This window comes from Streptomyces sp. NRRL S-244, from assembly GCF_000717915.1.
In the GTDB taxonomy this organism is placed as follows: domain Bacteria; phylum Actinomycetota; class Actinomycetes; order Streptomycetales; family Streptomycetaceae; genus Streptomyces.
Window position 1 is genome coordinate 1 of the sequence record NZ_JOCX01000021.1, and the last position, 57671, is coordinate 57671.

Below are 57671 nucleotides of genomic sequence, written 5' to 3' on the forward strand. Positions count from 1 at the left end.
TGTTGAGTTCTCAAGGAACGGACGCTTCCTTTGTACTCACCCTCTCGGGCTTTCCTCCGGGCTTTCGTTCTTCGTTCTTGCGTTTCCGACTCTATCAGATCCTTTCGGGCCTGACCCCCAGTCAGCGGGGTTTGTCTTCCGGGCTGTTGGGCCCTTCCGACTCCCAGAACTCTAGTGGATTTCCCGGCCGATTCATAATCGGCCTTCGGAAATCAATTCGGGCATGCCGAATTCGTTCCCGGTGGGAGATCGTGCTGAGTTGGGTGCCGCAACGAGGCGGCGGGATGTGCCGTCGCCAAAACCTTCCGGCTCTGGGACAACTCGAAGAACCTTACGGATCCACGGGGTCGGTGTCAACCCCACAGCTCAGGGGCCGGTCAGCCCCGTGACTGGAGGTCCTCCACGCGGTCCAGGAGCCGGGTGAGCATGTCGCCCAGCACTCCCCGTTCCGACGTGGAGAGGTCCTGGAGGAGGTCCTCCTCGAAGACCGTGGCCGCCCTCATGGCGTCGAGCCACTTGCTGCGGCCTTCGTCCGTGAGCTCCACGATCACGCGGACCCGGTTGGACTCGTCCCGCTCGCGCGTCACCAGCCCCTCCGCCGTCATGCGGTCGATCCGGTGGGTCATCGCCGCCGGCGTGAGGCCCAGCTGCTTCGCGAGTTCGCTCGGGCCCATCCGGTACGGGGCTCCGGAGATGACGAGGGCCTTGAGGACCTCCCACTCCGCGTTGCTGATGCCCAGAGCGGCGGTCTGGCGTCCGTACGCGACGTTCATGCGGCGGTTCAGCCGGCTCAGGGCCGAGACCACCTTCTCGACCTGCGGATCGAGGTCCTGGAACTCGCGCTGATAGACGGCGATCTGCTCGTCGAGGCTCGGCTCATGGACGGGCGCGGTGCCGTCGGGGGTGTCACCCATGGTCGAAGTATCGCACGAGCCCGTTGGCGTCTAACTCCTTCGATGTGTAGAGTTAAGGATCGAAGTTTAGGTATGAAGTCTTCGGGCTTCAGTTCTCGAAGGCAGGTGAGAAGTGACCAAGGTGATGGGCGCTGCGATGCGGCGGATCCAGGCCGGCAACGCGTTGACCGCGTTCGGCATCGGTTTCACGGTTCCGTTCCTCTACATCTACGTGGCGCAGGTGCGCGGTCTGGGCTCCATGGCGGCCACGAGCGCGTTCGTGGCCTTCGCCGTCAGTGCCCTGGTCGCGCTGCCCCTCACCGGTCGGGTCATCGACCGCCGAGGTCCCGTCCCCGTGGTCATCGGTGCGGCCGTCGCCGCCTCCGCCGGCGCCCTGTCGCTCGGGCTGTCCACCGGGATCGTGCCGATCCTGCTGTCCGCCCTGGCGCTCGGCGCCGGGCAGGCCGTCATGCAGCCCGCGCTGGCCACGATGATCGTGTGGTGCTCGACGCCGGGCACCCGGACGCGTGCCTTCGCGCTCCAGTTCTTCATGCAGAACCTGGGTCTGGGCATCGGCGGCCTCATCGGCGGCCAGATCGTCGACGAGAGCCGGCCCGCCAGCTTCACCCTGCTGTTCGGCATCGAGGCCGTGATGTTCCTGGTCCTGGCCGGGGTCATCCTCACCGTACGGATGCCGCACGCGCCGAGCATCAAGGACGCCGTGCCGCGGGACGAGTCCCGGTCGGGCGGTGCGTGGAAGCGGCTGCTCGAGCACAAGGCCATGGTCAAGCTGCTGGTCCTGGGCTTCGTGATCTTCTTCGCCTGCTACGGGCAGTTCGAGTCCGGTCTCGCCGCCTTCGGCACCGAGGCCGCCGGGATCTCCCCGTCCACCCTCGGCTTCGCGCTGGCCGCCAACACCGGCGCGATCGTCGTGGCGCAGTTCGTCGTGCTGAAGCTGGTCGAGAAGCGCCGCCGGTCCCGTGTGATCGCGCTGGTCGGCCTGATCTGGACCGTGGCGTGGGTCATCGCCGGGTTCTCGGGGCTGGGGCACGGCAGCGCGATGATGGCCGCCGCCGCGTTCATCACCACGTACGCGCTCTTCGGCATCGGCGAGGCGATGCTGTCGCCGACGCTGGCCCCGCTGGTGGCCGACCTGGCGCCGGAGGGTTCGGTGGGCCAGTACAACTCGGCCTTCGCGCTGGTCAAGCAGATGGCGCTGGCTCTCGGGCCGCTGGGCGTCCCGCTGGGTGCGGGTGTGCCGATGCTCTACATCGGGGTGTTCGTCGTGGTCTCGCTGGGCATCGCGTGGCTGGCGCTGCGGCTCGGCACGCAGCTGAGCGCGGTGCAGGACAAGCCGTCGCTGCTGAAGGGCGAGGCGGTGCCGGCGGTGGTCGTGCCGGCCGCCGAGCCCGAGCGCGTGCCCGCGTAGGAGAGTCGCGAGACACGAGATACGAGATACGGCAGAAGGCCCGGTCCCCGTGGACCGGGCCTTCTGCCGTACCCGCTACTTGTCCGGCAGCGCGAACTCGCACCAGACGGCCTTGCCGCCACCCGGGGTGCGGCGCGAGCCCCAGGAGGAGGCGATGGTCGCGATGATCGAGATGCCGCGGCCGGTCTCGTCGGCCGGTTCGGCGCGGCGGCGGCGCGGGAGGTGGTCGTCCCCGTCGGTGACCTCGATGATCAGGCGGCGGTCGGTGCGGCGCAGCCGCAGGCGCATGGGCGGGGTGCCGTGCTGGAGGGAGTTCGCGACGAGCTCGCTGGCGGCGAGGACGCCGAGGTCGCACAGCTCGACCGGGAAGCGCCAGGAGGCGAGGACTCCGGAGGCGAAGGCGCGGGCGCGCGGGGCGGCCTCGACTCCGCCGAGGAGTTCCAGGGCGGCGTTGTGGAAGAGCTCGGCGTCCGCGCCCGTGCGGGCGGGCTGCTGGAGGACCATGACGGCGACGTCGTCGTCGTGGTCGGCGTCGACGCCGAGGGCGCGCATCAGGCGGTCGCAGATGACGGCCGGGGTGCCCTGGGCGCCGGAGAGGGCACGTTCCAGGGCGGCGACGCCCTCGTCGATGTCCTCGCCGCGCCGTTCGACGAGGCCGTCCGTGTAGAGGACGGCGGTGGAGCCGGGGCCCAGCGCGATGGTGCCTGAGGTGTGCAGCCAGCCGCCGGTGCCGAGCGGCGGGCCGGTGGGGTCGGCCGCCCGGCGTACGGTGCCGTCCTCGTCTCGGACGAGGATCGGGAGGTGGCCCGCGGAGGCGTACGCGAGCAGGCCCTCGTTGGGGTCGTGGACGGCGTAGACGCAGGTGGCGATCTGGCTGGCGTCGATCTCGGCTGCGAGCCCGTCGAGGAGCTGGAGCACCTCGTGCGGGGGCAGGTCGAGGCGGGCGTAGGCGCGGACGGCGGTGCGCAGCTGGCCCATGACGGCGGCGGCGCGGACTCCCCGGCCCATGACGTCGCCGATGACGAGGGCGGTGCGGCCGGCGCCGAGGGTGATGACGTCGTACCAGTCGCCGCCGACGGCGGCCTCGGTGCCGCCGGGCTGGTAGGTGGCGGCGATGCGGAGGTCGTCGGGCTGTTCGAGTTCCTGCGGGAGGAGGGAGCGCTGGAGGGTGACGGCGGCCTCGCGCTGCCGGCGCTCGCTGGCGCGCAGCCGTTCGACGGCTTCGGCGTGGTCGCTGACGTCGGCGAGGTGGATCAGGACCCCGGTGTGGTGGGGGTCGGTGTCGCCTTCGGTGGTGGCCTTGGGGAAATCGACGGGGGTGCAGGTGACCGTGTACGAGCTGGTGCCGCCGGGCGCGGTGCGGTTCTTGGCGGTACGGGGCTTGCCGCTGCGCTGGACCTGGTCGAGGAGCGGGAGGAGGCCGAGCTCGCCGAGTTCGGGGAGGGCGTCGTGGGCGGGTGCGCCGGTGGGGCGGGGGCCGAATCCGGCGGTGTAGGCGTCGTTGACGTAGGCGACGCGGTGTTCGGGGCCGTGGACGAGGGCGACGAGGGCCGGGAGCCGGCCGAGGACCTCCCGTACGGAGAGCTCGTCGAGGGAGGGCACGGCGGCGAGGACGCCGCTGCCGGCGCCGCTGCCGCTGTCCGGGCCGGTGCCCGTCCCCGTGCCCGTCCCGGTGCCGGAGACCGTGGGGTCCGCGGGGCTGCCGTCCGGCGCCGTGGCCGGGCGGGCGGCGGCGCCGCGGGCTGCCGGGACGGCGCCCTCACCCCGCTTGGCCTGGGCGGCGGCGTGTTCGGACCGGGCGGCGGCGCGGCGCTGCGTTCCGGGAAAACGGGCGCTCCAGCGCGTGAAGTTCACTGCGTTCAAGCCTCGTGGTGTCGCAAGTGGTCGCTGTGCCGTGAATGTCACTGTGTGCAGGCGTGGGCCCACCTATGGTCACACGTCCAGTGTGGCCGACCGCACTGACAACGTCAGCCCTGACTGTCCTTCGGGGGGTTGGGGGCGGGTGGGGGCGGGGGAAATCTGTGGCCGTGTCCTGCGGCGAGTTCGAATTCTGCCCTGGGGTGTTCGAGGGATCCGAGGGAGACGATCTCACGCTTGAAGAGGCCCGAGAGGGTCCATTCGGCAAGCACGCGCATTTTGCGGTTGAAGGTGGGGATCCGGCTGAGGTGGTAGGTGCGGTGCATCAGCCAGGCGGGGTAGGCCTTGAGCTTGCGGCCGTAGATGTGGGCGACGCCCTTGTGGAGGCCGAGGGAGGCCACGGAGCCCGCGTACTTGTGCGCGTACTCGGTCAGGAGCTCGCCGCGCAGGGAGGCCACCAGGTTGTCGGCGAGGACCTTGGCCTGGCGGACGGCGTGCTGCGCGTTGGGGGCGCATTCGCGGCCGGCCTCTTCGGCGGTGATGTCGGGGACGGCGGCGGCGTCGCCGGCGGCCCACGCGTGTTCGACGCCGTCGACGGTGAGGAAGGCGGTGCAGGTGAGGCGGCCGCGTTCGGTGCGGGGGAGGTCGGAGGCGGCGAGGATCGGGTGCGGTTTGACGCCTGCGGTCCATACGACGGTGCGGGTGGGGAAGCGGGCGCCGTCGCTGAGGACGGCGACGCGGTTCTCGCAGGAATCGAGCCGGGTCTCCAGGCGTACGTCGATGCCCCGGCGGCGCAGTTCGCGGACCGTGTAGACGCCGAGTTCGGGGCCGACCTCGGGGAGGATGTGGTCGCTGGCTTCGACCAGCACCCATTTCATGTCCTCGGGCTTGATGTTGTGGTAGTACCGGGCCGCGTAGCGGGCCATGTCCTCCAGTTCACCGAGGGCCTCGACGCCCGCGTAGCCGCCGCCGACGAAGAGGAAGGTGAGGGCGGAGTCGCGGAGGGCGGGGTCGCGGGTGGAGGAGGCGATGTCCATCTGTTCGATGACGTGGTTGCGCAGGCCGATGGCCTCTTCCACGGTCTTGAATCCGATGGCGTAGTCGGCGAGTCCCGGGATGGGCAGGGTGCGGGACACGGATCCGGGGGCGAGGACGAGTTCGTCGTACTCGATCTCCAGCGCGCCGGTGCCCTCGTCCTCGGTGGCGAGGGTGGCGACGGTCGCGGTCCGCTTGGCGTGGTCGATGCGCTGGGCCTCGCCGATGACGACGCGGCACTTGTCGAGGATGCGGCGGAGCGGCACCACGACGTGGCGCGGGGAGATGGAGCCCGCGGCCGCCTCGGGGAGGAAGGGCTGGTACGTCATGTACGGCTCGGCGCTGACGACCGTGACCTCGGCTTCGCCGGCTCTGAGCTTTCGCTGGAGCCGGAGCGCCGTGTACATGCCGACGTAGCCGCCGCCGACGACGAGGATGCGCGTGCGGGGCGGGGTACCGGGGGCCGTGCCCCGGGAGTTAGCAGCCTTCACCACCCCATGACGCAACGTGGCCGGGAGTTTGTCCACAGGCCTGACACATTGTGTGACCGGAGGGGGTGCCGGTGCGGGGCTGTCGGGTGGCTTGAGTGGGGGTGGAGTTCCGCAGGTCAGGAGGTGCGGAAGGGGTGATTCCGGGGGCTTGGATCGGAAAAGTGGGGGTGAATGCTCCGATCGGGCGGTGGTCCGTCCGGGGCTGCCTCTTCTGAATTGACTCTGGCTCAACTATGTTCGTATCTCGTCGAGGAGTAAGACCGGGGCCCACATGACCGTGGCCCACCTCGACACGAAGGCGGGGAGTGTCTCCGGGGGGAGACAAATGATTACCGGGGGATACATATGCATATTTCCGATTTCCATGGTTCTGCGACCGCGCTCTCGAGTGAGAGCAGCGGCCGCGTGATGACAGGCGGCACGACGCACGGCGTGGGCCGCTCCACACCGCTGCGCGTCGACGCCCAGCGCAACCTCGAGCACGTGCTGCGCGCGGCCCGCGAGGTGTTCGGCGAGCTGGGCTACGGGGCTCCGATGGAGGACGTGGCGCGGCGCGCACGCGTCGGCGTCGGCACCGTGTACCGGCGCTTCCCGAGCAAGGACGTCCTGGTCCGCCGGATAGCCGAGGAGGAGACCGCCCGGCTGACCGAGCAGGCCCAGGCCGCGCTGGGCCAGGAGGAGGAGCCGTGGCAGGCGCTGTCGCGCTTCCTGCGCACCTCCGTGGCCTCGGGCGCCGGGCGGCTGCTGCCGCCGCAGGTGCTGCGGGTCGGGTCGGCGAGCGAGGACGGCGTGGAAGAGGCGGCGGCGCGGGTTCCGCACCAGCGCCAGGCCGGTGTGATCGGCGGGGCTCCCGAGCTGCGGGTCGTGGGCGCGCGGACTCCCGTCGAGGACGAGCCCTCGGAGGACGCGGGCGCGGGTGCGCTGCTCGAGGTGGTCGGCCAGCTGGTGGACCGTGCCCGGGAGGCGGGTGAGCTGCGCGGCGATGTCACGGTGGCCGATGTGCTGCTGGTGATAGCCACGGCCGCTCCGGCGCTGCCCGACGCGGCGCAGCAGGCGGCGGCTTCGTCCCGGCTGCTCGACATCCTGCTCGAAGGGCTGCGGTCCCGGACGGCCTGAGCCGTACGGGGCACGGGCCGCGGCGGACGCCCCTGCGGGGGCGCGCGCCGCGGCCCGTCCCACCCGACGACCGGTTCGCCGAGCGGTGCCCTGAACGGCCCGCCCGAGCGGCTGCCCGAGCGGCCGCTCGAACGGCCGCTCGAACCGCCGCCCGCTCGAAAGAGTGAGGATCGGTACGGGGTTTCACCGGATGCTGCCCGGACGAGTGGATGGCGGGAAGACGGGTCCGGCGCGCGCCCCCCGTGTGACACGCTTGAACGGTGTACCGGTTGAGTGTGGCGTGCGGGGGCTTCCGCGATGGGCGTTGACGGTCGGGAAGAGCCGCTCGGTGGTGCCGGCGGCGAGGTCGAGGCGGAGAGCCCGGCCGCACGCCAGGTCCCCGCACAGCGCGAGCCGCGCCGGGGGCGGCACGCGGCCTCGGGGTATTCCGGTGCCGATCTGCCTCCGTCCGACGGGGACCTGATCGCCCGCATGCGCGGGGGCGACGACGGTGCCTACGAGGAGCTGTTCCTCCGGCACGCGGATTCCGTACGGCGCTACGCGCGGACCTGCTGCCGCGATGCGCACACGGCCGACGACCTGACCGCCGAGGTGTTCGCGCGGACGCTGCAAGCGGTACGGGGCGGGGCCGGGCCGGACCAGTCGGTGCGGGCGTACCTGCTGACCACGGTGCGCCGGGTCGCGGCGGCCTGGGCGAAGACCTCCCGGCGGGAGCATCTCGTCGAGGACTTCGCGGTGTTCGCGGAGCAGGCGGCCGCGGGGACCGAGGTCGGCGGAGGCATGTCCGGCCTGTCCGGGGACGACACCCTCGAACTGGGCGCGGAAGTCCGGGCGATGCGCGAGGCGGAGCAGTCGCTGGCGATGCAGGCTTTCCGGAGTCTGCCCGAGCGGTGGCAGGCCGTGCTGTGGCACACCACCGTCGAGGATGCCTCGCCGAGTGCGATCGCCCCGCTGTTCGGGCTGAGCGCCAACGCGACGGCGGTGCTGGCCAGCCGGGCCCGGGAGGGGCTCAAGCAGGCCTATCTGCAGGCGCATGTGAGCTCGGCGCTGAGTGCGGGCGGGGACTGCGCGCGGTACGCGGACCGGCTGGGGGCGTACGCCCGCGGCGGTCTGCGGATGCGGGCGGAGCGGGGGCTGCGGGGACACCTGGAGGAGTGCGCGAAGTGCCGGCTGGCCGCCGGAGAGCTCAAGGACGTCAACGCGGGCATTCCCGCGCTGCTGCCCGTCGCGGTCATCGGGTGGTTCGCCGCCGGGTACGCGGCGAAGGCGGCCGGTGTGGTCGTGGGCGGGGCCGTCGCCGCGGGGGGCGCGGGGGCTGCCGCCGCGGCCGCGGGCGGATCGACGGCGGGGGCCGGGGCTGCCGGGGCCGGGGCCGGGGCTGCCAGTGGTGCCGGGGCTGCCGGTGGGACTGCGGGGGCCGGGGCTGCGGGTGGGGCTGCCGGTGCGGGTGGGGCCGGGTCCGGGGTCGGGGGTGCGGTGGCTTCCGAGGGGCTCGGGCTGCCGGTCAAGGCCGCCATCGCCGCCGGGATCGCGGTCGCCGCAGCCGCGGGGGTGGTGTTCGCGCTGGCCGGGGACGATCCCGAGCCGGGGGCCGCGGCGCAGCCCGCGCCGAGTGTGGCGGCGCCCGTCGTGCCGCTGGTTCCGGCTCCGCGTACACCCGCGCCGACGCGTGCGGAGCCGCCGGCCGCGCAGGGCTCCGTACCCTCCGAGCCGGGCAGGACCCCCGCCGCGCCGGCTCCCTCTCCCGCGAAGCCGAAGGCGCCGGCTCCGGCTCCGCCCGTGTCCCCGGCGCCGAGGCCCTCGCCGACTCCGTCCCCGACCCCGAGCCCGGCCAAGCCGTCCCCCTCGCCGTCGCCGTCTCCGTCCGTACCGAAGCCGGCTCAGGGGTTCCGGCTGGCGGGGCTCGGGCACGCGGCGTTCGGCGACCACAGCGGTCCCGAGTTGCAGACCGGGCGCAGCAGCTGGGTGTGGCAGCGGTGGGGGCTGCGGATCGCGGACCGGCGGTTCGCGCAGGGGATCACGGTGAACTCCCGTTCCTCGGTGGAGATCACCCTGAACCGGCAGTGCACCACGTTCTCGGCGCGGGCCGGGGTGGACGACCTGTCGTTGTTCACCGACGGCACGGTGCGGTTCTCCGTGTACGCCGACGGGCAGCGGCTGTGGCGGTCGGACGCGCTCGGGTTCGGGGATCCGGCCGCCGTCGTCGAGGTCTCGCTGGCCGGGCGCAAGACGCTGCGGCTGGTGGTGGAGCAGGCCGGGCAGGGCAGCCTGCCGACCCTGGCGAGCTGGGCGGACGCCGTGATCAGCTGCCGGTGACCTGGGTGGTCTCGGTGGCCTGGGTGGTCTCGGTGGTCTGGGTGACCGGGGTGACGAGGATTGCGGCCTCGGCCGGGGAGAGCTTCGCGCCCGCCGCCGCCTCCGCCGTGTAGCGGTCGGCGCCGAGCACTGCGCGCGCGGCGGCCGGGAGTGCGCCGACCGCGTTCTGTTCCGGGACCGAGCGCGGGTGGCCCGCACGCCAGGCGGTGGCGGCCGCAAGCACCCGTACGGCCTCCTCGGTACGCCCGGCGGCGAGCAGCATGACGGCCGCCGTGTCGCCGAGCGAGGCCAGGACCCGCTCGGCGCAGTGTGCGGCGATGGCGGCGGCCAGGCACGGCCCCAGCTTCGCGAGGCCGGCCTTCGGACCGTGCGCGCGGGCGGTGAGGACGGCGTCGATGTTGTCGAGCCCTGCGGCGAGCTGCGGGGGCGCGGAGATCCTTCCCGAGGCGGCGCGGGCGAGTTCGCACTCGGTACGGGCCCGGACGAGGTCCCCGCGGACGAGGGCGAGGAGGGCCGCGAGCATGCCGCTGTAGGCCTGGACGTCGTACACCCCACCGTGGTGCTCGACTTCGCGGGAGACCTCCGCCAGCAGTTGTTCGGCGCCGTCGAAGTCCCCTGAGCAGAAGGCGGACTCGGCGATCCGGGCGATGGCGAAGGGCACCTCGGTGTGGGCCCCGACCTCGCGGGCGAGGCGCAGGCAGTCCTCGTACTCGGCGCGGGCCCAGTCGTACCGGCCGCGGGAGAGCGCGACCTCGCCGGCGGCGCTCGCCACCTGGGCGCGGGTCCAGCGGTCGCCGACGCGGTGGGCGATCTCGTGCAGTTCGGCGAGGTCGGCGTCGACGGAAGGGAGGCCGCCGGTGAGGTCGATGGCCACGTGGGTGCGGAGCATGAGGGCGATGCCCAGTTCCCAGTCGCCGCCGTGGCGGCGGCAGTTGCCGACCGTCTCGTCGAGCCCGTCGCGGACGGCGAGGGGGTCGCCGGTGAGGAAGGTGGTCATCGGCCAGAGCATGCCGGGGAAGCGGGCGGTCTCGTGGCCGCCCTCCCGGAAGACCTGCTGGAGGTGGTCGGCGAGGGTGATGTTCTGCGGAGTGCGGAACTCCTCGGGTGCGTGGCCTTCGGCGAGGAGGAGGACGCGCAGCATCTGCGTGCGCATGAAGCGCCAGTACTCGGCGGTGCCCTCGGGCGGCTCGGCGGGGTGGGACTCCAGGACCCGCGCGGCCCATTCCGCGCCCTCGGTGCGGTAGCCGCGCAGCCACCAGAACCAGCCGAGGGCGAGGACGAGGCGTTGGCCGTTCTCGGCGGCGTCGGCGGTGTGGACCGTGTGGAGGAGGGCGGCGCGGAGGTTGTCGAGCTCGGTCTCGATGCGCCGGATCCAGGGCAGTTGGCCGGCGCCGCGCAGGAGGGGCTCGGCCTCCTCGGCGAGGGCCAGGAAGTGGGCGGCGTGGCGGTCGGCGGCGGCGCTGCGGTCGGCGGGGTGCGCGGCCGCGCGTTCGGCGGCGTACTCGCGGATGGTCTCCAGGAGGCGGTAGCGCATGCCGGTGTCGCCGTCGGGGGCCGGGGCCGGGGCCGGGGCGGCGATGACGAGGGACTTGTCGACGAGGGAGCCGAGGAGGTCCAGGACGTCGGGGGTGTCGGGGTCGGCGCAGACGGCTTCGGCGGCGGCGAGGTCGCAGCCGCCGGCGAAGACGGACAGGCGGCGCAGGACGGTGCGCTCCCTGTCGTCGAGGAGGTCCCAGGACCAGTCGACGACGGCGCGCAGGGTCTGCTGGCGGGGCAGGTGGGTACGGGCGCCGCCGGTCAGGAGCCGGAAGCGGTCGTCGAGGCGGTCGGCGATCTGGCGCGGGGTGAGCAGCCGAAGCCGGGCCGCGGCCAGCTCGATGGCGAGCGGCAGCCCGTCGAGGCGGGCGCAGATCTCGGCTACGGCGGCCGGGTCTTCGGCGGGGGTGAAGCCGGGGCGGACGGCGGCGGCGCGGTCGGCGAAGAGGCGGTGCGCGGGGTCGGGGGGCAGGGGGTCGACGGGGCGGACCGTTTCGCCGGGCACGCCGAGGGGTTCGCGGCTGGTGGCCAGGATCCGGACGCCGGGGCAGTGGGTGAGGAGGCGTTCGGCGAGTTCGGCGGCGGCGCCGATGACGTGCTCGCAGTTGTCGAGGACGAGGAGCAGGCGGCGGTTCGCGCAGTGCTCGACGAGCTGGGCGGCGGGGTCGTCGGCGGGGGCCTTGTCGCGGGCGACGAGGGTGCTCTCGCGCAGGCCGAGGGCGCTGAGGACGGCGCCGGGGACGGCTGCGGGGTGGTCGAGGCGGGCGAGTTCGACGAGCCAGCCGGGTTCGGGGTGGGCGGCCGCCGCGTGCTCGGCGAGCCGGGTCTTCCCGGACCCGCCGGGCCCGGTGAGGGTGACGAGCCGCAGCCGGCCCATGTCGCGGTGAAGCCCCACGAGCTCGGGCTCCCGCCCGACGAAGGAGGTGAGCCGAGGCCGCAGATTCCCTGCGGCATGCGGGGCGGGCGGGGCGGGTGCCGCAGGGGGCGCGGCGGGAGCGGGGTGCGCGGGTGCCCAGGGCACGGATGCCGCCGGCCGAAGATTCCCGACACGCTCGGCGGGCTGGGCGGGGGGCGCGGTGACGGCCGGGGGCGCGGTTGCTGGGTGCGCGGCTGCGAGGGGCGTGGGGTGCGCGGGCGCCGTCGGCTCCGCCGGGGGTATGGGGTCCGCGGGCGCCGTCGGCTCCGCCGGGGAAGCGGCGGGGGCGGGATGCGCGGCCGCAATCGGCTCCGCCGGGAAGGCAGGGGCCGCGGGCGACTCCGGGGAGGCGGCGGGGGCGGGATGCGCGGGCGCCATCGGCTCCGCCGGGGAAGCGGCGGGTGCGGGGTGCGCGGGCGCCATCGGCTCCGCCGGGGAGGCAGGCTGCGCGGGCGACTCCGGGGAGGCGGCGGGTGCGGGGTGCGCGGCCGCCATCGGCTCCGCCGGGGAAGCAGGGTGCGTCGGCGCCGAGGGCACGGATGCCTCTGGGGGCACGGCAGGGGCAGGGTGCGCGGGGGACGCGGCGGATGCAGGTTGCACGGGCGCCGCCACGGACCCGGGGGCTACGGGGTGCGCCTCGGATGCGGGCGTGCTTGCCGTCGGCGCCGCCAGGAACGCCGAGGGTGCGGCATGCGCCAGAGGCGCGGGCGCGGCTGGGGGCGCCGGCCGCACCGGGGGCGCGGGTTCGGACGGAAGCGCGGGTGCCACTGAAGGCGCGGGCACTGCTCGGGGCGCCACTGGCGCCTCCGGGAACGCAGGCGGTGCGGGGTACGCCGGGAGCGCCGGGTACGCCGGGGACGCGGGCGCTGCCGGGGGCACCGGGGACGCGGCGGACGCCGGGAACTCGGTTACCGCCGACTCCCCCGAGGACTCGGAAGCTGAGGGATGCCTCGCGGGCGAGCCCGGGGACGCGGCGGACGCCGGGAACTCGGTTACCGCCGGCTGCCCCGAGGACTCGGAAGCTGAGGGATGCGTCGCGGGCGCGGAGGAGCCCGGGGACGCGGCGGACGCCGGGAACTCGGTTACCGCCGGCTCCCCCGAGGACTCGGAAGCTGAGGGATGCGTCGCGGGCGCGGAGGAGCCCGGGGACGCGGCGGACGCCGGGAACTCGGTTACCGCCGACTCCCCCGAGGACTCGGAAGCTGAGGGATGCGTCGCGGGCGCGGAGGAGCCCGGGGACGCGGCGGACTCCGGGAACTCGGTTGCCGCCGGTTGCCCCGAGGACTCGGAAGCTGAGGGATGCGTCGCGGGCGCGGAGGAGCCCGGGGAGGTGGCGGGTGCGGGGAGCGCCGGTGGCGTGGGGGATGCAGGGGGCGCGGTTTCCAGCTGGGACGCAGAGGCTGGCGGGACTGCGGAGGTTGCCGGGGACGGGGTTGGCGCCGGGGGCCAGGGGGCTGCGGGAGGCGTCGCGGGCGCGGGCGCCTCTGCGGCCACCGGGGCTGCCAGGTGAGCCGTTGGCGTTTGGGACCCGGGGTGCACCGGGAGTGCGGGCGCCTCTGTGGCCACCGGGGCTGCCAGGTGAGCCGTTGGCGCAGGGTGCACCAAGGGGGCGGGAGCCGTTGGGGGTGCCAGGGACTCGGGAGTTGCCCGGTGTGCGGGTGGTGCTGGGGGTGTGGGGTGGAGGAGTTCCGTGTGGAGGGCGGTGAGTTCGGGGCCGGGGTTGGTGCCGAGGGCTTCGGCAAGGGTGCGGCGGGTGTCCTCGTACGCGACGAGGGCGTCGGCGGGGCGGCCGGATGCGCGGAGGGCGCGGAGCTGCTGGGCGCGCAGGAGCTCGTCGTACGGGTGCTGCCGGATCAGCGCCTCGATCTCCGGGAGGAGGGACGCCGGGTCGGCTGCCCCGCTGCGGAGTTCGGCGTCGATCCGGGCGCGGAGGGCGGCCGCACGGTGTGCTTCGGGGGTGGCGGCGTAGGCGCTGCGGGCGGGCTCGGCGAGGTCGGCGAGGGCGGGGCCGCGCCACAGGGCCAGTGCGGTGCGGAGGGTTCCGGCGGCGGTGGCGGGGTCGGCGGCCAGCTGCCCGGCGCCTTGGCGGGCGAGGCGGGTGAAGCGGTGGAGGTCGACGTCGTCGCGGTCGGCGACGGCGAGGCGGTAGCCGCCGGCGGGGTCGGCGGGGACGGTGTCCCGGCCGCCGAGGGCCCGGCGGAGCCGGGCGACGAGGGCCTGGAGGGCGGCGGGGGCGTCCTGGGGCGGGTCGTCGCCCCAGATGTCGTCGACGAGGTCGGCGACGGTTGCGGCGGCCGGGCCGCCGGCGCGGAGCGCGAGGGCGGCGAGGAGCGCGCGCAGGCGGGCGCCGCTGATGGGGAGGGGGGCGCCGGTCTCGTCGCGCGCCTCGGTGACGCCAAGGATGAGATACCGCACCGGGCAATTCTGCCTTGCCCCTGCCGGGGGTGCCGAAGGTTTTCGCGCGGGCCGCGGCTCAGGTGCCGGCGGAACTGCCGGTGGGGGCAGGTACCTCGCCGCTCCTGGGGACTCCGCCCCGGAGCGTCGACGGCGCTGGATGTGCTGAGGAGGCGGCCGTCGGCGAGCTGGGTGCTGCGCCGCTGCCGGGGACAGGCCCCCGCGCCTCAAGCACCCGCGGCGCTGGATGTGCCGGAGCCTGGTACCGAGCCACTGCTGGGTGCAGGCCCCGCAGCTCAAGCGCCGGCGGGCCGGATCGGCGGGCTGGTGGTGGGCAGGGGCCGTGCCGCCGCCCACGGACCCCGCGCCTCAAGCCTCGGCGAGGCCGGATGCGCCGGGGAGGCGGCCGTCGGTGGGTAGGTGGCACGCCGTACCTGGCGGCTCCGCGCCGCGCCTCAGGTGTCGGCGAGGCTGCATTGGATACGCCGGAGCCGCGGCCACGGTCAGGCGAGTGCCTGGTACGCCGCTGCGGGGCGTTGGTCCAGGCGGCAGCCGTGAGCAGGTGGCGCTCCAATCGTGGGGCACCGTACCGGGCCCCACGTCTCAAGCGCCGGAGAAGCCGGGTGTGTGCTCCGGGATGCCATGTGCCCTGTCCGGTAGGCCCGTTCAGGGGCTTGATGTGCGGCGAAGGTGCCGGATGTGCCGGGTAGTGGCTGCCGGGGCTTGGGTGTTGGGCCGCTGCCGGGTGCAGGCACCGACAGGGCCTGGATCGGCGGGCTGGTGGTGGGTAGGGGCCGCGCCGCCCTGGGCCCCGTGTCTCTCAGGATCGTGGGAATCGGGCTGGATTTGCCGGGGCGGCGGCCGTTCGTGAGTCGGTGCCGGGCCGCTGCCGGGGCGGGCCTCCGCGCTTCAAACGTCGGCGGGGTCCGACGCGGGCCCCCCGGTGGGTAGGTGCCGCGGGGGTGCTGGGGCTTGGGCGGCGGCCGGGGCTGGTCAGGACAGGGCCGGGCGGGGGGTGGGGACTCCCTCCGGGACTGCTCTGCGGCGGGGGGGCGACGTGCCCGTCCAGCACGTGCCCCGGCGGGACAGGAGGCGGCCCAGCCACAGTTCCATCGAGACGAGTTCCGCCAGGCCGTCCAGCGGGACCGGGTGGCCGTCCGCCGCGTCCAGCAGGGCCTGTTGGACGACCCGGGCCTCGATCAGGCCCGCGTCCGCCAGCAGGGGGGCGGTGAAGAGGGACAGCAGCGAGGGCAGCGCCGCCCTCAGGCCGACCCGGGTCGCCGTTTCGTTCGGGGTGTGGGTCGGGGCGCCCCAGCCCGGCGGGAGTTCGCGTACGCCCGCCGAGGAGAGGACGGTGCGCAGGATCGCCGCCCGGGCGCCGGGCTGGACCCGCAGGGATTCCGGGAGGGCGCGGGCCGCCCGTACGACCTGGTTGTCCAGGAACGGGGCGTGCAGGCGCTGGCTGCGGACCTCCACGGCCTGTTCGAAGACCCGGTGGTCCGCCGCGTGCCGGGTCAGCGCGGCGCGGGCCCGGGCCTCGCCGGGGCGCAGGGAGAGGGGAGGGCGGCCTGCGGCGGTTGCCAGGCGGATCGATACTTCCGCCAGGGCCTCCCCCGTCAGCCAGCCCGCCGCCGGGCCCGGGCGGGACCAGGTCAGGGCCGCCAGCGAGGCGTCCACCGGGTTCGACGCGCCGCCCGCGACGGCCCCTTCGCGCAGCCGGGCCGCCGCCGCCTCCATGCCCGCGCGGTACGGCGTACGGGCGAGCCGGCGGGCCGCCGAGTAGACGGAGAACGGGACCAGCAGGGACAGGGCCGAGTCGCCCGGCGCCGAGCGGGCCAGCGCGGCGACCGGGCGCAGCAGGTGGCGTCTGCGGCGGTCCATCAGGAGGTCGGCGAGCCGGGCCGGGTGCGCGTCGAGGACCTGGCGGGCGCCGTGCCCGACGAAGTGGTCCGCCGAGCCGGCCGCCAGCCGGCGCCGCTCGCGGGCGGCGGTGACCAGGGAGGGGCCGGGTTCGTCGGTGAGGGGGCCGTCGAGGTCGGCGTACGGGAGGGCCTCCTCGGCGGCGGCCACGACGACGTGGTGCAGCCGGGGGTTGGCGGCGATGGCCCGGGCGCGTTCGAGTTCGGCCTCGCGGCCCTGGGGGGTGGCCAGGTCGTTGAAGGTGACGGCCAGCAGCCGGCCGCCGGCCTGCCCGGACTGCCTCGTCACCGTGCCGGGCGCCCCGGGCAGGCCGGCGGCGAGCAGCGCGAGGGTCGCGGAAGCGCTGCCTCCGGAGAGGTCGGCGCCCACGCCGGGCGCGGGCGCGGGTGCGCCCCGGGCCGCGCGCCGGTCGGCGGGGCCCATTCCGGGCACCGGGCCGGGGTCGTGGGGCGGCGTGTCGGGGGCATGCCGCGGAGCCGTGAGCCGGGCGCGCACGGCATCCACCAATGCTTCGCGTACGCCCTCCACCGCCTGCTCGGGATCGGCCGTGGGCGCCGCCACCGCGAGGGAGGCCACCGGCTCGTACCCGGTGATCTCGCGCGAGCCCTCGCGCAGGATCAGCGCGTGCCCGGGCGGGATGCGCCGCACGCCGACGTACGGTGTGCCGTCGCCCAGTGCCTCCGGGCTGTCGGGGCAGGCCAGCAGGGCGGCGAGGTGGCCGATGTCGAGCTGCGCCTCGATGAGGTCGGCGAGGGGCAGCGCGGCGGTGGCGTACGCGGTCCCGCCCGCCCAGGGGGTGTAGAAGACGGGCCGGGCGCCCGCGAGGTCGCCGACGACCGTGATGCGGCGGCCGGTCTGGACGACGGCGGTGTAGCTGCCGGACCACTGGGTGAGGTGGCGCAGGGCTCCGCCGCGGGCGGCGAGGAGCGCGCTGCGCAGTTCGGCGTCGGTGGCGCCGCAGCAGCCGAGGACGGCGAGCCGGGTGAAGGGGTCGGCGGCGAGGGTGCGGATCTCGTCGGGGCGCCAGTCGCCGACGGCCCAGAGGGGGTCGGGGTCTCCCCAGAGCAGCTGGGCGCCGACCGGGACGACGGTGCGTTCGGCGGCGGGGTCGTCCGGATGGGCGGCGTCGGCGTCCGCGAGGCCCCCGGTCACCGGGCCGCCGCTCAGGTGGTCGCGTGGGCCGGATCCGCCCTGGCCGGACACGCGGCCGGCCGTGCCGAAGCTCGCGGCGATACTGCTCCACCCGACCAACCAGCGCACCGCCGCCTCCCCAGCCTGTGGGCAATTGACCGGGGCGGGAACGTCGTGGTCAGCGCTGAGGGCGCGGCCGACGGGACCCCGGGTGGCTCGGGGTCCATGCTGCCACGAGACAGGCGTGCGAGAGTGGCCGAGGAGGGCGCACATGCAAACGAACACGCCGCGGACACGCGGTATTTGGCGTTCCGTTCCCACCGCCCCATAGGTCGGTTTCGGCCATTCTTCGGCCGTACTGAAGCCGTACTGAAGCCGTACCGCGGCCGCATCGCGGCCACGCTGGCGCCGTGCCGCGGCCGCACCACGAGCACACTGCGGGCGCACCGGACCCGCACGTGGCGCCGCCGCACGCCCTTCGGGCGCCCGGCCGCACCGGCCCGCGGGCGCGGTCCGGGAGGCGGGAACCGCCCCCCGGACCGTTCCGCCACCCGCGGGGATTGAGGCGGCGGCATCCCCCGGCCCGCCGGATCCACGCAGCGGGCCGACCCACGCAGGGCACATCGAATCGCCGGGCCCGCTGACCGGCCAGAGCGCACGGGCGGGCGCACGGCCACACGCACGGAGCACGGGAGGGGGCGTACGCCCGCGGCGCGGGCCCCGCCCCGACTGTGCGGGCGGACAACAATCCCGCCATACGGAAGTCGGGGCCTTAACGCTTGGGAGGCGGGGAACTACGCTGGGTTTACGAAATGCCGGGCAACTATGCCCCGGCGGCGTATGCGTTGTGTGCGTTCCGCGTGTGACGAGGGGTGGCGCATGTCCAGGGAGCTCCGCGAGCCCAATGAGAAGCTCGGCGCCGTCCTCGCCCTCGCGGGCATCAGCAACGCCGGGCTGGCCCGGCGGGTCAACGACCTCGGCGCACAACGCGGCCTGACGCTTCGCTACGACAAGACGTCGGTGGCCCGGTGGGTGTCGAAGGGGATGGTGCCGCAGGGCGCGGCCCCGCATCTGATCGCCGCCGCCATCGGCGCGAAGCTGGGGCGGCCGGTGCCGCTGCACGAGATCGGCCTGGCGGACGCCGACCCCGCGCCCGAAGTCGGCCTGGCCTTCCCGCGGGACGTGGGCGAGGCGGTGCGCTCAGCCACCGATCTGTACCGGCTGGACCTCGCCGGCCGCAGGGGCGGTGCCGGCGGCGGTGGCGGGATCTGGCAGTCGCTGGCAGGCTCCTTCGCGGTGTCCGCGTACGCGACGCCCGCCTCGCGCTGGCTGATATCTCCGGCGGACGGTTCGGTGGCGCGCGAGCCCGCGGCCCCGCCCCGCGAGACCGTGGCGTCGCGCGAGCCGGCGGCGGGCACGGCGTCGCCCTCGCCGATGTCCTCGTCGCCTTCCTCTGCGTCTTCGTCTGCGTCTGCGTCTGCGTCTTCGCCGTCTTCTTCGTCAACGGGTTTGCCCGCGCAGTCTTCGGGTGAAACGCCGCACGCCCCGCCGCACGCCCCGGCCGGGCAGGCGGCCGTACCGGCGGCCGCACCCGCCTCCGCGCCCGCCGCGGTCGCGGGGCTGTACGACCCGGCGCCGCAGCGCGTGGGCCACAGCGACGTGACCAAGCTGCGCGAGGCGGCCGAGGACGCGCGCCGCTGGGACTCCAAGTACGGCGGCGGGGACTGGCGTTCGTCGATGGTGCCGGAATGCCTGCGCGTCGACGCGGCGCCGCTGCTGCTCGGCTCGTACAGCGACGACGTGGGCCGCGCGCTGTTCGGCGCGACCGCCGAACTGACCCGGCTGGCCGGGTGGATGGCCTTCGACACCGGCCAGCAGGAGGCGGCCCAGCGCTACTACATCCAGGCGCTGCGCCTGGCCCGCGCGGCCGCCGACGTACCGCTGGGCGGGTACGTACTGGCCTCCATGTCGCTCCAGGCGACGTACCGGGACTTCCCGGACGAGGGCGTCGACCTGGCGCAGGCGGCCGTGGAGCGCAACCGCGGCCTGGCCACGGCGCGCACCATGAGCTTCTTCCGGCTCGTCGAGGCGCGGGCGCACGCGAAGGCGGGCGATTCGGCGGCCGCCGGGGCGGCGCTGCGGGCGGCGGAGGGCTGGCTGGAACGGGCGCGCGAGGGCGACCCGGATCCGACCTGGCTGGGTTTCTACTCGTACGACCGGTTCGCGGCGGATGCGGCGGAGTGCTACCGGGACCTCAAGCTGCCGCGGCAGGTGCGGCGCTTCACCGAGCAGGCGCTGTCGCGCCCGACGGAGGAGTACGTGCGCTCGCACGGGCTGCGGCTGGTGGTGAGCGCGGTGGCGGAGCTGGAGTCGGGCAACCTGGACGCGGCCTGCGCGGCCGGCACCCGGGCGGTGGAGGTCGCGGGCCGCATCTCCTCTGCACGGACGACCGAGTACGTACGGGACCTGCTGCACCGGCTCGAACCGTACGGGGACGAGCCGCGCGTGGCGGAGCTGCGGGAGCGGGCACGGCCGCTGCTGGTGGCGCAGGCGTAGAGCCGCCGGCGTCGCAGGCGGAGACCCGCGTGGCCGCATTGTCAGTGGCGGGGTGCAGTATGCAGGGGTGGGAGGTGGCGGCTTGGGCGGCGGCATGGGCAGCGTGGGCAGCGCGGGCAGGGTCGACTGCGATGTGCTGGTGATCGGCGGTGGCATCGTCGGCCTGTCGACGGCGCATGCCCTGGCGCAGCTGGCTCCGGGGACGCGGGTGGTGGTGCTGGAGAAGGAGTCCGGCCCCGCCCGGCACCAGACGGGCCGCAACAGCGGGGTGATCCACAGCGGGATCTACTACCGGCCGGGATCGCTCAAGGCGCGCTTCGCGGTGCGCGGGGCCGCCGAGATGGTGAAGTTCTGCGCGGAGCACGGCATCGCCCACGAGGTCACCGGGAAGCTGATCGTCGCCACCGGGCGGGACGAGCTGCCGCGGCTGCACGCGCTCGTGCAGCGGGGCCGGGAGAACGGCATCCCGGTGCGCGAGCTGGGCCCGGCGCAGATCTCGGAGTACGAGCCGGAGGTGCAGGGCCTGGCGGCGATCCATGTCGGCACCACCGGGATCGTGGACTACGGGCAGGTGGCGCGGCAGCTCGCGGAGTCCTCCGGGGCGGAGATCGTCTACGGCGGGGCGGTGGACCTGATCTCGCGGCGCACGTCGGGGGTGGCGGTCCGCACCACGTCCGGGCTGGTGGTCCGCGCCCGTGTCCTCGTGAACTGCGCGGGCCTGCAGTGCGACCGGGTCGCGCGGCTGGCCGGGGACGACCCGGGCATGCGGATCGTGCCGTTCCGCGGGGAGTACTACGACCTGGAGCGGCCTTCGCTGGTCCGGGGGCTGGTCTACCCGGTCCCGGATCCCGCGTTCCCCTTCCTCGGCGTGCACCTGACGCGCGGGATCGGCGGCGGGGTCCACGTCGGGCCGAACGCGGTGCCGGCGCTGGCGCGCGAGGGGTACGGGTGGGGCGTGGTCCGGCCGCGGGACATCGCGGACGAGCTGGCCTGGCCGGGATCCTGGCGGATGGCCCGGCGGCACTGGCGGTACGGGGTCGGCGAGATCCACCGCTCGCTGTCGAAGCAGGCGTTCACGGAGGCGGTACGGCGGCTCCTGCCGGCGGTCTCGGCGGCGGACCTGGCCCCGGCCGGGTCCGGGGTCCGGGCGCAGGCCGTGCTGCGGGACGGGACGCTGGTGGACGACTTCCTGATCAAGGAGGGGCCGCGCACGGTGCACGTCCTGAACGCGCCGTCGCCGGCCGCGACGGCTTCGCTCCCGATCGGCCGTGAAATCGCCCGCCGGGCCTTGTCTTCCCTCCGTACGTCGTAGCCCGCCGGACCGGGGCCGGGGCCCGGACCGGGATCGGGGCCCGGGCCAGGGTCGGGCCCGGACCAGGGTCGGGCCCGGACCAGGGTCGGGCCCGGACCAGGGTCGGGCCCGGACCGGGATCGGGGTCGTAGAATCTGGGCATTGTGTCTGAGTCCCTCACCCCCCAGCCCAGCGCCCCGGAGACCGTGCCGGAGGCGAATTCCTACGTGCCCCCGAAGTGGCGGACCGAGCCGCGGTTTCCCGACGGGCCCGCCCCCGATCCGGCCGGTTCGCACCACGAGCGGCGGATCCGGAGCTTCCAGCCGCGGCGCAGCCGGGTCACCACCGGGCAGGGCGAGGCCCTGAAGCGGCTCTGGGGCACCTGGGGTCTCGACATCGACGGACACTCCGTCATCGATCTCGACCAGCTGTTCGGCGGGCGCGGGCTGCCCGTCGTCCTGGAGATCGGCTTCGGGATGGGCGAGGCCACCGCGCAGATGGCCGCCGCCGACCCCGCGACCGGGATCCTCGCCGCCGACGTGCACACCCCCGGCCAGGGGAACCTGCTCGCGCTCGCCGAGCGGAGCGGGCTCGACAACGTCCGCGTCGCCAACGGCGACGCCATCATCCTGCTCCGCGAGATGCTGGCGCCCGACTCCCTCGCCGGCCTGCGCGTGTACTTCCCGGACCCGTGGCCCAAGGCCCGCCACCACAAGCGGCGGCTGATCCAGCCCGAGTTCCTCGACCTGGCCGCGACCCGCCTTGCCCCCGGGGCCGTACTGCACTGCGCGACCGACTGGGAGCCGTACGCCGAGCAGATGCTCGAAGTGCTCACCGCACACCCGGAGTTCGAGAACACCCAGGCGGACGGCGGCTACGCGCCGCGGCCCGACTTCCGGCCGCTCACCCGCTTCGAGGGGCAGGGCCTCGACAAGGGCCACGTCGTGCACGATCTGCTCTTCGCCCGCCGGGGCAACGTTTCCCCGAACGAGTAGAGAAACCGGACACGTCACTCCTCGTGTCAAAGCGGCTCGCTAGAGTCATCGTGTGTTCCGAGCGCTCCCTGCTGTCCGCGGTGTCCGTGCGTGCGTGCTCGCCGTGCTGTCGCTGTCGGGGCTGGCGATCCTCGAACTCGTGCGGGAGCAGACCGGTACCGCGGGGTTCTTCGTCGGCCTCGGGCTGGCCGTGCTGCCGGTGCCGCCGCTCATGGCGGCCTTCCGGTGGCTCGGCCGGGCCGCGCCCCGCCCCTGGGCGCAGTTGCTGTCCTGCTTCGGCTGGGGCGCCTGCACCGCGGCCCTGATCGCGATACTGGCCAACAACTTCGCGACCGAGTGGATAACGGCGGCCACCGCCGATGCCTCGGCCGCCGACCGGCTCGGCTCGGTGGCGATCGCCCCGGTGGTCGAGGAGAGCGCCAAGGCGGCGGCCCTGCTGCTGGTGTTCGTGTTCCGACGACGCCAGTTCACCGGCCCCGCCGACGGGTTCGTGGTGGCCGGGTTCACCGCCACCGGCTTCGCGTGCACCGAGAACGTCCTCTACCTCGGCAACGCGTTCGGCGAGGACGTGGAGAGCGGCGCCGGCGCGCTGGACTCGGTGACGGCCGCGACCTTCTTCGTACGGATCGTGGTCTCGCCGTTCGCGCACCCGCTGTTCACGGTGCTCACCGGGCTCGGCTTCGGCGCGGCCGCGCTCGGCGCGGGCCGGGTGCGCCGGATCGGGCTGCCGCTGCTCGGGCTGCTGGCCGCGATGGGCCTGCACGCGCTGTGGAACAGCTCGTCGCGGTTCGGGGAGTACGGGTTCTACGTGGTCTACGGCTGCGTGATGGTCCCGGTGTTCGGACTGCTGCTGTGGCTGGCCGTGCGGATAAGGCGGCGCCGGCTGCGGGCCGTCGCCGGGGAGCTGGCGGTGTACGCGGCCGCGGGCTGGCTGCGCCCGGCCGAGGTGCCGGCGCTGGTGTCGATGCCGGCCCGGTCGCTGGCCCGGGCACTGGCCCGGTCCACCGGGGGCCGGGCGGCGGGCCGGGCCGTCGCCTTGTACGAGGCGGACGCGGCCGCGCTGGCCCTGCTGCGGCACCGGGCCCGGCACGGGGGACCCGCGGGGGTGCCCGATTTCGCCTGCCGGGAGCGGGAGTTGCTGCACCGGCTGTGGCTGCGCAAGGCGACGGCGGGGCCCGCGCTGGCCCGGGCCGCGGTCCTGGAGGAGCTCCTCCCGCCCCGCCCGCTCCCCCTCGCACCCCTGGAACCCCTGGAGCGGGTCTTCGTACCGCCGCCTTCTAGACGTTCAGGCCCCTGGACTCCAGCCACGCCAGGGGGTCGATCGTCGAGCCGCCCGTGCGTACTTCCAGGTGGAGATGGGGGCCGGTGACGTTGCCGGTGGCGCCGACGCGGCCGATGGTGTCGCCCGCGCCGACCGAGCCGGAGGTCACCGACATCGAGGACAGGTGGCAGTACCAGACCTCCGTACCGTCCTCGAGCTCCAGCACGATCCGGTACCCGTACGCCCCGGACCAGCCGGCCGAGGTGATCTTCCCGGCGCCGACGGCCTTGACGGGGGTGCCGGTCGGGGCGGCGAAGTCGAGGCCGGTGTGGTGGCCGGAGGACCACATGGAACCGGCGTCGCCGTAGTGCGAGGTGAGGGTGTAGGCGGAGGTGGGGAGGGAGTAGCTGCCGGCGGGCTTGGCGGTCCGCTCCTGCTCGGCCTTGGCGTCGGCGGCCTCCTGGGCCTCCTTGGCTTCCTTCGCCGCCTTCTCGGCGGCCAGGCGGGCGTCCTCCACCTCCTTCTGGGCGGCCTCCCGCTTGGCCTTGGCCTCCGCCGCGGCGGCCTCCTGCGCCTCGCGCTCGGCCTGCGCCCGGATCTGGGCCTCGGCGGCGGTCTCCTGGGACTCGGCCTGCTGGAGGATGCGGCCCACCAGGGTCGCGCCGGCGTCTGCGTGCTGAGCGGCCTGCTGCGCGATGATGCCGGTCGACTTCCCGGAGGCCCCGGAGTCCGCCGCCGCGCCTTCGGCCTCCGCGTGCCGCTGCCCGTCGCCCCCGCCGCCGCCCATGCCGAAGTCGGGCAACGAGGGCATGGAGATGGCGACTTGGGGCCGGTCCTGCGCGGTGGCGATCCCGCCGGCGCCGACGGCGGCGATGACGCCGACGCCGAGCACGGTGGAGCTGCGGGCAAGTCCCCCGCGCTGCTTGGCGACCCGGTGCTTGCCGCGGGGCGGGCGGGCCGAGTCCTCGGTGGGGTTCCACTCACCCCAGGCGCCCGCGGTGGGCTCTTCCTGGAGCTCTATGCCTTCGGGGGCAGGCGAGTTGGAGGCCACCGGGCCACACTCCTCAGGGGGACGCGCACGCGCACGGCGCCGTCTCTTGCGACGGCTGGGACGACCGCGCTGCGTTATCGAACGGTAATATACGGAGGGGAGTGATTCCAAGCTGTTGCGATGGATCGGTGGCACTAATCAGCCACCCCCTGCGCGGCCTTGGCCATGACTAAAGCCACTTAAGCGGATCAACTCGGGCAAAAATAAAGCAAGATCCACATCTCTCCAGCCACACCGACATCTTGACGGACCGTCATAAACCTTCCAGGGCGCATCTTTTCGCTCACGCACCGTCACGGAGCGACCACGGGGACGGTACGCCGCCGCTCCGGCTCACCCCCCGGCCGGCCCTCGGCCGGCCCCCGGCCGGCTCCCCCGTGCCGAGCGGGAGCGCGGGCTCCGCCGGGGCGAGGACCGCCAGACGCCCGTCGGCGTGCAGCAGCAGCTCGGGATGGCCGCGGTTGACCAGGCGCAGCACCTGCGCGCCCGTCGGGATCTCGCCGAGCACGCAGGTCGTGAACCCCTGCATCGCCCCTCAGGGCCGGCGGCAGTGGGGACCGTGCGTCGACCCGGCCCGGGCGGATCGGGTGAGGGCGGGAACGACGAAGGCCCGGTTCCCAAGAGAACCGGGCCTTCGTACTGAGTAGCGGGGACAGGATTTGAACCTGCGACCTCTGGGTTATGAGCCCAGCGAGCTACCGAGCTGCTCCACCCCGCGTCGGTAAACACAACTCTACGTCATCGCGGGGAGGGGCTGCGCCAATTAACCTTCCCGTCACCCCCAGGACCGACATATCCGCAGGTCAGAGCCGTACAGAAGGCCGGAAAGACGGCTTGCTTCAGCCCGTGGCCAGGCGGAGCAGGGCCAGGGACCCGATGCCGAAGGCGATGGTGAGGTAGAAGTTCCGGGTGCGCCAGGCCAGCAGCAGCGTCGGCACGGCCAGCCAGAGGCCGTGGTTGCCGGGCCCGAGGTCCAACGTGCCGGAAGGTGCGAACAGGGACGGGGCGAGCAGGGCGGCGATCACCGCGGGCGGCACCTGCCGCAGCCAGACCACGACGGGCCGGGGCAGGGCGGCCGCGGCGAGGAAGAGGGTGGGCACCAGGCGGGGGCCGAAGGTGACGGCCGCCATGCCGGCGATGGTCAGGGCGAGCGTGAGGTCGCTCATCGGCCCGGTGCTCCTTCCGTACCGAGGGCTTCGCTGTCGTCGGCGCGCCCCTGCCGGGGTGCGATGGCCAGGCCGAAGGTGGCCGCGACGGCCGCCGCGACGAGCACGGCCCAGTACTGGAGGCCGAGCAGGGTCAGGCCCACCGCCCCGCCTCCCGCGACGACGGCGACGGCGAGCCCGCGCCGGTCGGCGATGATCCCGGCCGCCAGCAGGGCCATGAACATGGCGGGCAGGGCGTAGTCGAGGCCCAGTGCCTCCACGTCGGTGACCAGGTCCCCGGCCAGCACGCCCGCGAGCGTGCCCGCCACCCAGGAGGCGTGCACGGCGGTGTTGAAGGTGAAGACCTCCGCCTTGGGGCGCTCAGCGCGGTCCGCGTACTGGGCGGAGTGCACCGCGAAGGCCTCGTCGGTGAGTTCGTACGCGAAGAGCGCCTGCTCGCGGCGGCGCCACCCGGCGAGCCGGGGCGCGATCGCGGCGGACAGCAGCAGGTGGCGCAGGTTGACCACGAAGGTGGTCAGGACGATGGCGTACGGGGCGGCTCCGACGGCCAGCAGCTGGAGGGCCGCGAACTGCGAGGAACCGCCGTACACGAAGGCCGACATGGCGACCATCGCCCACCAGGGCAGGCCCGCGGTGTGGCCCAGCACGCCGAACGCGAAGGCCACCGGCACGTATCCGAGCATCACGGGGACGGCCTGCCCGAAGCCCGCAGCCCAGGCTCCCCGGGGCGCGCGGGTCGCCCGGGGCGGGTGGGGCGCGTGGGGCGCACCGGCCGGCCCGGCCGGGGCGGGGGCGGCCGGTCGGACGGCCCCCGCCCCGGGCACCCCGGCCGCGGCGTGGTGCGCCGGGGCCGGGGGGTCGGTCGCTACAGATCGCACTCGAAGGTCCTCTCTCCCAGGGCCGGGCGGAAGCCCACGCCCGTCCAGAGGGCGGTCGCCGCCTCGTTCCCGTCGAGGACCGCGAGGAAGATCCGGTTGACCCCGCGGCGGCGGAAGGCCGCGAGGGTGTCGACCGCCAGCACCCGGGCCAGCCCCAGCCTGCGGTGGCCGGGGTCGACCACGGCGTGGCTGATGCTTCCCCGTACGCCGAACGAGCCGGCGAGCAGCGCCGCGACGACCCGGCCCGAGGGGGTGCGGATCACCCGGCAGAGGTCGGAGGAGTGGGCGAGGTGCCCGGAGAGCAGCCGCTCGTCCTCCCATTCGCAGTACGCGGCCTGCGGCGCGGCCCGCAGCAGTTCGATCACCTGCGGGATGTCGGCCGCCGTCATGGGCTCGGAGACCGCCGGTGGGACCAGGGCGACCGGGGCGACCGGAGCGGCCGGTGCGGGGGCGGACGTCCGGGGCTCGTACGGCCCGACCAGTACGTGCGGCTCGTCGAGCGCCAGAGCTGCGGCGCTCATCAGACCAGCGTCTCGTACGGGGAGCCGGGCAGGGAGAAGGAGATCGCGAGGACGTCGCGGTGGCCGCCCTTGTCCTCGGCCGCGCTGAGGCCGGTGACGTGGTGCTTCATGGCACGGTCCTCGAAGATCAGCGAGTCGAGCGGGGTGAGGAAGGTGCCCTTGGCGAGCGGCTCCTCGTCCCAGGTGAAGACGGTGCTGTGGCCGCCCTCCACGTCGACGCGGGAGATGAGGTGCAGGCCGGCCCACGGGTAGCCGTCGGAGTGGATGCCCTCCGGGACCAGCTCGTTGTACTGGCCCGGGTTGATCTCGATGCGGATCTGGTGGATCTGGCAGACCCAGGCGCGGTCGCGGTACTCGTCCTCGATCGGCAGGTTGTCGAAGTCGTAGCGGACCAGGGCCTGGAAGAGCGGGTTGCGGTACGTGGACTCCTCGACGTCGCCGAAGTGGCGCTCGATGCCGCCGACGAAGGCGTTCATCGCCTCGCTCTGGTAGTAGGCGACGTGGTCGAGCGGGGCGAGCTCGCCGGTGGCGGGTACGTACGTGAAGTCGCTGTAGCGGCGGGTGCGGACGGCGCGGTCGCCGCCGCCGAAGTGGGTGTCGGGGGTGAGCCGGCCCCAGGAGGCCTGGAGGCCGTCGAAGGCGGCGGCGAGCTCGGGGGACAGGGTCAGGTCGGCGGCCGACACGAGGGCGTAGCGCTGCTCGCGCAGGGCGTCGCGGAGGTCGGGGCCGACGGAGGTGATGGTGTCGGGGGCGGGCTTGTGGGCGACGGTGGTCACGGCGGTGTTCTCTCTGGAGGCGGTGGACGGAAGGAGACGCGGGGTCAGCGCAGGCCCAGCGATTCGTACGTGGCGTCCAGCTCGGTGACGTCGAGGCCGGCGGCCTCGCGGACGAGGCGGATGGCCCGGTAGATCTGGTTGATGTGCGCGATGTCGTGGCCGATGACCTTGCGGATCATGACCTCCATCGTTTCGCCGCCCTGCTCGCCGTGGCGGCCGGTGCGCTGCCAGTCCTCGGGCGGGAGCGCGGCGAGGAGGGCGACGTTGGAGGCGCGCAGGCCGGTCCAGGCGTCGAGCATCCGGCGGAACGGGAGCCGGGGCAGCGGGGCCCACAGCTGCTCGTCGTAGCCGGGGTAGACGGGGTTGTCCTCGGTGGCCACGAGGCGCCAGCGGAAGCCGTAGACGATGTCGACGTCGAAGAGGTGGCCGACGATGAAGGCGGCGGGCCACTCGCCCGGCTCGGGGACGGTCTCGGCGAGCTCGGTGGGCAGGTCGGCGAAGAGCCGCGCCGCCCAGACGGGGGTCTTGGCGAGCACGTCGAAGGCGTCGCGTTCGCCGGCGACTTCGAGGAGCGCGGAGACGTAGGCGGCCGGGTCCTCGGTGGCGGAGGGGATGTCGATCCGGTGGACGTCGGTGCCGGCTGCGGTGCGGGTGGTCATGCGGAGGTGCCTTTCGGGTGGGCTGGGCGGGTACGGATGCTGCGGGTGCGGATGCTGCGAGCGCGGAACCGCGGCTACGGATACCGCGGGTGCGGATGCTGCGAGCGCGGAACCGCGGCTACGAATGCGGCGGATCCGGATGCCGCGGATCCGGCGTTGGAAGTGGTCAGGCCGCCGGGGCCGGTTCAGGGGTTTCGGCGGGCTTCGGGGTGCTCACCTCCCCGCGGTTGCCCGGGTTGGCGCCCAGGATCAGGAGGGCGCCGACGCCGGCGACGGCCGCGCAGACCGTCCAGTGCAGCGGCGGCGAGATGCTGTAGAGGAGGCCGCCGACGGCCGGGCCGAGGGCGCCGCCGAGGGTGTGGGCGATGCCTTCCGCGCCCTGGTAACGGCCGCGCAGGTGGGCCGGTGAGAACTCGGCGGGGTACGCGTTGGCGATCGGCGTGTACACGGTCTCGGCGACCGTCCACACCACCACCGTCAGCGCCAGCAGCCAGACGGCCTGCATCGCGCCCGTGAGGGCCATGCCGATGCCCAGCAGGGCGAGTCCGGTGGCGATCACCCGGCGCGGGTTGCGGCGCTCGGTGTGCTTGGTGAGCGGGAGTTCGACGACCACGCAGAGCAGGGCGTTGAGGCCGAGCAGCAGGCCGTACACCTTGTTGTCGAACCCGGCGTCGGTCACGTGCAGCGGGAGGGTCGCGGTGGACTGCCCGTACACGAAGGTCGCGGCGACCATCGAGCCGAGGAAGAGCAGGTACGGGCGGTCGGAGAGCACCTCCCGGTAGCCCCCCTTGCCCTTGCCCTTGCCCTTGGCGGCCGCGTCCGGCGCGGGCGCTTCGACCGGCGGGCGCCCGCCCGGCAGCGTGCTCAGCGCGAGCACGCCGAAGGCGAAGGAGAACAGCGCGTCGCCGAGGAAGACGTACGTGTACGAGGCCCCGCTGAGCAGGCCGCCGACGAGCGGGCCGACCGCCATGCCGACGTTGATGGCGAGCCGCAGGACGGCGAAGGCCGTCACCCGCTGCTTCTCGGGGACCACGTCGACGAGCAGCGCGCCGGCCGCGGGCCGGTACAGCTGGGCGAAGACGCCGACGAGCCCGACCAGCGCGGTGGTCGCGAACAGCCCGTCCGTCAGCGGGACGAGGGCGGTGGCGGCGCTGCTGCCGAACATCGACACGGCGATGGCGGTGCGCCGGCCGAACCGGTCGGCGACCGTGCCGCCCACGGCGTTGCCGATGAAGGCGCCGACTCCGACGACGCCGAGGGCCACGCCGGCCTGGAATGCGGAGAACCCCTGGGCGACCAGGAAGAGCACCAGGAATACGTTCAGGAAATTGCCGAATTTGATGAGGAACATTCCGGAGAAGATCACCCAGGCGCTTCTGGGCAGGTCCTGCAATCGTCGGCGCAAGGGGGCCTCGCCGGCCATGGGGGCTCCTTCTCGATCGGGGGACGCATCGCCCTTCTCGATCGGGGATGCATCACGGATGCGGTGGCGTCCACCATGAAACCCGCCGGTCAAGGCCCTGCCCAGGGCTGAGGGCTGGCACAAAGGGGGCTGGCACATTCCTGCCTGGGCACCGGATGAGCCCGTTTCGAGATCGCCCATGAGCGGCTGCTGCGTCATTCGTGCCGGGCATGCTTGTGCCAGCCCGAATCCATTTCCCGGCCGGGAATTCTGCTGCAGTGTTCTGGCCATGACCGAACACATGCTTCTCGTCGTCGGCGGACGGATACAGACGCTGCGGAAGGCGGCGGCCCTCGGAATCCGCTTCGTGCTGATCCAGCACAAGGACCAGTTCGTGCCCGAGGCCGCCGAGCTGGCCGAGGCCGTCCTCATCGCCGACTACACCGACTGGGACGTCACCCGTCCGCTGGTGGAGGCCGCGCAGCAGGCGTACGGGTTCACCCGGGTCGCCTCGATCACCGAGCCGGGCCTGGTCCCGGCCGGCCGGATCAGCGACCACCTGGGGCTCGGCAACACCTCCGAGCAGGTCGCCGAGCTGCTGCGCGACAAGCACGCGATGCGCCGTCACCTGGCCGCGTCCCCCTCCCCGCAGGTGCGGGCCCTGTCGGTGGCCGCCTCCGAGGTCGACAGTGCGCAGGCGCTGACCGGCTTCGGCGCCGAGTACGGCTACCCGTTCGTGCTCAAGCCCGTGGACGCCACCGCCAGCCTGGGCGTCGTACGGATCGACGGGCCGGAGCAGGCCGCCGAGGCCTGGGCCGGGGTGGAGGCCCTGCGGGCCCGCACCGACCTCCAGTGGGGGGCGTTCTTCACCATCGGCCGGTTCATCGCCGAGCAGTACATCCCCGGCCCCGAGTACAGCGTCGAGAGCTTCTCGTTCGCCGGGCGGCACATCGTCCTCGCGGTGACCGAAAAGCTCACCTGCGGCGGGTTCATCGAGCTCGGCCACGCCCTGCCGGCCCGCCTCGACCCGGCGGACGAGCGGCGTGTCGAGGAGGCCGTCGCCCGCTTCCTCGACGCGATGGGCCTCACCGACGGGGCCGCCCACACCGAGCTGCGGCTGTCCCCGACGGGCCCGCAGATCATCGAGAGCCACAACCGCATGGGCGGCGACCGGATCTTCGACCTGCTGGACTCGGTCTACGGCATCGACCTCGAAGAGTGGATCGTGGCCTGGCAGTTCGGGCTGATCCCCGCCCTCACCGAGCGCCCCGTCCCCCGCCACGCGGCGGCCACCCGCTTCCTGTCCGCCGAGCCGGGCACGGTCGTGGAGATCCAGGGCGCGGACGATGCCAGGGCCCTGCCCGACGTCATCGACGTGGAGACCGCCGTGCTGCCCGGCGACACCGTCGGGGAGCTGCGCGGCAACTGGGACCGGGTCGGCCAGGTGCTGGTCACCGGGGCGGACACCGAGGCCGCCGTCGCCACCGCCGAGCGGCTCACCGAGAAGGTCACCGTCGTCACCACCCCCTCCCCCTCCCTCTCCCATGGAAAGACCGCGTCATGAAGATCCTGCTGATCATGCGGAACACGTACGCGTGGCACCGCGAGCACATCGAGACCCTGGAGCGGATGGGTCTGGAGATCCACCTGGCGACCCGGGTCGCGCAGGCCGCCGACGACGGCCGGTTCGCGAACGTCGTACCGATCCCGGAGGAGCTGGAGGGGGCGGAGCTCGCCGAGTTCTGCGCGACCGCGGCCCGCCGGCTGGGCATCGCCTCGGCGATCACCTTCTACGACAGCGACATCGCCGTCACCTCCCGGGTCAACCAGCTCCTCGGGTACGCCTGGCCGCGCCCCGAGGCCGACCTGATCTCCCGCGACAAGCAGCTCCAGCGCTCCTTCCTGGAGCGGCACGGCCTGCCGGGCCCGAAGTTCGCGGGCGTCACCGGGGTCGAGGCGGGTCTCGCCGCCGCGGAGGCCTTCACGTACCCGTTCATCGTCAAGCCGAGCGCGCTCGCCGCCAGCATCGGCGTCAGCCTGGTCCGCGACCGCGCCGAGCTGGAGCGGGCGCTGACCGACGTGGCCCGCCTCGCCGAGGAGTGGGGCGGCTACTTCCCCAGTGACGGCCCCGAGATCGCGCTGCTGGAGGAGTTCCTCCCGGGCAAGGAGGTCACCCTCGACGGGGTGGTCCTGGACGGCACGTTCCACCTGGTCGGTGTCACCAACAAGATGCAGATGCCGGGCCCGTACTTCGAGGAGGACTTCTACACCCTCCCGTTCCGCACCCCGGAGGAGGAGCCGGAGCTGGTCGCGGTCGCCGAAGGCATCGTGGCGGGCCTGGGCGTGCGGCACTGCCTGTTCAACGCCGAGTTCCGGCAGGACTCCGAGGGCCGCTACCGGGTCGTGGAGTTCGCCACCCGGATGAGCGGCGGCCAGAACTACCGCAACCTGCGCGAGGTCCACGGCATCGACGCGGTTCGCCTCTACGCCAAGGCCGTGCTCGCCGGGGACGACGCGTCCGCCCTCGGCGCGCTCCTGGACGGCGAGGTGCTCCGGGCCGCGGCCCCGCGCGCCGCCACCTGCATCAAGTTCGCGTACCGGACCGGGACCCTCGTCCGCAACAACCCCGGCGACGCGACGCACTCCCCGTACTTCCGCTCGTACATCCCCGCCTCGAAGCCGGGCGACCGGCTGCGCCGCGCCCCCGAGGGCTGGTACGAGATCGCCGGCTCGCTCGCGGTGGCCGCGCCCTACCGGAGCGCCGCCGACATCGACCGGGTGGAGCGGATCGCCGCCGACCTCGACGAGCGGCTCGACGTGGTCGTCGTACCGGCCGCCTGACCGCCCGCGCGGCCCCGACCCGGGGCGGTGTTTCACGTGAAACATCGCCCGCTGTTTCACGTGAAACATCGCCCGACGCCCGGGACTTCGCCCGGCCCTCTTCACTCCCACACTCCACCGACCGCGGAAAGAGCCCCACGTGCACGCCAACGACCCCGTGTTCCGGATGGGAATCACGGAGCCCACCGCCATCGACCCGTACAAGGCCCAGGAAGGGGAGGGAATCCTCGTCTGCAAGGCCCTGTTCACCGGACTCCTCGCCCTCGACGAGGACGGCGCGCCGATCCCGGCCACCGCCCGGTCCTGGGAGAGCGATCCGACCGCCACGACCTGGACCTTCACGCTGCGCGCCGGCACGGTGTTCAGCAACGGCGAGCCGGTCACCGCGCACAGCTTCGTACGCGGCTGGGCGCGGGCGCTGGACCCCGAGGCGAACACGGAGACCGCGTACCACCTGGCGGGCGTGCGCTCCTTCACCGCGGTGGACGACACGACACTGGTGGTCGAACTGTCCGAGCCGGACGTGCAGTTCGATCTGAAGACCCTCCAGCCGATCTTCAGCCCCGTGCCGGAGTGCGCCGGCCCGGCACTGAACCCGGAGTACAACGATCTCCCGGTCGGCAACGGCCCGTTCAAGATGGCCGGCCCCTGGGAGCACGGGGTGGCCATCCGGCTGGAGCGCAACGACCTGTGGGCGGGGCCCGCGCCCGAGGTGCGCGAGGTGCACATCGACATCCTCGATGCGGTCACCGGCCTGGACGACGAGTACGGGCGCTTCCTGGCCGGCACGTACGACTACGCCCGGATCCCCCCGGCGCGCACCGCCGAGGCGGACGCTCTCGACGGATTCCTGGAGCAGGAGGGCGCCGGCCTCTTCTACCTGATCCCGTTCTGCCACCAGGCGCCGATGGACTCGCTGGACGCCCGCCGGGCCCTGTCCGCGGCCATCGATCGCCAGGGGCTGATCGACACGTACTTCCAGGGGCGGCGCAGCGCGGCCCACTCCCTGCTCTCTCCCTGGTTCGGCAAGGCCCACACCCCACAGAGCGAACTGGCTCCTGACTCCGGCTGGTCGGTCTTCGACCCCGCGCGGGCCCGTGCGGCGGCCCTGCGGGCGGGCCTCGGGCCCGGCAGCCCCATCGAGTTCGCGTACAACACCGGCGCCGGGCACGACGACTGGGTCAAGGCGCTGGCCCGCGGCCTGGAGGAGGTCCTGGGCTGGCGGATCGAGCTGCTGCGCACCGACGCCCGCGGGCTGGTCGACCACCGCACCTCGATCGCGGCGGCCGGGTTCTGCCGGGCCGGGTGGGCCTGCGACTACCCGACCCCCGACAACATGCTCTTCCCGCTGCTGCACTCCTCGTGCACGGCGCCCGATGCCGAGGGCACGGCCCACGGCGACAACGAAGGCCGCTACGTGAACGCGGAGTTCGACGCCCTCGTGGCACACGCCCGCGCTTCGACCGACCCCGCCGAGCGCGCCGACGCCTGGCGCCGCGCGGACCGTACCGCGATGGCGGACCTGGCGCTGATCCCGCTCTGGTACCGGACCGACCAGCGGGTCCACGCCGCGGACCGGATCACCGGCCTGCGCATCGACTTCGACGGAAACCCCACCCTCACCACTGTCAAGGCAAGGAAGACCACCCGATGAGTGCGAGCACGACTCCCGTCCACGACATCCTCGGCATCGGCTTCGGCCCGGCGAACCTGGCCCTCGCGATCGCCTTGGAGGAGCGCGAATCGCCGCTGACGGCCTGCTTCCTGGAGGCCCGCCCGAGCCCCGAGTGGCAGCCCGGGATGCTGCTGGACGGCTCCGACATCCAGAACCACCCGAGCCGCGACCTGGTGACCCTGCGCAACCCGCGCAGCCGCTACACCTTCCTGAACTACCTGCACGAGCAGGGCCGGCTGCTGCGCCACCTCAACCTCCCCTCGGAGTTCCCGCTCCGCAAGGAGTACGCGGGCTACATCCGCTGGGCCGCCGGGTTCTTCTCGCACCTGGTCGACTGCAACCAGCGGGCCGCCCGCGTCGAGATCGTCGAGGAGTTCGGCGAGCGCCTCTACGAGGTCACCACCATGTCGGGCAGCCGCTACCTCGGCCGCACGCTGGTGATGGGCCCGGGCCGCACCCCGTACGTCCCGGCCCCGTACGACACGCTGCGCACCCCGCGCGTCTTCCACCTGACCCAGTACCTGCCGAAGCTGGCGGAGCTGACCGGCGCGGGGCGGACCCCCGAGTCGGTGGCCGTCATCGGCGGCAGCCAGAGCGCCGTCGAGCTCGCCCTGGACCTGCACCGCCGGTTCCCGCGCACCAAGGTGACCACGTACACGCGCTCGCACTCGCTGCGCCTGAAGGACACCAGCCCCTTCAGCGAGGAGGGCTACTTCCCCGAGTTCACCGAGTACTACTTCCGGGCCTCCCGCGAGGGCAAGAAGGCCCTGGACGCGTATATGCACGGCACGAACTACTCCTCCGCCGACGGCGACGTGCTGCGCGATCTCTACATGACGATCTACGAGCAGGAGCTCGACGGCGATCAGAAGGTGTTCGTCCGCGGCAACCACGAGGCCGTGGGCGTGGCCCCGGCGGGCGAGGACCGGGTCGCGCTGGACTTCCTGGAGCGCACCACCGGCGAGCGGATCGGCGAGACCGTGGACTTCGCGGTCCTCGCCACCGGCTTCCGCAACATGGGCCCCGGCCCGCACGAGGAGCTGTGCCCGCCGCTGATGGCCCCGCTCGCGGAGCTCTTCGCCACCGAGCCGGACGGCCGCCTGCGGGTGTCCGCCGACTACGCGCTCGAACCGGTCGCCGACGGCACCCCGCCGCTCTTCCTGAACGGCCTGTGCGAGTCCAGCCACGGCATCGGCGACGCGGGCTCCTTCAGCCTCCTGTCGCTGCGCGCCGCGACCCTCACCGACGCCCTGACCGCCCGCCTGACCGGCGCCGCCACCACCGCCGCCGACCGCAGCGCCGTACTCGCCGCCGCCTGACCGGAAAGGTCCCCGTTCCCCATGACTGCCACCATCGACACCCCGGTCGCGGCCCCGCGGGTCTACACCGCCCCCGTGATCACCGGCCCGCTGCCCGGTCCGCGCAGCGCCGAGCTGCTGGACCGCCAGGCCGGCCGCGAGTCCAACTCCCGTTCCTACCCGCGCAAGCTGCCGATGGCGATCCGCCGCGGCAAGGGCTCGTACGTGGAGGACCTCGACGGGAACGTCTTCCTCGACTTCCTCAGCGGCGCCGGGGTGCTCTCCCTGGGCCACAACCATCCCGAGCCGCTCGCGGCCGCCCACCGCCAGCTCGACGAGTTCGTGCACGGGCTGGACTTCCCCACCCCGGTCAAGGACGAGTTCACCGACCTGACCATCGGCATGCTGCCGGAGCCGATGCGCGAGCGCACCCGGATCCACTTCTGCGGGCCGACCGGCGCCAACGCCGTCGACGCCGCCCTCAAGCTGTGCAAGACCGCCACCGGCCGCGAGGAGATCATCACCTTCCAGGGCGGTTTCCACGGGGCGACCCTGGCCGCGCTGAGCGTCACCGGGCTCGTCGAGCAGAAGGAGCCGGTCCGCGGCCGGATGCCGGGCGTGCACTTCTTCCCGTACTCCAACTGCCACAACTGCCCGCTCGGTCTGAAGCGGGACGACTGCCAGGTCAACTGCGCCGCGTTCCTGGAGAAGGCGCTGACCGACGTCAACGGCGGGATCACCCTGCCCGCCGCCGTGATCATGGAGCTGGTGCAGGGCGAGGGCGGGGTGATCCCCGCCGAGGTCGAGTTCGTCCAGCGGATCCGCGAGGTCACCCGGCGGCTCGGCATCCCGCTCATCGTCGACGAGGTGCAGAGCGGCTGCGGCCGCACCGGCACCTGGTTCGCCTTCGAGCAGTACGGCATCGAGCCCGATGTCGTGTGCGCCTCCAAGGCCCTGTCGGGCATGGGCCTGCCGGCCTCCGTGATCCTCTACGACGAGAAGCTGGACGTCTGGAAGCCCGGCGCCCACTCCGGCACGTTCCGCGGCAACCAGCCCGCGTTCGCCGCCGGGGTCGCCACCATGAAGGTCGTCCGCCGCGAGCGCGTCCTGGAGAACGTCCGGGCCCGCGCCGACCAGCTGATGGTCCACCTCCAGGGCCTGCGCGAGCTCACCCCGTACGTGGCCGACGTGCGCGGCCTCGGCCTGATGACCGGCGTCGAGCTGACCGACCCGCAGACCGGGCTGCCCGCCGACGAGCTGGCGAAGCAGGTCCAGTGGGAGGCCGTCAGCCGCGGTCTGATCATCGAGCTCGGCGGCCGCGACGACTGCGTCGTGCGCATGCTGCCGCCGCTGAACTGCTCGGCCCGCGAGATCGACCAGGCCGGCCGGATCATCCGCGCATCCCTGACCGCGGCCCTGGCCGCGCTCGGCCTGACGACGGCGGGTGCCCGATGACCACGCACGACACCACCGTCCAGGACCTGGTGGTGGCCGGGTTCGGCCCCTCCGGGATCGCCCTGGCCGCCGCCGTCGAGGACCACGACGACGCCACCGGCGCCGCCCCCCTGGCCGCGCGCTACCTGGAGAAGGCCGCCGACTCCGCGTGGCAGCCCAACCTGGTCCTGCCCGGCACCGACATCCAGCACCACTTCCTGCGCGACTTCGCCACCCCGCGCGACGCCCGCTCCCGCTTCACCTTCCCCCACTACCTCCAGCAGAGCGGCCGCTTCTACCCGTTCACGCTGATGGGCGGTTACGTCAGCCGCCTGGAGTGGTCGGACTACGTGCAGTGGGCCGCCCGCCAGGTCCGCGGCGCCGTCGACCACCACCGCGAGGTGCTGAGCGTCGAGCCCGTCACCGGCGCCGACGGCCGCGTCCGCACCGCCCGCGTGCTCTCCCGGGACCCCCGCGACGGCTCCCTGCACACCGTGGAGGGCCGCAACATCGCGCTCGCCACCGGCCACGAGGCGTACGTACCGGAGCTGCTGCGCCCGCACCTGGGCGAGCGGGTCTTCCACGCCTCGAAGCTGCTGCCGGCACTGGCCGCCCTGGGCGAGCGCCCGCTGCGCAGCATCGCCGTCATCGGAGCCGGGCAGACCGCCGGCGAGATCGTCCTGCACCTGGCGGCGCAGTACCCGGACGCACAGATCCACTCGGTCGTACGGCACGCGGGCTTCCGGATGTACGAGCTCGGCCACTTCAGCAACGAGGTGTACTTCCCCGACGAGACCGACTACTTCTACGGGCTCGAAGGCGAGCAGCGCGAACGCGCCCTGGACCAGGCCCGGGCCACCAACTACGCGGCCGTGGACCCCGACGTTTCCACCGCCCTCTACCAGGCCGTCTACCAGGACCGGTTCACCGGCCGGCAGCGCCTGCACATGCACAAGCGCACCGAGGTCACCGCCGTCGACGAGACCCCTGACGGCCGGGTGCTGCTGCGCACCGCGGAGGTCTTCACCGGCGAGAGCGGCCTGATCGAGGCCGACGCCGTGATCGTCTGCACCGGCTACCGCGAGGCCGCCCTGCCCCGGCAGCTCGCCGCCTTCGTCCCCCACCTGCGCCTGGACGCGCAGGGCCGCCCCGAGGTCACCCGCGCCTACCGCGCCCGTACCACCGACGACTGCGAGGTGGGGATCTACCTCGACGGACTCACCGAGTGGCGGCACGGCATCGGCAGCGCCACCTCCTTCAGCCAGATGGCCGCCAAGGCCGACACCATCCACCGCGACCTGCGCGCCCGCCTGCGCCGGCCCGTCGCCGCCTGATTGGACCCGTACGCGATGCACATCTTCACCGCCCACGAGGACGACATGGTCTTCGAGGAGCCGTACAACGTCAGCGGCCGGCGGATCTTCCCCTGGCCCGAGGCCGTCGAGGAGCCCAGCTGGGGCGGCGCCTGGGTCGACGTGGCGCCCGGCGCCACCTCCACCCCGCACGACCACGACGAGAACGAGATGTTCTTCATCGTCGAGGGCAGCGGGGTCATGCGGATCGGCGCCGAGACCCGCCGGGTCCGCGCCGGCGAGACCGTGTTCATCACCCCGCTCCAGGACCACGACCTGACCAACGACGGCGACGTCCGGCTGCGCTTCGTCACCATCTGGTGGGGCGGCTCGGACGCCGTGGCCCGGGACCGAGCCAAGTGGGCCGCCGAATTCGGCATCACGGACCCGGGCGCTACGGCGAAGGACCGGAGCGTGGGCGCATGAGTCCCATCGTCCACGCGCACGCCGACGCCATCGTCGTCGGCGGCGGGGTGATCGGCGCGGCCATCGCGCACCAGCTCGCCCTCGCCGGCATCGGCCGGATCGTCCTGTGCGACCAGGGCCGGGTCAACGCCCAGGGCGCCACGTCCCGCTCCGGCGGGCTGCTGCGGCTGCACCACACGGCCGTCGCCGACACCCGGCTCGCCGCCCGCAGCCTGCCCGTCTTCGAGCAGTGGTCGGACGTCATCGGCGGCGACTGCGGCTACCGCCGCACCGGCTTCGTCATGATCGTCGGCGAGAACCACGCCGAGGACCTGCGCCACAACGCCGCCGCCTCCGCGGACGCCGCCGGATACCGCCGCGTCGAGGTCATCGACGCCGCCGAGCTGAAGGAGATCTACCCCGGCCTGCGGACCGAGGGCGTCGCCCTCGCCGCGTACGAGCCCGAGGGCGGCTACGCCGACCCGATGGCCGCCTCCGCCTCGCTGCTCACCGCCGCCTACCGGCTCGGCGTGTCCCCCTCCGAGGGCATCCGGGCCATGAAGGTACTGGAGACCGCGGGCACCGTCACCGGCGTCCTCACCTCCATCGGCCGCATCGACGCCCCGCTGGTCGTCCTCGCCGGCGGCGCCTGGGGCTCCGCCCCTGCCGAGCACCTCGGCATCCACATCCCCGTCACCGCGCGCCGGATCGGGCTGGCCCAGGCCGAGCTCCCGGGGGCCGGGCGGCGCGGGTCGGCGGCCTCCGTACCGACCTGCATCGACGACACCACCGGCAGCTACTTCCGGCCCGACGGCCTCAACCGCTTCTACTTCGGCGTCCCCAGCAAGCCCGACACCGAACTGGGCCGCGACGTGGAGCCGCTGACCGAGGCCGAGCTGGAGTCCGCGATCGCCGCGATCGCCGGCCGCGTCCCGGCCGCCGCCACCGCCCCGCTCGCGGGTACCCGCTCCGGGCTCGACGGCTACACCCCCGACAAGCGCCCGGTCGTCGGCGCGGCCGGCCCCGACGGGCTGTACCTGGCCCTCGGGTTCAGCGGCGGCGGCTTCAAGCTGGCGCCCGCCGTCGCCGAGCTCGCCGCCAAGGAGATCGTCGAGGGCGGGGCCGTCCCCGGCAAGGCCGTCCAGGAGCTGCTGGAGCCGTACCGGCCGCAGCGCTTCCTCGCGGGCCGCCCGATCCGTCCGGAGGCGCCGTATGACCACATGTGAGACCGGCCCGGAGGCCGACGTACGGCGTCCGCTGCGCGAGGTGCTGCGCGAGGACGTGCGGACCGTCCTCGCCAAGGACCCGGCCGCCACCTCCCGCGCCGAGGTGCTGCTCTACCCGCACATCCACGCCCTGTGGACCTACCGCGTCGCGCACCGGCTCTGGGGCCGCGGCCACCGCGTCGGCGCCCGCGCCCTGTCCCTGCTGGCCCGCGCCGTCTCCGGCATCGAGATCCACCCCGGGGCGCGGATCGGCCGCCGCTTCTTCATCGACCACGGCACCGCCGTCGTCATCGGCGAGACCGTCCGGATCGGCGACGACGTGATGCTCTACCACCAGGTCACGCTCGGCTCGGTCGGCTGGTGGAAGGACCTGCGCCGCCCCTCCGGATCCCGCCGCCACCCCGTCGTCGGCGACCGCGTCGTCATCGGCACCGGGGCCAGCGTCCTGGGCCCGGTCACCATCGGCGCCGACTCCCGGATCGGCGCGCACTCGGTCGTCCTCGACGACCTGCCGCCGCGCAGCCGCGTCGTCGCCGCCGCCTCCGCCGCCCTGCCGCCGCTCGACACCGCGGCCCCCCTCGACTCCTCCGCCCTGACCGTCCCCGAAGGAACCCACGCATCATGACCTCGTACGTCGTCACCAGCGCCCCGCCGAACCCGAACGGCGACCTCCACCTCGGCCACCTCTCCGGCCCCTTCCTCGGCGCCGACGTCCTGACCCGCCACCTTCGCCAGCGCGGCCACGACGTGCGCTACGTGGGCTACTCCGACGAGCACTCCTGCTACGTACCGCGCCGGGCCGCCGAGATCGGCTCCACCGCGTACCCGACCGCGAAGCTCTTCGGCGACCGCATGGAGGAGACCCTCTCGCTGGGCGCCATGCACCACGACTGGTTCACCCGCCCGCTCACCGACTCCACGCACACCGAGTTCGTGCAGCGTTTCTTCCTCGAACTGTGGGATTCCGGCGCCCTGGAGGTGCAGGAGCTGCCCGTCTTCCACTGCGCGCCCTGCGAGCGGTACCTGTACGAGGCCGAGGTGCGCGGCGAGTGCCAGTTCTGCGCCGAGCCCTCCGACGGCGTGTACTGCGAGGCCTGCGGACTGCCCCAGGACCCGGCCGGGCTCGCCGCCCCCCGGTGCACCGCCTGCCGGAGCACCCCCGAGACCACGACCATGCGCCGCATCGTCTTCCCGCTGGAGCGCTACCGCGAGCGCCTCCGCGCGTACTACGCCGACGCGCAGGCCAAGGCGGAGTGGCGGCCCCGGCTGATCTCCTACCTGGACGGCCTGTTCGAGCGGGACCTGCCCGACACGGCGATCAGCCGCGAGGCGGACTACGGCATCCCGGTGCCGCTGCCCGGCTGGGAGGGCCACATCCTCGACACCTGGTTCAGCGGCATCTGGGGCTACGCGGCGGGCACCGCGCGGGTCGCCGAGGCGAACGGCGACCGCTCGCAGTGGGAGCGGCTGTGGACCGACCCCGAGACCCGGATCGTCAACTTCATCGGCTTCGACTGCTCGTTCTCGCACGCCGTGCTGTGGCCGGCGCTGCTGCTCGCCCAGGGTGAACTGACCCTGCCCGCACAGGTGGTCATCAACGAGTTCTACCGGCTGGAGGGCGACAAGTTCTCCACCAGCCGCGGCCACGCGATCTGGGGCGGCGAGTTCCTGCGCCGCGTCAACGCCGACGCGCTCCGCTTCCACCTGTGCCTGACCGGCCCGGAGCGGGCACAGAACAACTTCTCCATGAAGGAGTTCGCGGACACCCTCAGCACCGTCCTCGCCGGCGGTCTGGAGCGGTGGACCGACACCGTACTGGACCTGCTCGCCCAGGACTTCGACTCCGTCGTGCCGGCCGCCGGGCCCGCCGACGGCCCGCTGGCCGCCGAACGCGCGGCGCTGCCCGGGCAGATCGCCGCCGCCCTCGGCGCCGAGGCCTTCTCCCCGCAGCGCGCCGCCGACGTCCTGGCCACCGTGATCGAGCGGGCCGACGCCGACCTGCGGCAGCTGGCCCTGCTGCGGGCCGCCGGGCCGCGCGCCGAGTACGCCGGGCGGCTCGCGGCGCACGTGGAGCTGCTGGCCGCGGTCGCGGTCACCGCGGCGCCGCTGATGCCGGGCTGGTCCGCGTTCCTCGCCGGGCACCTGGGCCTGCCGGTGGACCTCGGCACCCGGATGCCCGTGTGGGACGGCGTGGAGGGGCGGCTGCTGGCGCAGGGCGCGGCGCTGTCGGCCGCCATCCCGCTGTTCTTCCACGAGCTGTCGTGACGCGTACGGACACCTGGTCCGGCGGGGCCTCGCAGGCGCTGGGCGCGGTCCTCGGGGCCGGGGCCCTGCTGCTCCCGGCCGCTCTCGCCCCGCAGCCCGGCCCGTGGGCCGGGATCGCGGTGGCGGGGGTGCTGGCCGGCTGGTGCCTGCTGGTCGCCGCCGCCGGCGGTACGGAGGGTTGCGGGCCCGTGGCCTTCGTACGGGACCGGCTCGGCCCGGGGCCGGCCCGCGCGGCCACCGCGCTCTACTTCGGCGGTTTCGCCACCGGGCAGGCCGGAGTCGCGCTGGGGGCCGCCGAGTTCGTGTCGCTCGGGGACTCCGGCTGGCGGGCGTACGCGGTCGCCGCCGGGGTGCTGGGCAGCGCCGCCGCGTACGCCTGGCGGGTCCCGCGGGGGCCGTCCCCGGCGGGGCGCCGGCTCCGGCTGGCCGCGGTGCTGGCGCTGGCCGTCTCCTGGCGGGCCTTCGGCGGGCCGCTGCCGGGGCCGGGAAGCGGGGGCTGGGCCGAGGGCTGGACCGGGACCTCGACCGGGAGCTGGACCGGGGCCGCGCTGCTGGTGGCCGTGCCCCTGCTCTTCGGCTGGGTCGGCCTCGAAGGGGCGGTCCCCGCCCTGCCGCGGCGGCGGGCCCTGGGCGGAACCCTGCTCGGCATCGCGCTCGCGGCCGCGCTGTACGCCGTACTGCTGGGCCCGCCGGCCGGCGCCGCACAGGCGCCGCCCCCGGCCGCGGCGGCCGTCGAGGCCGCACTCGGGATCGGCTCCGCCGCGCTCTGCTGGGCGTACTGCCGCACCAACCTCCACGCCACCGCCACCCGTTGGACCGAGCTGACCGGCCGGTCCCGGCGCGGCGGGCTCGTGGCCGCGGGCCTGATCGCCCTCGCGGTGCTCGCCCTCGGGCGGGCCGCCCGCTGGGACCTGCCCGTCCTGCTCATCGGCCCCGGTGCAGCCACCGCGGCCCTGTACACCCTCATCGCCGTGGCGGCCGTACGCCGCCCCCGTCCTCAGGAGCCCACCGACCATGACCGCTCAGACCGTTTCCGTGTCCTCGAAGGTGCTGCGCGTTCCGCCGGCTGACCCGGCCACCGCCGCGGCCCACTTCCACCGCCGCTTCACCTTCGAGGCCGACGTCGCCGACGTGCACGCGGACGCGGAGTCCGGCGCCGGGGGCTTCGTCCTCGTCGACAGCCGCGGCGCCGAGGCCTGGGCGCAGGGCCACATCCCGGGCGCCGTGCACCTGCCCACCGACGAGATCGGGGCGCGGGCCGCCGAACTGGTCGCGCCCGGCAGCGTGGTGGTCACCTACTGCTGGGGCCCGGGCTGCAACGGCGCGACCCGGGCGGCGTACGCCTTCGCGAGCGCCGGGTACCAGGTCAAGGAGATGCTCGGCGGCTTCGAGTACTGGTCCCGCGAGGGCTTCCCGGTCGAGGACTCCGCCGGCACCCGCCAGTCGCCGCCGGACCCGCTGACGGCCCCGGTCGGGGAGGGCGCGGCCTGCGGCTGCTGAACCGCGGTCAGAGCAGCCCCTCCTCCACGGCCCGCTGCCCGAGCTGGAAGCGGCTCTGCGCGTCCAGCTTCTCCATCAGCTCCGAGATGAGCCGCCGCTCGCTGCGCAGGGAGATCCCGAGCCGGCGCGCGGCGGCCTCGTCCGTATAGCCCTGGGCCAGCAGGCGCAGCAGCTCGCGCGGCTGCGATCCGGGGTCTTCGAGGCTTCGCCGGGGCGGCTCGCCGAACGGGGTGGCCGTCTCCCACACCGAGTCGAACAGCGCGCAGAAGGCGGCGACGGCACCGGGCTCGCGCAGGAGTACCGCGCCCTGCGCGCTGTCCGCCGGGTCGATCGGCATCAGCGCGAACTCCCGGTCGGCGATGACCATGCGCATCGGCAGCGAGGGAGCCGTCCGCACCTCGCCGCCCCGCTCGGTCAGCCAGCGGGCGTGCTCCAGGCTGCCGGCGTCGTTGCGGATGGCGTCCTGGTAGACGGTCCGGATCTTCACGCCGCGCGCGATGAGGTCCTCGGTGATCGGCTCGCTGGCCTTGAACTGCGCGGCGGGGACCGGCCCTCCGGGGTGGAAGCTGATCGACTCGCGGCGGGTGCGGGCGGACATCTCGCTGAGCTTGGCTCGGACCGCCTCGACGCCGAGGAACCGCTCGGCCTCGTGCGCGGGCTGGGCCGGGTGCAGTTCGGCGTACTGCGACAGCAGCGCGCTCGCGGCGGCCTGGCTCTCGGCGAGGGCGCGGTGGCGCTGGGCGATCTCCGCCTGCTGATGGGCGAGCAGCGAATCGAGCGCGGCCTTCGGGTTCACCGCCCGCAGCCGCCCGTCGGTCCGCCAGGACGGCGCGAGGAGGGAGAGCCGCGTCAGCTCCTCCAGGTCCGCGCGTACGTCGTCCTCGGACCGCGAGAGGTCGGCGGCGACATCGGCGACGGCGGTGTCCGGCCGTCTGAGGACGAGGCGGTAGAGCGCGTCGGAACGTTCGGTCAGCCCAAGAGAAACCAACAAGAGGAGCCCCCCAGCTCGCGGTTCGGAGCGGCAGCACAACCGTGAACCTGAACCGACAACGCTGGCGGTCTGCGGCCCCTCCGATGGGCCGATCTTGCATCCTGGATTGTCCATACCAGCCAGCGACCGCACAAACACCGTCCATCACGCGGACACGGCGAGCGGGCTGGCACGGATATGTCAGATCGCTTTGTGCCAGCTCAAACCGGGGACACGGCCCTGCCCGGCTCGGCACGATGGCGGCACGCCGGAACGAGAGATCCGGCCAACCACCTCCCGCCCCGTCCGCATCCGCATCCGCACCGGCCCGACAAGAGGCACCGTCACCATGCGTCGCAAGTTCGTCACTCTGATCACCGTCACCGCGGCCGCCCTGATCGCCGTGATCGCCACCGGCACCGCCGGCCAGGCCCAGGACCTCGCGTCCCCGCCCAAGGACCCGGGCTGGTCGCTGGCGGCCCCCCAAGACCCTGGCTGGTCCTGACGAAAAAGCCCGAAGCGCCCCGCCGGCCAAAGCCGGACGGGGCTTTCTGGTTGTGCTCGGAGTCGACGGATGCTCTATGTTGCACAGGCAAAACTCGGGGGAGGCGACGGGCGACACATGGCACGGGACTACGACAGTCAGCTGTTGGAGTCTGTGGCGGTACGACGCCACAGACTGCGTGACGCCCTGCTGTTCGGCACACAGAGGGTGCGGCGGACCGCGGACGAGCGGCTCGGCAAGGTGTTCGCGGGCATCGCCATCGCGGCCGTACTGTGCGCGGGTTGCGTCGGGTGGTCCTTCATCCAGGCCACGCTGGCGAAGCAGAAGGCCGAGCAGCAGAAGCAGCAACAGCAGCAACAGGGACTCTTCCCACCTGCCACGATGCCGTCCAAGTCGCCCGGCACGGGCAAGGAATCCGGCCCGGCCAAGTCACCCGGCCCCTCCACACCGCCCGGCCCGTCCACGTCGGCCGGCCCCTCGAAGGGGCCGAAGTCGAAGGCCCCGCAGGCCTCGAAGTCGCCCAAGCCGACCAAGTCCACGTCGCCGAGCGCGCCGACCACGCCATAGGGACCCGGACTTGAAGCGAGGAGTCCGGAACGCCGCGATGATAGGTTCCTGCAAGTGGTGAGCACAGCAAAGACTTCCCGGGCGCAACTGAGCCGGGTGACCCTGGTCGGGGAGCGGCGCCGGGCCGACATGGTCCTGCCCTCCGACACGCCGATCGGGCGGCTGCTCCCGGACATCCTGCAGCTGCTCGACGACCGCGCCGCCTCGCGGCCCCTGACCCGTCAGCTGATGACCTCGGACGGCTCCGCGCTTCCCCAGGACAGCACGCTGGCCGCGGCCGGGATAGCCGACGGCGCCGTCCTGCGGCTCGTCAGGACCCACTCCGCGCCGCCCGCCCCCGTCGTCCACGACGTCACCGACCTGGTGGCCGACGACCTCGACCTGCAGGCCTGGCGCTGGCGTCCGGCCGCCCGCAGGGGCAGCGCGGGCGTCGCGACCGTCGCCTTCGCGGTGACCGCCGCGCTGCTCGCCCGGCGCGAGTTCGCACTCGGCACCCTGGCCGGCGCCCTGCTGCTGGTCACACTCGTACTGCTGGCGGCCGGTGCGCTCGTGGCCCGGGTCGGGCAGGGCAACCGCGGCCTGGCCACCGCGCTGCTGCTCGCCTCCGGCAGCCTCGGCATCCTCACCGCGTGGACCGCCGCCGACGCTTACCACTGGTCGGGGGTCGTGCGGCTCGCGGCCGTTGCCGGCGCGCTGGTCGTGACACTCGTCCTGCTCGGCTACTGCTCCCCGCTCGGCCGCGGCGGTCTCATCGGGGCCGGGGCCGTCGCCGTGATCACCGCCGGCTGGGAAGTCGCCGCCGTGCTCCAGGCCGAGCCGACCCGGCTCGGCGCCCTCATGGCCCTCGTCTCGGTGGTGCTCCTGGGCCTGCTGCCACGGCTCGCCCTGATGGCGTCCGGGCTCACCGCGCTGGACGACCGCCGCTCCGGCGGAGCCTCGGTCAGCCGGCACGACGTGGGCAACGCGCTCGCCGCCACGCACCGCGGGCTCGCGCTGGCGACGATCACCACCGCGCTGTCCGCGGCGGCCGCGGGCTGGCTGCTGACGACGGCCGCGAACCCGACCGTGTGGACCGTGGCCCTGCCGTCGCTCGTCGCCGTCGTCCTCCTGTCGAGGGCCCGGGCCTTCCCGCTGGTCGCCGAGGTCGTCGCGCTGCTCGCCGCATCGGCCGTGCTCCTGGTGCGCCTCGTCGTGCTGTGGATCGGGCACGACGGCGGTGCCGGGGCGCTGGCCGTGCTGTGCGTGGCCGCGCTGCTGCCGCTGGCCGCGCTCGCGGTGCAGCCCCCCGAGCATGTCCAGGTACGGCTGCGGCGCATGGCCGACCTCGTCGAATCCGTCGGCATGGTGGGGCTGTTCCCGCTGGCCATCGGGGTGTTCGGCGTCTACGGGCAGTTGCTCGACAAGTTCTGAGTCAACGCGCAGGCGCTCCGGGCGGGGCAGCAGGTCGTCAGTAGTAGAGGGGCAGGGGCAGAGGGACATGCCGAACGGAGACAACTGGCAGGGCGATGTCCTGCGCGACCTCAGGGGCGGCGCCGAGCCGCCCGCGCGGGACGCAGCCGTACCCGCCGGCCAGGCTCCGGGCCAGGGCTTCCCGCCGTCCGGCGGCGAAGTCCCGGTGCCCGCCGCAGGCCCCGGCGGACCGCCGCAGGGCACAGCCGTACCCGCCGGGCCGGCGGCAGGCTCCGCACCCGGTCATCCGTACCAGGGCCAGGTACCGCCGCAGCACTCCGGCGGCGGGCAGCCCGTGCGGCATCCGCAGGCCGCCGTACGGTCGACCCCCGACGCCCGGCCGGCGGTCGACCGGAGCCTGGCCGCTGTGGGTCGTAAGCCCCGCAGCGGTGAGCCGTTCGCCGCCCGCGCGGCCCGCGCGCTGTGGCGAATCGTTTCCTCATCCGCGTCCCGCGAGGTCTCCGAGGCCACCCGGACCGCGGAAGTGCTCCAGCAGCCCGTGACGACCGGCCGCCAGATCGCCGTCACCTCCATCCGCGGCGGCGCCGGCAAGTCGACCATCGCGGCCCTGCTCGGCACCACGTACGCGCACTACCGCCAGGACCCCGTCCTCTTCGTCGAGGCCGACCCGGCCCTCGGCTCGCTGCCCGTCCGGCTCGGCGCCGAAGGCCTGCGCTGGACCACCGGTGACGTCGCGGACATCGTCGCACCGCAGATGTCGCTGCTCGACGTGACCGGCTACCTCGTCCAGCTCCACGACAACGCCTGGCTGCTGCCCGGCAGCCGGGGCCAGATCGGCGCCATGCTCGACACCCGCGCGTACGAGCGGGCCATGGTCGCGCTGCGCCGCTACTTCGGTGTGACGGTCGTCGACTGCGAGACGCTGCCCGCCGAGGTCGCCCGGGTCGCGCTCTCCGCCGCCCAGGCCCGCGTGCTGGCCACTCCCGCCACCCTCGCCGGTGTGGCCAGCACCCACGCGGTCCTCCAGTGGATGCAGAGCCTGCCCGCGCACGTGATCGGAAGTACGGTCGTCGTCCTCACCGAGCAGGCACCGCACCCGGGAATCGACCTCGACGAGGCGGTGCGCACGCTCCGGTCCACCGGGACGAACGTCCACGTCCTGCCGTACGACCGCCATCTGGCGGACGGCGGCACCATCCGGACCGACCTGCTCGCCCACGCGACGAGGACGGCCGCCACCCGGATCTCCGCGGACGTCTTCCAGCTCTCCCAGAAGCGCCACTGATGAGTACCCGACTGATCCACCGACCGGCCAGAACCGTCAGGCCCCCCGCCGCCCCCGAGGCACGCCTCATCGAGGCCCCGCCCAACCTCCCCGAGGGCAAGGCGGGCAACATCGCGATGTCCCTGCTGCCGGTGGCCGGCGTGATGTCGTCCGTCGTGATGATGACCGTCGTCCGCAACAGCCAGTTCGCCGCACTGGGCGCGCTGATCCTCGTCGTCACCGTCGTCGGTTCCCTCGGGCTCGTCCTCTCACAGCGCGGCAAGGCCCAGCGCACCCGTCGTGTCCAGCGGGAGGCCTACCTCGCCTACCTGGAGGACCTGCGCGAGGAGCTCGCCGCCGAGGAGCGCGAGCGGGCCCGGCACGCGGACGTGCTCAACCCGCCTCCGTACGCGCTCTACGACATCGTCCGCGACCCGGCCCGGCTGTGGGAGCGGCGCCGCGTCGATGCCGATTTCCTGCGGGTGCGCGTCGGCACCGGCGAAATGCCCGTACGGGATCTCAAGATCGGCCAGCAGGGCTCCTCCGTGCTGACCCCGCCGGACCGCTTCATGCTCAACGAGGCGTCGTCCCTGACCGCCCGCTTCCGTACCGGCACCGAACTCCCGCTCACCGTGCCGCTCGACCGCATCGGCGACATCAGTGTCGTCGGACCCCGCGAGGACTGCCTGCGGGTCGCCCGCGCCCTGCTCGTGCAGACCGCCGCCATGCACGCGCCCGACGACGTGGCCATCGCCCTCGCCGTGCCGGGCGAGCGGCTCGCCGACTGGGAGTGGGCGAAGTGGATGCCGCACCTGCTCGACACCGAGCAGCTCGACGGCCCCGTCGCCGCCCGGCGCATCGCCCCGTCCCCGGAGCAGCTCGCCCACAGGCTGGGCGCCGAACTGCGCCGCCGCGCCTCCTACGCGGCCGAGGTGCGCCGCGGCCTGTCCGGCAAGGACGCCCTGTCCATGACGTCACGCCTGCTCGTCGTCGCCGACGGGCACGGCGAGGACGCCGTCGAACTGCCGCGCCCCGACGACGCGGTCGGCCTGCGCGAGATGGGCGTCACCGTCCTGCACCTCCTCGAACAGCGGATCCAGGAGCCCGGCCACGTCGGCGTACGGATCACCGTCGAGGGCTCCGAGGTGATCATCGAGGACCTGCGCGAGGCCGAGCCGATCAGCGCCCACGGCACCGTCGACGAGGCCGGCATCCCCTTCGCCGAGGGCCTGGCCCGGATGCTCGCCCCGCTGCGGCTGTCCGCCGAGTCCCTCATCGACGCCCCGCTCTCCGGGCCGGTCGACTTCGCGGACCTGCTCGGCATCGACGACGTGGCCCGGCTCGACCTGCAGAGCATGTGGGCGCCGCGCGGCGAACGTGCGTACCTGCGCGTCCCGATCGGCATCAGCGACTCCCGCGAGCCGGTCCTGCTCGACCTGAAGGAGTCCTCCGAGCTCGGAATGGGCCCGCACGGCCTGTGCGTCGGCGCCACCGGATCCGGCAAGTCGGAGCTCCTGCGCACCCTCGTGCTCGCCCTCGTGGCGACGCACCCGCCGGAGGACCTGGCCCTCGTCCTCGTCGACTACAAGGGCGGTGCGACCTTCGCGCCGTTCGCGGACCTGCCGCACGTCGCCGGTGTCATCACCAACCTGGAGAACCAGGCCGGTCTCGTCGAACGCGTCCACGCCTCCCTCGCGGGCGAGGTCAAGCGCCGCCAGCAGGTCCTCAAGGACGCGGGCAACGTCGCCGACATCGGTGACTACGCGGCGCTGCGCGCCGACCGGCGGCCCGATCTGGAGCCGCTGCCGCATCTGTTCGTCGTCATCGACGAGTTCGGCGAGCTCCTCACCGCCAAGCCCGACTTCATCGACCTGTTCCTGTCGATCGGGCGGATCGGCCGCTCCATCGGCGTGCACCTGCTGCTGTCCAGCCAGCGCATCGAGGGCGGCAAGCTCAAGGGCCTGGACACCTACCTCTCCTACCGGCTGGGTCTGCGTACCTTCTCCGCCGACGAGTCCCGTACCGTCCTGGACACCACGGACGCCTTCCACCTGCCGCCGCTTCCCGGCTTCGGCTTCCTCAAGGTCGACACCAGCCACTACGAGCGCTTCAAGGCGAGCTACGTCTCCGGCGCCTACCGCGGCCCGGTCCAGCGCGTCGAGGACGAGGACAGCGGACCGCTCGCCCTGGAGTACGAGGCCTTCAACACCCTGTCCAAGCCGGACGGCCAGACCCCTCAGGAGAGCGCCGCGCGCCGCCGCGAGACCGGGCCGACCGAGCTGGGCGTCATCGTGGGGCAGTTGGAGCACGCCGCGCCGCCGGTCCGCCGGATCTGGCTGCCGCCGCTGCCCGATGCGATCCCGCTCGACGCCGTCGCCGGCCCGCTCGACGTCGGACCGCGCGGAATGCAGCTGGCCAAGCGGCGCGGCCGGCTGATGGTGCCGCTGGGCCTGCTCGACGACCCGACGAAGCAGTGGCAGGGCGAGTGGTACCTCGACCTCACCGTGGCGGGCGGCCACGCCGCCGTCATCGGCGGCCCGCAGTCCGGCAAGACGACCCTGCTGCGCACCCTGGTCCTCTCGCTCGCCCTGACCCACACCCCGCAGGAAGTCGGCGTCTACGGTCTCGACCTGGTCGGCGGCGGCCTGCAGGCCCTGGCCGGGCTGCCGCACGTCGGCGGCATCGCCGGCCGTGCGGACCGCGAACGCGCGGCCCGCACCGTGGAAGAGGTGCGGAACATGCTCGCCGCCCGCGAGGAGCTGTTCCGCGACCACGGCATCGACTCCGTCGAGCAGCTGCGCACCCTGCACGCGGCGGGCAGGCTGCCCCAGCTGGCGTCCGCCGAGATCGTCCTCGTGATCGACGGCTTCGGCGCGCTGCGCGACGACTTCGAGGAACTCGACGACGCCGTCGTGGACATCCTCAAGCGCGGCAGCGGATACGGCATCCACGTCGTCGCGGCCATGCTCCGCTGGAACGACGTCCGCATCGCCACCCAGTCGAACTTCGGCACCCGGGTCGAGCTGCGCCTCAACGACCCCGGCGAATCCAGCATCGAACGAAAGCTCGCCGAGACCCTGTCGGCCGACGAGCCGGGCCGCGTCCTGACCGACGGCAAGCTCTTCGCGCAGGTCGCCCTGCCCCGTACGGACGGGCTGGCCGACACCTCCGAGCTCGGCGCGGTCCTGGAGCGCGCCGCCCGAACGGTGCGCGCCACCTGGAGCGGGGAGACCGCCCAGCCGGTCCGGGTACTGCCGCACGTCCTGGAGCCGCACCTGCTGCCCGGGCCGGTCGCCGAGCCCCGGCGGGTGCCGATCGGCCTGGACCAGACGGCTCTGGCCCCCGTCATGCTCGATCTGTTCGCCCACGACCAGCACCTGCTGATCATGGGCGACAGCGAGTGCGGCAAGACGAACCTGCTGAAGACGATCGCCGGCGGCCTCATCGAGAGGTACGGCGAGGACGAGCTGGTCTTCGCGATCATGGACCCTCGGCGCAGCCTGCGCGGCGTGGTGCCGGAGGAGTTCAACGGCGGCTACGCGTACAACACCAAGATGTGCGCCGGACTGGCCGCGGGCATCGCCACCGAGCTGGAACGGCGGCTGCCCGACGACAGCGCCTCGCTGGAGGACCTGGAGCCCGGCAGCTGGGGCGGCGGGCCGCGCATCGTGGTCCTCGTCGACGACTACGACGTGCTCACCACCGCCGGGCAGTCGCCGCTCGCCGCGTTCGTTCCGTACATCCCTTCGGCGGTCGACATCGGCCTGCACTTCGTCCTGACCCGCCGCGTCGCCGGTGCCTCGCGCGGCATGTACGAGCCCCTGGTGCAGGGCCTGCGCGAGTCGGGGGCCTCGGCGGTGGTGATGGCGGGGGACCGCGGCGAGGGCCAGCTGTTCCCCGGTGTGTACGCCTCCCAGCACCCGGCCGGGCGTGGCGTGCTGATCCGCAGGGGTCAGTCGAACCGCCTGATCCAGACCGTGCACACCCCCGAATGACGACACCGTGAAGGACCGTACGACCACATGACCAAGGACGTCATAGCCCTCACCCAGCGGATGCCCGACGCCTGGGCCGTGATCGTGGGTCTGCTCTCCGGGGGGCCCGACAAGCTGGTGAACGCGACGGGCGAAGGGGCGGTCGTACAGCTCTGCGACGAGCAGGGCCGCCCGCTCGTCTCGGTCGAGGCGCCGCTGCTGGTCCAGGTCGCCGGCGAGGCCGAGCGGCTGCTCGGGGCCACCGCGCCACCGGTCCCCTTCTGGTGGACCGAGGCCCGTGCCACCACCGGTGTCCCCGAAGCCGAACGGCTCGCGGGGACCTTCGCGGCCCGTCTCGCATTGCTGTCCGGCGGGACCGCCTGGCCGCCGGAGGCCACGCGCTCGCTGGGTGTGGTGGAGACGGACGGGGTCAGCGTCGCGCCCACCCCCGCCGCAGCGCAGCCCGCCGTCGACGTGCTGACCGACAAGGTCGCCGTCGTCATCATGGACCGCCCGGTCGTCGCCATGACGGCCTGGCTCTCCGACGCCTTCCGGGCCGCCGCCGCGGCCGAGCGCGGGCTGCAGATCGTCACCCCGCCCGGTACGAGGCTCTCCCCGGCGGTGCTCGGCGCCATGCCGGGCTGGCCCTCGCGGTGGATCGTCCAGGACGAGCGGGACGGCTATTACGACGGCCTGTCCGGCGCGGTGCTGCGGTGGCAGGAGGGCATGTTCGCCACGGTGGTGCCCGCGGACGCCACCGAGGAAGACCCGCGCACCCCGGTGGCGGCCTCGTACCGGCAGGTCGTGAACACGGGCGAGCGGCAGCTGGCCGTCACCTTCCGTACGGTCCACCCGGCGGACGACCGGCTGGTCCTCGGCGGGGCCCTGGAGACGGTGTGGCGCGAGCTGACCGGCGAGCCGCCGGCCGGATGGGGGACCGCAGAACCCGCCAACCTCCCCTGGTCGCCGGGGCGTCTGACCGATGTGGCCTTCGCGCGGGCCCCCGAGCCGACGTGGTTCGTGGTGGTCGGCGGTCCGGAGCGCCCCGGTCTGGCCACCGTGCGGGTCAGCCGTACGAAGGCGGGGGTCGAGGAGACCGTGACGCTGGCCTTCGGCTACGGCGCGGACGAGGACCCGCCGCTGGACCGCATACGGGGGACGGCCGAGGCGCTCGTCACCCGCCACCGCCTCCAGTCCATGCTCGTACAACTCCGCAAGGCGGAACGCGGCCTGACGGTTCCCCCGCGTTTCGAGGGGCCGGGCGTGCCGCTGGCGTTCGTGCTCGGCGCGGAGGAGGTGCGGGCCATGCCGGACGACCGCGCGCGGAGGACGCCGCTGTCGCAGCCGCCCGTCGCACTGGGGCCGAAGGCCCGTCCCGCGTACTACTACCCGCTGCCCGGGGACCCGTCGGACCTGTCGGGATGGGCCGACTTCGAGCGGCTGATGCGGCACTTGAAGGGCGCGTGAGGGGACCGGCCGATGTCATGTGTTCGTCACAGCTTGCCGGTTGCGCGTTGCACGAGCGACGCAACTTGATAGAAACGGGCATACTTTTGGTGGTTCGAGTGTGCGGGGGAGCGAGATGAAGTTCGACATGGGGGCGCAGGTTCTGACGAGCCTGATGTCCAAGTCACGTAATTCGAGTACGGACCTGGGGACGCTGATCCAGCAGCTGATCAACGCAGCTCAGCCGCTCGAAGGCAAGTTCAACGGCCAGGGCAAGGTCGCCTTCGACTCGTTCAAGGAGCGGGCGGACGGCATCACCAAGGAGCTGAACGCCTCGCTGTCCGCCATCCTCGGCGGTCAGTCGGGGATGGAGCAGGCCTTCGCCTCGGGCGACCAGGAGCACGGCGAGAACGCCAAGACACAGATGGCATCCGCAAACTTCGACGCCGCGCGCTTCCGGGGCCGCTGACGCGTACCGCAGGGCCAGTTCAGTATTTTCGATCTCACGGGGAGCGTGATGATGATGGCCAGTGGCCAGGACCGCCGTTCGTACGACTTGGGTGCGTCGACCGAGGCGCAGGGCAACATCAAGGTCGTGATCGACCAGCTGGAGCAGGTCATCGCCGCGCGTGACGCGCAGGTGGCCGCGGCCATGACGAACTTCGAGGCGGACGGCGTCTCGGACGAGTACCACGGCAAGGAACTGCGCTGGAAGAACGCCTCGGAAGAGGTGAAGAACATCATCCGGCTGCTGCAGTCGACGATGGACAAGAACGACGGCACGGCGCGGCAGACGCTGTCGCGCGCCAAGACCGCAGTCAACAACATCGGCTGAACAGACGGCGGAACGGGCGGCTGAGATGAACAGCCGCCGACGTAGGACATCGGGGCACGGGGGACACTGATGACCGGGTGGGACATCAAGCCGCAGGGCGTACAAGGACAGTTGAAGACGGTCGGCGGTAACGCCAGCGAGCTGGAGACGGCGTTGAACGCCCTGATCTCCGCCATGTCGCAGGCGGCCCAGGCCGCGGGGACGGCCGTGCCCGGCTCGGCATCGGGAATGACTCCGCGGGGTCCCTTGGCCCCCGGCGCGGCCCCGGCCCCCGGCCAGGCCTTCATGGTGTCGCCCAAGGCCACGGGCCCCGTGGCAGCCGCTCTGGGGCTGTACTTGCAGGAGCGCCAGACGGAACTGACGTCGATGGCGAACCGGATCGAGGCCTGCGTCCTGGGCGCGGTCACGGCGACGAACGAGTACCTCGAAGGGGACCTGGAGCACGCCAAGGCGGCCCAGGACGCCGCCAGGGCCGTCAACCTGCAGGCTCTGCGCGAACAGCCGGGAGGCGCGAAGTGAGCGGGCATGCGCCGGTCGACCCGGCGGAGGTGCCCGTCTTCACGGGCGACCTGGGAGAGCTGGACAAGCAGGTGAAAGCGATCTCGTCGGGCGGGGCCACGGTCTCGACCAAGGCGAGCGACGTCCACACCAGCTTCGGCGGTCTCCAGGCCTTCTACCAGGCACCTGAGGCGGACCAGCTCTTCGCGACGACCAAGCCCGTCCAGGACCTGGGACTGAAACTCAGCTCGGACATGTGCACGATCGCGGGGGCGCTGGGTACCTACGCGCGTGATGCCGAGCCGTTGGTGAACCGGCTGAACACGCTGAAGATCGAAGCAGAATCGTTTCGCTCGAGGGTGTCGGACGACGAGAAGTGGTTCGAGGACGGCGATCTGATCGACCAGAACCTCGAACGCCGCAACGCGATCGCCGAGGTATGGGCCCACTTCCAGGACGTCGAGAGCGCCTGTTACGCCAAGATCGCCGCTCTCGTCGGCAAGCCGGGCCTGAAGAAGGACGACGGGTCCCACGGCGAGGGCATGTACGGCTACGACGCCGAAGCCCTCAAGCAGTCCAAGTCCCTGCCGTGGGGTGACGCGGTGGAGGAGTCCGTTCCCGCCTGGCAGATCTGGGAACACGCCTGGGACTTCGGCACGGGCTTCATCGTCGACGGCATAGGCGGCACCCTCGCGGGACTCGGCGGCCTGGTCGGCCTCGACGGCTGGGACACGTTCAAGGCCTCCTGGACGGGACTGGCCAAACTCAGCACCGCTACGGCGATCACCTCGATCCCGGGTGTGGGTCCCCTCTTCTTCGCCGTCCCGGACGACAAGATGCCCTCGTGGCTGCGTGAATCCCGTACGGCGATGAAGGAGACCGGCAAGGCGCTGCTGGCCTGGGACCAGTGGGGCTCGAACCCTTCCCGCGCGGCGGGTGCGGTCACCTTCAACGTGGTCACCACGGTCTGCACGGGCGGTACCGGCGGTGCGGTGTCCGGCGCGGGCAAGGCGGGCGCGATCGCCAAGGCCCTGTCGTTCGCCGGCAAGGCGGGCAGGGCCGTCGACCCGATGACCTACGTCTTCAAGGGCGCGGGCGCCGGCGTGTCGAAGATCGGCGACGTGATGGCCGGCCTGAGGGGCATGGGCAAGTTCGAAACCCCGAAGATCAACGTGGACGGCGCCACAGCCCTGCCGGAAGGCACGCTCCACCTCCCGGACGGCTCGATCCACCTCCCGGCCGGCTCCGCCGTCCCCGACGGCGCGATCAAGCTCCCGGACGGCAACATCAAGCTCCCCGAGGGCACCACCACCCTCCCACCGGGCACGGTCAAGCTCCCGGTCGACGGCCCGCCCAAGTTCATGGACCCGAACTACAACATCTACAACCACAAGGGCGAGATCATCCAGCACGCGGAAGACGTCCCGAAGGGCAAGCCCGCCGCGGGCTCGGACATCCCGCGCGTCGACGCCCCGAAGGTGGACTCCCCGGCGACGGCCAAGATCCCGGAACGCGAGCTGGCCGGCGCCGTCGCCCGCGGCGGCGACGGCATCCGCCTCGGCTCCGACATCTCCGACCCGGTCCACGCCGCCGACCACACCCCGAACCACACCCCGGGCGGCACGGCCCCCCACGGCCCCACCAACAACCTGGACAACACCCCTCCCACCGCCGGCCACGGCCCGGGCGGGAGCCACCCGGACACCCCGTCCACGGCAACCCACGTCGAAGGCCCCTCCGGATCAGGCCACGCCGACGGCCCGAGCTCGGGTGACGGCGGCCACCACGAAGGCCCATCCACCGGCGGCGGTCACGGTGAGACGGGACCCGGTGCACCCGGCTCCGGCGGACACGGGCCCGGCGACGGGCCGGGAGGCGGCTCCGAGATGCCCGACCGGGAGCCTCCGGTCATTCTTGAGGGCGACCGGATCTCTCAGCAGCCCAGCGGAAAGATGCCCGCAGAACAGGAAGCGGCCGTCACGGGCGCGTTGAGCGAGGCGAGGGTCCCGTCAGTGGACCAGGCGCGCATGCTGACCCAGCTGAAGAAGTCGGAATACGGCGCGGCCGTGGCCGACTACATAGCGAGCGGACGATTCGCAGACATCCCCAATTACAAGGAACTAATTTTCCAAGTCAAGCAGAGCGACATGATGCCGGCCGTGCACCAGGCAATGGACCATGCCGCTGAGCTTCAGGCCAAGGGAATCTCCGGCATCGAGTTCGAGGTGAAGATCCCCAGCGAGAAACTCGACTTGGACGTGCTGACCCGTGTCGACGGGAAGATCGAGTACGGCGCTCAGCTCAAGGACGTACAGAGCGCCAACGGGATCAAGTCCGCAGTGAAAAAGATCGCCGAGAAGCAGCTCGCAGGCTCCGGGGTGGACGTCAAGGCCGCAATCCTCGACGTGAACGACTTCAAGGGTGCGGTGACGGAACGCGACCTTCAGGCCGTACAGCGGGCAGCAGATCGAACCAATGCAACCTTCGAGCTACGATTCAACGACGGATCCATCACCGTTTTCCCAACCAACTCCGTCAGGCCATAAGGAAACTAAATGTCGACTCTGATGCGCGCGCCGAGAGAATGCGGCTCGTGGTTCTGGGACCTGGACGAGG

The 57671-nt window shown here is 73.4% G+C and carries 41 protein-coding genes, 1 tRNA gene and 4 pseudogenes (1 of these 46 running past the window's edge); 30 read left to right on the forward strand and 16 right to left on the reverse strand.

Annotated elements, in window-relative coordinates; all coding sequences use genetic code 11:
* Positions 1 to 377 precede the first annotated feature (377 nt).
* A complete protein-coding gene (locus IF02_RS0123435; protein WP_030160024.1) occupies positions 378 to 914 on the reverse strand; it encodes a MarR family winged helix-turn-helix transcriptional regulator in 537 nt (178 codons plus the stop codon).
* Between the two features lie 112 nt (positions 915 to 1026).
* On the opposite strand from IF02_RS0123435, the gene IF02_RS0123440 reads away from it, so the two are divergent.
* Complete coding sequence (locus tag IF02_RS0123440) at positions 1027 to 2322, forward strand: MFS transporter (protein WP_030160026.1); 1296 nt, start codon at positions 1027 to 1029, stop codon at positions 2320 to 2322.
* A 75-nt stretch (positions 2323 to 2397) separates the two neighbouring features.
* Here the strand turns inward: IF02_RS0123440 and IF02_RS0123445 are convergent, their stop codons facing one another.
* Together IF02_RS0123445 and IF02_RS0123450 are read right to left on the reverse strand one after the other, a co-directional pair.
* The gene (locus tag IF02_RS0123445; RefSeq protein ID WP_030160029.1) at positions 2398 to 4176 is read right to left on the reverse strand and encodes an ATP-binding SpoIIE family protein phosphatase; all 1779 of its coding nucleotides are present in this window, start codon (positions 4174 to 4176) and stop codon (positions 2398 to 2400) included.
* 113 nt (positions 4177 to 4289) lie between these two features.
* The gene (locus tag IF02_RS0123450) at positions 4290 to 5708 is read right to left on the reverse strand and encodes an NAD(P)/FAD-dependent oxidoreductase (protein ID WP_030160031.1); all 1419 of its coding nucleotides are present in this window, start codon (positions 5706 to 5708) and stop codon (positions 4290 to 4292) included.
* Positions 5709 to 6050: 342 nt separating this feature from the next.
* Between IF02_RS0123450 and IF02_RS0123455 the strand changes: the two genes are divergently transcribed.
* Both IF02_RS0123455 and IF02_RS0123460 read left to right on the forward strand, forming a co-directional pair.
* Entirely contained in the window at positions 6051 to 6821 is a 771-nt protein-coding gene (locus IF02_RS0123455; RefSeq protein WP_030160033.1) for a TetR/AcrR family transcriptional regulator, read from the forward strand.
* 297 nt (positions 6822 to 7118) lie between these two features.
* Entirely contained in the window at positions 7119 to 9137 is a 2019-nt protein-coding gene (locus IF02_RS0123460; RefSeq protein ID WP_030160035.1) for a sigma-70 family RNA polymerase sigma factor, read from the forward strand.
* A gap of 751 nt (positions 9138 to 9888) precedes the next feature.
* Here IF02_RS0123460 and IF02_RS35225 read toward each other — a convergent pair.
* The 3 genes and pseudogenes from IF02_RS35225 to IF02_RS0123480 all read right to left on the reverse strand — a co-directional run.
* Positions 9889 to 11826: pseudogene (locus IF02_RS35225) on the reverse strand (ATP-binding protein); the annotation flags it as partial.
* A gap of 1503 nt (positions 11827 to 13329) precedes the next feature.
* A pseudogene (locus IF02_RS33955) lies at positions 13330 to 14340 on the reverse strand (AfsR/SARP family transcriptional regulator); the annotation flags it as partial.
* 636 nt (positions 14341 to 14976) lie between these two features.
* Positions 14977 to 17163 (reverse strand): asparagine synthase-related protein, encoded by a 2187-nt coding sequence (locus tag IF02_RS0123480; RefSeq protein WP_030160043.1) that lies wholly within the window; start codon positions 17161 to 17163, stop codon positions 14977 to 14979.
* A gap of 750 nt (positions 17164 to 17913) precedes the next feature.
* Between IF02_RS0123480 and IF02_RS0123485 the strand changes: the two genes are divergently transcribed.
* From IF02_RS0123485 to IF02_RS0123500, 4 genes are all read left to right on the forward strand, one after another.
* Positions 17914 to 19590 carry a hypothetical protein gene (locus IF02_RS0123485; protein WP_030160045.1) on the forward strand — a complete coding sequence of 559 codons (1677 nt, stop codon included), beginning with the start codon at positions 17914 to 17916 and terminating at the stop codon, positions 19588 to 19590.
* 94 nt (positions 19591 to 19684) lie between these two features.
* Positions 19685 to 20902 (forward strand): L-2-hydroxyglutarate oxidase, encoded by a 1218-nt coding sequence (gene lhgO, locus IF02_RS0123490; RefSeq protein WP_030160047.1) that lies wholly within the window; start codon positions 19685 to 19687, stop codon positions 20900 to 20902.
* A 185-nt stretch (positions 20903 to 21087) separates the two neighbouring features.
* The gene (gene trmB / locus IF02_RS0123495; protein ID WP_234318313.1) at positions 21088 to 21876 is read left to right on the forward strand and encodes a tRNA (guanosine(46)-N7)-methyltransferase TrmB; all 789 of its coding nucleotides are present in this window, start codon (positions 21088 to 21090) and stop codon (positions 21874 to 21876) included.
* A 52-nt stretch (positions 21877 to 21928) separates the two neighbouring features.
* Complete coding sequence (locus IF02_RS0123500; protein ID WP_030160051.1) at positions 21929 to 23245, forward strand: PrsW family intramembrane metalloprotease; 1317 nt, start codon at positions 21929 to 21931, stop codon at positions 23243 to 23245.
* Here IF02_RS0123500 and IF02_RS0123505 read toward each other — a convergent pair.
* The 9 genes and pseudogenes from IF02_RS0123505 to IF02_RS0123545 form a co-directional block, all read right to left on the reverse strand.
* Positions 23154 to 24188: a M23 family metallopeptidase gene (locus IF02_RS0123505; RefSeq protein WP_030160053.1), complete on the reverse strand. Its 1035-nt coding sequence runs from the start codon at positions 24186 to 24188 to the stop codon at positions 23154 to 23156. The two genes, IF02_RS0123500 and IF02_RS0123505, sit on opposite strands and share 92 nt — an antisense overlap.
* Before the next feature lie 379 nt (positions 24189 to 24567).
* A pseudogene (locus IF02_RS34475) lies at positions 24568 to 24720 on the reverse strand (SpoIIE family protein phosphatase); the annotation flags it as partial.
* A gap of 112 nt (positions 24721 to 24832) precedes the next feature.
* Positions 24833 to 24906: transfer RNA gene (locus IF02_RS0123515), tRNA-Met, on the reverse strand.
* A gap of 121 nt (positions 24907 to 25027) precedes the next feature.
* Positions 25028 to 25354, reverse strand: a complete 327-nt coding sequence (locus IF02_RS0123520) for an AzlD domain-containing protein (protein ID WP_030160057.1) — start codon at positions 25352 to 25354, stop codon at positions 25028 to 25030.
* Entirely contained in the window at positions 25351 to 26232 is an 882-nt protein-coding gene (locus tag IF02_RS0123525; RefSeq protein ID WP_199809270.1) for an AzlC family ABC transporter permease, read from the reverse strand. Before IF02_RS0123525 ends, IF02_RS0123520 begins: the two co-directional genes overlap by 4 nt.
* Positions 26220 to 26753, reverse strand: a complete 534-nt coding sequence (locus IF02_RS33255) for a GNAT family N-acetyltransferase (RefSeq protein ID WP_051696486.1) — start codon at positions 26751 to 26753, stop codon at positions 26220 to 26222. The genes IF02_RS0123525 and IF02_RS33255 overlap by 13 nt, the downstream gene beginning before the upstream one ends.
* The gene (locus tag IF02_RS0123535) at positions 26753 to 27529 is read right to left on the reverse strand and encodes a 2OG-Fe dioxygenase family protein (protein WP_051696487.1); all 777 of its coding nucleotides are present in this window, start codon (positions 27527 to 27529) and stop codon (positions 26753 to 26755) included. The genes IF02_RS33255 and IF02_RS0123535 overlap by 1 nt, the downstream gene beginning before the upstream one ends.
* 44 nt (positions 27530 to 27573) lie before the next feature.
* Positions 27574 to 28188 (reverse strand): DinB family protein, encoded by a 615-nt coding sequence (locus tag IF02_RS33260; RefSeq protein ID WP_051696488.1) that lies wholly within the window; start codon positions 28186 to 28188, stop codon positions 27574 to 27576.
* A 166-nt stretch (positions 28189 to 28354) separates the two neighbouring features.
* A complete protein-coding gene (locus IF02_RS0123545; protein WP_158708546.1) occupies positions 28355 to 29539 on the reverse strand; it encodes an MFS transporter in 1185 nt (394 codons plus the stop codon).
* Between the two features lie 340 nt (positions 29540 to 29879).
* Between IF02_RS0123545 and IF02_RS0123550 the strand changes: the two genes are divergently transcribed.
* The 12 genes from IF02_RS0123550 to IF02_RS0123605 all read left to right on the forward strand — a co-directional run bounded on the left by IF02_RS0123550 (position 29880) and on the right by IF02_RS0123605 (position 43586).
* Positions 29880 to 31154, forward strand: coding sequence for an ATP-grasp domain-containing protein (locus tag IF02_RS0123550; protein ID WP_030160065.1), 1275 nt, complete (start codon positions 29880 to 29882; stop codon positions 31152 to 31154).
* Positions 31151 to 32431, forward strand: coding sequence for an ATP-grasp domain-containing protein (locus IF02_RS0123555; protein ID WP_030160066.1), 1281 nt, complete (start codon positions 31151 to 31153; stop codon positions 32429 to 32431). The genes IF02_RS0123550 and IF02_RS0123555 overlap by 4 nt, the downstream gene beginning before the upstream one ends.
* Before the next feature lie 139 nt (positions 32432 to 32570).
* Entirely contained in the window at positions 32571 to 34085 is a 1515-nt protein-coding gene (locus IF02_RS0123560) for an ABC transporter substrate-binding protein (RefSeq protein ID WP_051696490.1), read from the forward strand.
* Entirely contained in the window at positions 34082 to 35425 is a 1344-nt protein-coding gene (locus tag IF02_RS0123565) for a lysine N(6)-hydroxylase/L-ornithine N(5)-oxygenase family protein (RefSeq protein WP_030160069.1), read from the forward strand. The genes IF02_RS0123560 and IF02_RS0123565 overlap by 4 nt, the downstream gene beginning before the upstream one ends.
* A gap of 21 nt (positions 35426 to 35446) precedes the next feature.
* Positions 35447 to 36859 carry a diaminobutyrate--2-oxoglutarate transaminase family protein gene (locus tag IF02_RS0123570; RefSeq protein WP_051696491.1) on the forward strand — a complete coding sequence of 471 codons (1413 nt, stop codon included), beginning with the start codon at positions 35447 to 35449 and terminating at the stop codon, positions 36857 to 36859.
* Positions 36856 to 38172 (forward strand): SidA/IucD/PvdA family monooxygenase, encoded by a 1317-nt coding sequence (locus IF02_RS0123575; RefSeq protein ID WP_030160072.1) that lies wholly within the window; start codon positions 36856 to 36858, stop codon positions 38170 to 38172. Before IF02_RS0123570 ends, IF02_RS0123575 begins: the two co-directional genes overlap by 4 nt.
* A gap of 15 nt (positions 38173 to 38187) precedes the next feature.
* The gene (locus IF02_RS0123580) at positions 38188 to 38616 is read left to right on the forward strand and encodes a cupin domain-containing protein (RefSeq protein ID WP_030160074.1); all 429 of its coding nucleotides are present in this window, start codon (positions 38188 to 38190) and stop codon (positions 38614 to 38616) included.
* Positions 38613 to 39821 carry an NAD(P)/FAD-dependent oxidoreductase gene (locus IF02_RS0123585; RefSeq protein ID WP_030160076.1) on the forward strand — a complete coding sequence of 403 codons (1209 nt, stop codon included), beginning with the start codon at positions 38613 to 38615 and terminating at the stop codon, positions 39819 to 39821. The genes IF02_RS0123580 and IF02_RS0123585 overlap by 4 nt, the downstream gene beginning before the upstream one ends.
* Positions 39808 to 40446: a serine O-acetyltransferase EpsC gene (epsC, locus tag IF02_RS0123590; protein ID WP_078622274.1), complete on the forward strand. Its 639-nt coding sequence runs from the start codon at positions 39808 to 39810 to the stop codon at positions 40444 to 40446. Before IF02_RS0123585 ends, epsC begins: the two co-directional genes overlap by 14 nt.
* Positions 40443 to 42086: a methionine--tRNA ligase gene (locus IF02_RS0123595; protein WP_030160080.1), complete on the forward strand. Its 1644-nt coding sequence runs from the start codon at positions 40443 to 40445 to the stop codon at positions 42084 to 42086. Before epsC ends, IF02_RS0123595 begins: the two co-directional genes overlap by 4 nt.
* Complete coding sequence (locus tag IF02_RS0123600; RefSeq protein WP_030160082.1) at positions 42083 to 43156, forward strand: hypothetical protein; 1074 nt, start codon at positions 42083 to 42085, stop codon at positions 43154 to 43156. The genes IF02_RS0123595 and IF02_RS0123600 overlap by 4 nt, the downstream gene beginning before the upstream one ends.
* The gene (locus IF02_RS0123605; protein ID WP_030160084.1) at positions 43101 to 43586 is read left to right on the forward strand and encodes a rhodanese-like domain-containing protein; all 486 of its coding nucleotides are present in this window, start codon (positions 43101 to 43103) and stop codon (positions 43584 to 43586) included. The genes IF02_RS0123600 and IF02_RS0123605 overlap by 56 nt, the downstream gene beginning before the upstream one ends.
* A gap of 7 nt (positions 43587 to 43593) precedes the next feature.
* On the opposite strand, the gene IF02_RS0123610 is transcribed toward IF02_RS0123605, so the two are convergent.
* Positions 43594 to 44577 carry a helix-turn-helix transcriptional regulator gene (locus IF02_RS0123610; protein WP_030160086.1) on the reverse strand — a complete coding sequence of 328 codons (984 nt, stop codon included), beginning with the start codon at positions 44575 to 44577 and terminating at the stop codon, positions 43594 to 43596.
* A 328-nt stretch (positions 44578 to 44905) separates the two neighbouring features.
* On the opposite strand from IF02_RS0123610, the gene IF02_RS34900 reads away from it, so the two are divergent.
* The 11 genes and pseudogenes from IF02_RS34900 to IF02_RS0123665 all read left to right on the forward strand — a co-directional run.
* Complete coding sequence (locus tag IF02_RS34900; protein WP_158708547.1) at positions 44906 to 45061, forward strand: hypothetical protein; 156 nt, start codon at positions 44906 to 44908, stop codon at positions 45059 to 45061.
* Between the two features lie 117 nt (positions 45062 to 45178).
* Positions 45179 to 45484, forward strand: a pseudogene (locus tag IF02_RS33960) (hypothetical protein); the annotation flags it as partial.
* A 198-nt stretch (positions 45485 to 45682) separates the two neighbouring features.
* Positions 45683 to 47038 (forward strand): type VII secretion integral membrane protein EccD, encoded by a 1356-nt coding sequence (gene eccD, locus IF02_RS0123625; RefSeq protein WP_030160088.1) that lies wholly within the window; start codon positions 45683 to 45685, stop codon positions 47036 to 47038.
* Between the two features lie 67 nt (positions 47039 to 47105).
* Complete coding sequence (locus tag IF02_RS0123630) at positions 47106 to 48323, forward strand: MinD/ParA family ATP-binding protein (RefSeq protein ID WP_030160090.1); 1218 nt, start codon at positions 47106 to 47108, stop codon at positions 48321 to 48323.
* Entirely contained in the window at positions 48323 to 52297 is a 3975-nt protein-coding gene (locus IF02_RS0123635; RefSeq protein WP_030160092.1) for a type VII secretion protein EccC, read from the forward strand. Before IF02_RS0123630 ends, IF02_RS0123635 begins: the two co-directional genes overlap by 1 nt.
* Before the next feature lie 27 nt (positions 52298 to 52324).
* Positions 52325 to 53743 (forward strand): DUF6177 family protein, encoded by a 1419-nt coding sequence (locus tag IF02_RS0123640; protein WP_030160094.1) that lies wholly within the window; start codon positions 52325 to 52327, stop codon positions 53741 to 53743.
* Positions 53744 to 53858: 115 nt separating this feature from the next.
* A complete protein-coding gene (locus IF02_RS0123645; RefSeq protein ID WP_030160096.1) occupies positions 53859 to 54191 on the forward strand; it encodes a hypothetical protein in 333 nt (110 codons plus the stop codon).
* A 54-nt stretch (positions 54192 to 54245) separates the two neighbouring features.
* Positions 54246 to 54557, forward strand: a complete 312-nt coding sequence (locus IF02_RS0123650; protein WP_030160098.1) for a pore-forming ESAT-6 family protein — start codon at positions 54246 to 54248, stop codon at positions 54555 to 54557.
* Positions 54558 to 54626: 69 nt separating this feature from the next.
* Positions 54627 to 55076 carry a DUF6507 family protein gene (locus IF02_RS0123655; protein ID WP_030160100.1) on the forward strand — a complete coding sequence of 150 codons (450 nt, stop codon included), beginning with the start codon at positions 54627 to 54629 and terminating at the stop codon, positions 55074 to 55076.
* On the forward strand, positions 55073 to 57601 hold the full coding sequence (locus IF02_RS0123660) for a hypothetical protein (RefSeq protein WP_030160102.1): 2529 nt from the start codon (positions 55073 to 55075) through the stop codon (positions 57599 to 57601). Before IF02_RS0123655 ends, IF02_RS0123660 begins: the two co-directional genes overlap by 4 nt.
* A gap of 9 nt (positions 57602 to 57610) precedes the next feature.
* A protein-coding gene (locus IF02_RS0123665; protein WP_234318309.1) for a hypothetical protein crosses the window boundary here: on the forward strand, positions 57611 to 57671 show its 5' end (the start). Its footprint extends 584 nt past the window's final position; 61 of the gene's 645 nt are visible here — the first part of the coding sequence; the start codon lies at positions 57611 to 57613; its stop codon lies off the right edge, out of view.

Coding starts and splice junctions, on each gene's coding strand:
- IF02_RS33255 (WP_051696486.1), bottom strand. CDS start 26,753: ATGAGCGCCGCAGCTCTGGCGCTCGACGAGCCGCACGTACTGGTCGGG.
- IF02_RS0123650 (WP_030160098.1), top strand. CDS start 54,246: ATGGCCAGTGGCCAGGACCGCCGTTCGTACGACTTGGGTGCGTCGACC.
- IF02_RS0123570 (WP_051696491.1), top strand. CDS start 35,447: ATGACTGCCACCATCGACACCCCGGTCGCGGCCCCGCGGGTCTACACC.
- IF02_RS0123605 (WP_030160084.1), top strand. CDS start 43,101: ATGACCGCTCAGACCGTTTCCGTGTCCTCGAAGGTGCTGCGCGTTCCG.
- IF02_RS0123585 (WP_030160076.1), top strand. CDS start 38,613: ATGAGTCCCATCGTCCACGCGCACGCCGACGCCATCGTCGTCGGCGGC.
- IF02_RS0123565 (WP_030160069.1), top strand. CDS start 34,082: ATGAGTGCGAGCACGACTCCCGTCCACGACATCCTCGGCATCGGCTTC.
- IF02_RS33260 (WP_051696488.1), bottom strand. CDS start 28,188: ATGACCACCCGCACCGCAGCCGGCACCGACGTCCACCGGATCGACATC.
- IF02_RS0123635 (WP_030160092.1), top strand. CDS start 48,323: ATGAGTACCCGACTGATCCACCGACCGGCCAGAACCGTCAGGCCCCCC.
- IF02_RS34900 (WP_158708547.1), top strand. CDS start 44,906: ATGCGTCGCAAGTTCGTCACTCTGATCACCGTCACCGCGGCCGCCCTG.
- IF02_RS0123575 (WP_030160072.1), top strand. CDS start 36,856: ATGACCACGCACGACACCACCGTCCAGGACCTGGTGGTGGCCGGGTTC.
- IF02_RS0123640 (WP_030160094.1), top strand. CDS start 52,325: ATGACCAAGGACGTCATAGCCCTCACCCAGCGGATGCCCGACGCCTGG.
- IF02_RS0123460 (WP_030160035.1), top strand. CDS start 7,119: ATGGGCGTTGACGGTCGGGAAGAGCCGCTCGGTGGTGCCGGCGGCGAG.
- IF02_RS0123520 (WP_030160057.1), bottom strand. CDS start 25,354: ATGAGCGACCTCACGCTCGCCCTGACCATCGCCGGCATGGCGGCCGTC.
- epsC (WP_078622274.1), top strand. CDS start 39,808: ATGACCACATGTGAGACCGGCCCGGAGGCCGACGTACGGCGTCCGCTG.
- IF02_RS0123645 (WP_030160096.1), top strand. CDS start 53,859: ATGAAGTTCGACATGGGGGCGCAGGTTCTGACGAGCCTGATGTCCAAG.
- IF02_RS0123580 (WP_030160074.1), top strand. CDS start 38,188: ATGCACATCTTCACCGCCCACGAGGACGACATGGTCTTCGAGGAGCCG.
- IF02_RS0123595 (WP_030160080.1), top strand. CDS start 40,443: ATGACCTCGTACGTCGTCACCAGCGCCCCGCCGAACCCGAACGGCGAC.
- IF02_RS0123555 (WP_030160066.1), top strand. CDS start 31,151: ATGAAGATCCTGCTGATCATGCGGAACACGTACGCGTGGCACCGCGAG.
- IF02_RS0123485 (WP_030160045.1), top strand. CDS start 17,914: ATGTCCAGGGAGCTCCGCGAGCCCAATGAGAAGCTCGGCGCCGTCCTC.
- IF02_RS0123435 (WP_030160024.1), bottom strand. CDS start 914: ATGGGTGACACCCCCGACGGCACCGCGCCCGTCCATGAGCCGAGCCTC.
- IF02_RS0123655 (WP_030160100.1), top strand. CDS start 54,627: ATGACCGGGTGGGACATCAAGCCGCAGGGCGTACAAGGACAGTTGAAG.
- IF02_RS0123550 (WP_030160065.1), top strand. CDS start 29,880: ATGACCGAACACATGCTTCTCGTCGTCGGCGGACGGATACAGACGCTG.
- IF02_RS0123545 (WP_158708546.1), bottom strand. CDS start 29,539: ATGTTCCTCATCAAATTCGGCAATTTCCTGAACGTATTCCTGGTGCTC.
- IF02_RS0123630 (WP_030160090.1), top strand. CDS start 47,106: ATGCCGAACGGAGACAACTGGCAGGGCGATGTCCTGCGCGACCTCAGG.
- IF02_RS0123455 (WP_030160033.1), top strand. CDS start 6,051: ATGCATATTTCCGATTTCCATGGTTCTGCGACCGCGCTCTCGAGTGAG.
- lhgO (WP_030160047.1), top strand. CDS start 19,685: ATGGGCAGCGTGGGCAGCGCGGGCAGGGTCGACTGCGATGTGCTGGTG.